Source organism: Mycobacterium sp. 134 (assembly GCF_048282715.1).
Classification (GTDB): domain Bacteria; phylum Actinomycetota; class Actinomycetes; order Mycobacteriales; family Mycobacteriaceae; genus Mycobacterium; species Mycobacterium septicum.
The window spans coordinates 6,471,933-6,527,855 of sequence record NZ_JBLVUN010000008.1 but is presented as its reverse complement, the minus strand read 5'-3'; the positions used below and the strand labels follow the sequence as shown (position 1 = coordinate 6,527,855).

Below are 55,923 nucleotides of genomic sequence, written 5' to 3'. Positions count from 1 at the left end.
GAGGGAAGAAGGCGTCGTAGAACTGGTGCATCTCCGGCATGGTGCTGGCCAGGCGACGATCCCAACGTTCGGTCTCGGTTGGCAGACACCAGATTTCGGCGTACGGCTCCAGTTCGGCGAAGGCGCTGGGGAGTCGAGTGGAGGTCATCGTCACGCTCCCGCCGGTGCGCGGTCGCGCTGATAGGACTCGACCCAGCCGACCGCCATCTTGTGTAGGTGCCGCACCAGGATCTCCTGGTCGTTGAGCGGGTAGTCATCGATGACGTCGTACTCGAGCGCGGCCTGGGTGCCGCCGAGCATGCCGGCGTCCTGCAGGGCGAATTCCTTGAGCACCACGGCGGCCACCTCGTGCTCGATGCGTTCCCGCACGGTGCGGGCCGGGTGGAAATAGGTGAACGCCTCGTACCGGTGGGTGTTGTGCGAGGTCGGCCAGTAGCGGTAGAGCAGGTACCAGCCGCCGTAGATCAGGATCTCCAGGTTGGGGAAGATCTGGAAGTTGCTGATACCCCAGGGTTCGATGTTGCCCGGGTTGAGTCCGTGCATCGGCAGCTCACCGATGTCGGGGGTCCGCCACGGTCCCACCAGGCCGCTCTGGGTGGCCCGTTCGATCGGGTACATGTACTCCGGCGCCAGCAGCCAGCGGCGGGTGCCTGCCGTCGAGACCAGCCGGTGGGGTCCGTCGAGCTGAAAATGTCCACAGGTGAAGCCGGCGTTGGGATCGCGTACCTCCGGCGGGATCTGCTGAGTGTGCAGTGACGGCACGTGGTAGTACTCCTGGAAGGCGTCGGCGAAGATCTTCCAGTTGCTGTTGTTGTGTGCCACCCAGTCGTATCGCTCGGTGAGTTTGCCGAACGGGTAGTCGTCGAGGGCGGTGACCATGGGACCGAGGAACTCGCGCAGACTCTGGCGCGGTTCGCGGTCGAAGTTCACGAACACGAAGCCGGCCCAGACATCGCAGTGCACTTCGGCCAGCCCGTAGTCGGCGGTGTCCAGACCCGTGTAGTGGTCCGCGTCGGGCAGCGATATCAGTTTTCCGTCGAGGCCGTAGCGCCATCCGCAGTGCCTGCATTCGAATTCGTTTCCGGTGCTGCGTAGTTCGGTGGCGCGGAAGTCTGCCGGTACCAACGTGTGTCCGCGCTTGCGGCACAGGTTGTGAAAGGCGCGGATACCGCCGTCGTGGTCTCTTACGAGCAGTAGCGACGCATCGGCGGCCTCGACCTGGCGGGTGATGTAGCTGCCGACGTCGGGAGTCTCCTCGACCCGGCTGATGTTGAGCCAGGCTCGCTTGAAGATGGCCTCCCGCTCCAGGGCATAGAACTCTTCAGATATGGAGTCCCGGAACGGGATCGGCCCGGTACCCAGATCGGGATAGTGCTCGGTCCAGGATCCCTCAGCCGGCTTGGGCCACTTGGTCGCCATGTGAACCTCCGTGTGACTAGTGCGTGTCGGGACTGACTTGGTCGGCTCGAGGCCGTTACATCACCGCGCCGCCGTTGACTCCGAGGGTCTGCCCGGTGATGAACCCGGCCTCCTCGGAGCACAGGAATCCCACGGCGGCAGCGATATCCGCACCGGTGCCGAGTCGGCCGAGGGGGATGTTGGCGGCGATCGTCTCATTGGCCGGCAGGTGGCCCGCGGCTTGCGACTGGTGCTGCATGGGGGTCTCGATACCCGACGGCGGGATGTTGTTGACCGTGATGCCGTGTGCGGCATACTCGCGCGCAAGCGATTTCGTCAGGGTCAGCAGGGCACCTTTGGAGGCGGCGTAGTGAGCCGCGAACGGTGTGCCGCGCTGTGCGCTCGACGAGGAGATCATCACGATGCGACCCCACCCGGCGTCGACCATGTCGGGCAGGGCCACCTGGCAGCAGCGGAACGTCCCGCTCAGGTTCACGTCGATCATCTGCGCCCAGGACTGTTCGGTGATCTCGGCGAAGGGGGCGTACCCGAACATCCCCGCGCTGGTCACCAGGATGCCGACCGGTCCGAGCTCGCTGCGGACCTTGCTGAAGGCCTCTTCGACCGCGGCGCGATCGGTGATGTCGGCGCCGACCGCGAAAGCGGTGACGCCGGACGACCGCAACTCGTCGGTGACCCGTTGGGCGGCATCGGTATTCACGTCGAGCACCGCGACCTGGTGGCCGCGCCGCCCCAACTCGTGGCACGTCGCCTCACCCATGCCCGACGCCCCGCCGGTCACCACGGCGACTCTGCTCATACCTGCTTTACTCATAGACCACTCTCACTCGGCGGCTGGTGGGCAGTGCCTGGCACGTCACCACCCAGCCCTCGGCGACCTCGTCGTCGTCGAGGGCGTCGTTGTTGACCATGCGTGCGCTGCCCTCGACCACCTGAGCCATACATGTTCCGCACGAACCGGTTTCACAGGACGACGGAGCCTTCAGGCCGGCCAGTCGCGCGGTCTGCAGCAGGGTGTTGCCGGCGCGGTACGGCGCGATAGTGGTGGTTCGGCCCAGTTCGATCGTGACCTCCTCGGTGACCACCGGCTCGGCCGGGTCGGGAGGCGGGATCGCGGCGACGCTGAACCGCTCCAGATGCACCTGCTGTCTGGGAACCCCGGCATCGAGCAGGACCTGTTCGACGGTGTCCATGAACGGAGCGGGTCCGCAGACGTAGTAATCGGTGTCGGCGTGGCCACCGGCGCTGTGGATGAAGTCGGCGATGCGTTCCGGTGAGACGACGCCGTCGAGGTCGTCGAGATGATGATGCACCTCAAGACGTCCGCTGTGGGTGTCGGTCAGCTCGGCCAGCGCGTCCCGGAAGATCACCGAGGCGAGATCGCGGTTGGCGTAGAACAGCCGGGCCCTGCGGCTGGTGGCGGCCAGCGCCGAATGCACCAGTGAGAACACCGGGGTGATGCCGCTGCCGCCGGCGAAGGTGACGATGTCGTGGTCGTCGGCGGTGAGAACGAAGCGTCCCTCGGGAGGCGCGGTGTGCAGGACGTCGCCGGCGGTCACGGTGTCGTTGATCCAATTGGAGACCAGGCCGTCTCGATCGCGTTTGACGGTGATCCGCAGATCGGGCTCGACCGCCGGGGATGAGGACATCGAATAGCAACGACGATGTTCGGCGCCGTCGATCGTCACTCTCAGGGTGACGAACTGGCCTGCCAGGTAGAGGAACCTGGCTCGGCTCGCCGCGGGGACATCGAGGACGAGTGACACCGCTTCGGAGGTCTCCCGGACCACCCGCTTGACCTGCAAGGGGGTGAAACCGTCGGCGTCGGTCGCGTCGGCGGATTCGTGGCGGGTTGTCGTGGACGTCTCCATCGCGGCCAACAATATCAAGTACTTGTTATTGATCTCAAGTGCTGGATATCGGCGGCGGTGTGGGGGCGATTCCGGCAGAGGCGCGCGTGCGCCAACGCCGCCATTTCGCCTGCTCGACGCGCTCGATTACCTGTCGTCAAGCCGGAGCCTCTAGGCTGCGGGCTGACCCTGACGGTGGCCTGGATTGCGCCGCTATCACGCCGCATCCACCGAGGACACCTTGATGGCGATCGCCGATGTTCCCGCCTACCTGCATCTCAGTCGTGAGGACGTCGAGGAGATCGCCTATGAACTCGACGTGATCCGCCGCGACGTCGAGGAGTCGCTCGGGGCGAAGGACGCGGCCTACATCCGGCGGGTGATCCACTTCCAGCGGGCACTCGATGTCGCGGCGCGACTGATGATCGCCGGCAGCCGGTCGAAGACCGGGTGGGTGGTAGGCACGTGCGCGCTGGCATATGCGAAGTCCATCGAGAACATGGAACTCGGCCACAACATCTCCCATGGCCAGTGGGATTGGATGAACGATCCCGAAATCCACTCCAGTACCTGGGAGTGGGACATGGTCGGGAATTCCGCGCAGTGGCGGTACTCGCACAACTATCGGCATCACGTGTACAGCAATGTGCTCGGCATGGACGAGGACATCGGCTACCGTCTGCATCGGGTCACCACCGACCAGCCGTGGCGCTGGGTTCATCTGGCGACCCCGTTGCGAAACCTGGTGCTGGCAGCCATGTTCGAGTGGGGTATCGCCCTCCACGGCCTGCACTCTGAACGTCTCCGGCACGAGACGCCAGACGGTCTGGCCGTGGAGAAGCGGAACTTTCGCGACAAGATCGTTCGGCAGCTCGCCAAGGATTATGTGTTCCTGCCCGCCCTCAGCCTGCGCCGGTGGCGTCGGACCCTGGCGGCCAACATCACCGCGAATGTGCTCCGCAACCTGTGGGTGTACGTGAACATCATCTGCGGGCACATCCCCGACGGCACCGAGACGTTCGACCCGGCGGTGGTCAAAGACGAGACCAAAGGCGAGTGGTATCTCCGGCAAATGCTCGGGACCGCCAACTTCAACGCGAGTCGGCCGCTGGCGATCTCCGGCGGTCACCTGTGCTACCAGATCGAGCATCACCTGTTCCCGGATCTGCCGAGCAACCGCCTCCCGCAGGTCAGCGTTCGGGTACGGGAACTGTGCGAGAAGTACGGCCTGCCTTACAACACGGCATCGCTTCCGCGCCAGTACTTCCGGACGCAGCGGATCATCCACGGGTTGGCGTTTCCCGACTGGCTGCTGAGCATCGGCCGGCGACGCCACAAATAGGCCTGGCTCCTCGCCCCACCGGGAGAGGGAGATTTCACGGGTCGATGTGATCGGAGTGCGGCGTGTGGCCGGTGCCCTGTTCGATCACCCGGCGCAGGAGGGCCTTCAGCTGCGCCTGCTCCTCGTCACTGAGCACGCCGAACACCCGGTCATGGGCGGCCACGGCGTCGGCGACCACGGCCGAGGCCACCGCCCGACCTTCATCGGTCAGGAAGACCTGCAGGATGCGCCCATGCTGGGGATCCTGTTTGCGCTCGACCAGGCCCCGCTTCTCCAGCGCGGTGAGTGCGAGCTGCACGCCCTGCGGGGTGATCAACAGACGACGGGCCAACTCGGCACCGGACAGGCCCGGTTGATTGGTCAACTGGCGCAGCACGCCGATCTGGGCGGTGGTGACACCGTGTTCTTTCACCGACTCGTTGACCTCGGTGAGCGAGAAGTAAAAGGCCTGTTTGAGCCACCACAAGGTGTTCTCGGTCAGATCCATTCTCGTCTCCTGCCACATGCGTCGAACTCGACGCTAGCGCACGTCGCCTGGTTCGCGGCGAGCCGCTCAGACGTGCTTGTAGATCGCGCCGTCCTTCATCACGAACCGGACATCGAGCGTCGTGGCGATGTCCGTGCTGGGATCGCCCGCAACCGCGATCACGTCGGCCAGATAGCCCGGGGCCAGCTGCCCCAGTTCGTCGGCGGCATCGACCAACTCCGCGGCCACGACCGTCGCGGCCCGCAAGGCCTGCATCGGGGTCATGCCGCGTTCGACGAGGGCGCACAACTCCTTGGCGTTCTCGCCGTGCGGGATGGCCGGGGCGTCGGTGCCACACGCGATGCGAACTCCGGCGGCAATGGCTTTGGGCAGCATCGATTTTGCCCGCGGAAACACATCGAGCGCCTTCTTGCGCAGCTCGGGTGCGATCCGGTCGATGGCCATCGCATCGGTCAGGTACGTGGTGGAAACCAGGAAGGTGCCGTGGTCGACCATCATCTGAATCGTCTCGTCGGTGGCCAGGAATCCGTGCTCGATGCAGTCGATGCCGGCCCGGATGCAGGCCTGGATGGCGGTGTCCCCGACCGCATGGGCGGCGACCTTGACGCCGGCGCGGTGGGCCTCGTCGGCGATCGCGGCGAATTCGGCGTCGGAGTACTGCTGGGCGCCCGGTGCGGTGCTGTGCGACATCACGCCGCCCGACGCCGACACCTTGATCAGCTTGGCGCCGTGACGGATCTGGTAGCGGACGCACGCGATGACATCGGGTACTCCGTTGGCTATGCCCTCGGCGACCGACAGGGGCATGATGCCCGGTGCCAGTCGCTGGAACACCGTGGGGTCGAGGTGGCCGCCGTAAGGGGTGACGGCATGGCCGGCCGGATAGATGCGCGGCCCTTGGTGCCAACCCTGGTCGATTGCCCGCTGCAGTGCGACGTCGAGCAGGTAACCGCCGGTCTTGACCATCAGGCCCAGGTTGCGCACGGTGGTGAAGCCGGCATCGAGCGTGGTGCGGGCGTTGACCGCGCCGCGCAGCGTCCGGTACGCCGGGTCGTCCTGCACACCGTGCATCGGAGTCGGCAGCCCGCCGGGGTTGCCCGGCCCGCCGATCAGCAGGTTGAGTTCCATATCCATCAGCCCGGGCAGCAGGGTGACGTCGCCCAGGTCGATGATGATGGCCGAATCCGGCAGTGGCCCTTGCGGATTGATCGCCTTGATGCGGTTGCCCTCGATCACCACAACCGCCGGGGAGTGGACCTGTCCGGCTGCCGCGTCGACCCAGCGCGCAGCGCGAAGGACTGTCGGCGCGGTGTCGGTTTGGCTCACGGAACCGGCTCGACGACGCAGTCCAACGATGTCGCGCCGGAGTCGGGTACCCGTGGCTGCTTCCAGCACTCGACCGGGAAGGACACCGTCACCATCGAGTACAGCAGGTGCATCAGGTTGAGCACGTCCTCTGGCAGGTCGTCGAGACTGAACTTGTCGCAGAAGCTGATCGCTTCCTCGGCCCGCGGAGTGATCGCATCATAGAACGCCTGCATCTCTGTCATGGTGCTGTCCAACCGCTTGCCATAGCGCTGTGGCTCACTGGACAGGCACCAGTCCGAAAACCGTTCGAGGTCGGCGAATTCGGCAGGCAGTTTGGTGCTCATCGGTTCACACTCCCGCGGTCTTGCGCTGGTAGTCGTCGATCCATGCCGCGGTCTCCTTGTGCAGGTGACGTAGCAGGATCTCCTGATCGCAGAGCAGGAATTCCTCGACCACCCGGGTCTCGATCGAGCTCTGGGTCGCCTCCAGGGTGTTGGCGTCCTGCAGGCCGTACTCCTTGAAGGAGACGGCAGCCAGCTCCTGGCCCAACCGCTCGCGCGGCGTACGTGGCTGCGGGAAATACAGCGTGCACTCGAATGTGTGTGTGTTGAACGAGGTCGGCCAGTAGTGGTAGGTCAGATACCAGCCCTGGCCCCAGAACAACACGACGAAGTTGGGGAACAACTGGAACGAGTCCAGCCCCCACGGATCGCATTTGGCCGGATTGAGCCCGACGGGCATCTCGCCGAGGTCGGGTTTCTCCCACGGTCCGAAAAGTCCACTCTGGCAGATGTCTTCGATGGGCTTGCGCATCTCGTCGGCCATCTCCCAGGCCCTTACCCCGGACGTGCTCACCAGCCGGTGTGGCCCCTCGATCCGGTAGTGCGGCGCCTCGAAACCGGACTCCGCGGCGGCCTTCGAGTACGCGGTGGGAGATTGGTTCGCATGCAGGATGGGTGCGTGATAGAACTCCTGGAAGGCGTCCATGTACAGCTTCCAATTCGCTTTAACCTCAGAGCGATAGGTGAACCGCGACGTCATCTTGTCGAACGGATAGCCCTCCAGATCGGTGATCATCGGGCCCAGGAATTCGCGCAGCGACTGCTCAGGAGCCTTGGCGAAGTTGACGAAGATGAATCCCTCCCACACCTCGCAGTGCACCGGGACCAGGCCGTAGCGACTCTTGTCGAGATCGAAGAACTCGCCTTCCTGCTGGACGAAAGTCAGTTCCCCGTCGAGGTCGTAGCGCCAGGCGTGGTACTTGCAAGTGAATTGCCGGCACACCCCGCTGGTCTCCTCCAACGGCATGTCGTCCCAGACGAGTTTGTTGCCGCGGTGGCGGCAGACGTTGTGGAAAGCCTTGATCTCGCCGGATTTGCCGCGCACCACGATGATAGAGGTGTTGGCGGCCTTCATCTCTCTGGTGAAGTAGCTGCCCTTGCGTGAAAGTTGTTCGACCCGTCCGACATTCAGCCAGGCGCGTTTGAAGATCGCCTGACGCTCCAGTTCGTAGATCTCCGGGCTGATCGAGTCTTCATACGACACCGGGCCGGTGCCCAGATCGGGGTAGTGCTGAGTCCAGCTGCCTTCAGCCGGTTTGGGAAACCGAGCCATGCCCGCTCCTCTGTGATGTGTTTCGACCGACGATGCCGACCCGTGGCTGTTGGTGCCGGCAGCTCACGATCGACGGTAGACGGCGGTTCCATCAATGACAAGTAGTTGATATTGTGGCGTCACTGAGGCGGAAGGATCCGAATGGATCAGCATCTTGGGGAGTACCTCGGAGTCGAGGCCGACTGGTCGCAGAGCGGCGACCCTGCCGACACGATCGAGGTCATCTCGCCGCACACCGGGCAAGCCATCGCCCGTGTGCCTGCGGCCCGACCGGCTGACGTCGAGGCAGCCGTCGCGGCCGCTCGCGGCGCCATCGATCATGGCCCGTGGCCGTGGTTGGATCCGGCGGAACGGATCGCTGCGGTGCGCCGCCTGGCCGAGCTTTACGGGCAGCGCCGCGGTGAGATGGCGCAACTGATCTCGGCCGAGATCGGTGCGCCGATCAGCTTCGCGCAGCGGGCCCAGGTCGGGCTGCCGGCGATGATGATGCCGGCGTTCTGCGACCTGGCCGAGACCTACCCGTGGCACGAGAACCGCGCCGGCTTCTTCGGATCGGACGTCCACGTCAAGAAGAATCCGGTCGGCGTCGTCGCGGCCGTCGTGCCGTGGAACATGCCCCAGTTCCTGACCATCACCAAGCTGGTGCCCGCGCTGCTGGCCGGCTGCGCGGTGATACTCAAGCCCGCACCCGAATCACCATTGGATGCATTGCTTTTGGCGGAGATCCTCAAGGAGGTGGGTCTGCCCGACGGTGTCGTCACCGTCGTGCCGGGGGACGCCGGCGTAGGTGCCCACCTGGTCGGTCACCCCGGCGTGGACAAGGTCTCGTTCACCGGCTCCAGCGCCGCCGGCCGGGCCGTCGCCGCCGCGGCTGCGGCGAATCTGACCAAGGTGAGCCTTGAGCTCGGCGGCAAGTCGGCGGCCATCGTCCTCGACGATGCCGACCCGGAGACCGTCGCGGCCGGTATCCGTGCCGCCAGCCTGTCCAACAGCGGACAGATCTGCAACGCACTGACCCGGATCTTGGTCCCGGCCTCTCGGGAGCGGGACTTCGTCGACGCCCTGGCCGCCCGGATGACCGCGCTGACCGTCGGGGATCCTGCGGATCCCGCCACCGACCTGGGGCCACTCGTGTCCCGGCGGCAGCAGCAACGGGTCCGCGACTACATCGACCTGGGCCGGAACGAGGGAGCCCGGCTGGTGTGCGGCGGAACTGGGCTGCCGGACGGCGTCGACACCGGCTGGTATGTCCAGCCCACCCTGTTCACCAGAGCGAACAACTCGATGCGCATTGCGCGCGAGGAGATCTTCGGGCCGGTGCTCACCGTGATCGCGTACCAGGATGAGCGTGAAGCCGTAGCGATCGCCAATGACTCCGATTACGGCCTGGCCGGCTCGGTGTGGACGGCGGACGCGGACCGGGGCATCGGGATCGCCGACCGTGTACAAACCGGCACTTTCGGGGTAAACCAGGGGTACACGATGGATCCGTTCGCACCGTTCGGCGGCGTCAAGGACAGTGGCTACGGCCGGGAGCTCGGTCGTGAAGGGCTTGACGGCTACCTCGAGACGAAGTCCATCGCCGTCGCAATCGCACGTTGAGGGGCCGACCATGACGACAACCGCCTCGCCGAGGGTTCCCGCCACCGAACGTATCGCGGTGCGGTGCGTCGATTCCGATGTGCATCCCACGCCGCGTCGGGGCGAACTGGGCCAGTACATACCGGAGCCGTGGCGCAGCAGCTATTTCAACACCCACGACGTCGGTGAGCTGATCTACTACGACGCGCCCGACTATGCGCACGCCTACGCGATGCGCACCGACACCTTCCCGGCTGACGGTGAGTTCGCCGGCAGCGATCCCGACCTCGCCTTCCGGCAGCTGATCATGGAGGCAGGCGCCGATATCGCGATCTTGGAGCCCGCGGCCTACGGGGCGCATATCCCCGAAGCCAACCACGCGATGAACTGCGCGCTCAACGACTGGCAGGCCAACCACTGGCTGGACTCCCACAACAACTGGCACGAGCGCTGGCGCGGGTCCATCTGCCTGGCCGTCGAAGCGCCAGAGCTCGGGGCACGGGAAATCGAGCGGTGGGCCGGCCATCCCTACATGGCGCAGATCCTGATCAAGGCCGAACCGCGGCCGTCATGGGGCGACCCGAAGTACGACCCGCTGTGGGCCGCGGCCACCAAGCACGACATCACGGTGAGCTGCCATCTGTCCCGCGGTGAGTATGACGAGTTGCCGCTTCCTCCGGTCGGATTGCCCAGCTACAACCACGACTTCATGGTCACCTACTCGCTGCTGGCGGCCAACCAGGTGATGAGCCTGATCTTCGACGGGGTCTTCGACCGGTTCCCGACGCTGCGCATCGTGTTCGTCGAGCATGCGTTCACGTGGATCCTGCCGCTGATGTGGCGCATGGACGCGATCTACGAGGCACGCAAGTCCTGGATGGACATCAAGCGCAAGCCATCCGAGTACGTCAAGGACCACATCAAATTCACCACCCAGCCGTTGGACTACCCCGAGGACAAGACCGAGCTGTCGCGGGCGTTCGAGTGGATGGAGTGCGAGAAGATCCTGCTGTTCTCCAGCGATTACCCGCACTGGACCTTCGACGACCCGCGCTGGCTGGTCAAGCACCTGCCCGAACACGCGCGCGAGGCGGTCATGTTCCGCAACGGCATCGCGACCTACAAGCTCCCGGAGACCGTTCCGGTCCTCGAGGGCCAGGTCCGGGTGTTCTGAGCCCGAACCAAGTCACGGCAGCTTGATGGCCGATACGTACATCTCCACCATGGGCCGGTAGAGGTCGACGTCGTCGAGTTCACTGCCGAGGACCACGCCTTCGCTGGTGGCGATGAGGACCTGGGCGAACGTCGACGCGGGGATCTGCAGCGTCGCACCCAGACGTTCCATGCCTGTGGCGATGAACTTGCCCAGCGCTTCGACGACTTCGGCTCGCTTGGCCGCCACCCGTTCCCGTGCCTCGGGATTGCGGCGTAGGTAGAGGGTGAACTCGTGGCCCAGGGCGGCATGCTCGGCGCCACGGTCACGGCTCAGCTCACGCCACCGGTTGGCGATCTCGTCGAGTTCGGTCGCCCCGACCTGCTTCGCGGAGGACATCACCTCGGCGAAGTTGTCGAAATACCGGCGCCAGTACCTGTCGCTGACCGCCAGAAAGAGCTCTTCCTTGGTGGCGAAGTGGTTGTAGATGGCGCCCTTGGTGTAGCCGGCGGCGTGGGCGATGTCATCGAGAGATGCTGCGGTAAAGCCTTTTTCGGCGAAGACCGCTTCGGCGGCGTCCAGCAGCAGTGAGCGGGTGCGCTCCAGGCGCCGTTCCCGTGTCCACTGCTCGACCATGCGTCAGATTCTGCCACAGCACTGAAAAACTCCTTGGTATTTGAGATACCACCCGGTATATTCGCATTCGGCGAACGGGAACCCTTGCGTCAAGCGGTGTTTCGTGACCCTTCGCCGGAATACGGCCATGCGCACTATCAGGGGCGGCTCAAAGGAGGCAATGGCGTGAGCGATCTCGAGACGAAGTCCGCAGCGGCAGGGGTGGACCGGTCGGTCAAGCCGGTCCAGATCTGGGCCACGGTTGGCGGCCTCCTGCTGGCATTGCAGCTGTACGTGTGGATCAGCTGGATCACCGGCCCCTACTTCGAACGCGTGCCCGGTGGCATCCACGAGCCGCCGCTCTATATGAAGATCCCGCTCATCGCGAACGCCGTCGTGTTGTGGGTCGGCCTGCCGTTCGCCATCTGGTGGTTCTTCATCCGGCCGTGGCGGCGTGAACGCCGAATCACCCTGGACGGCATGCTGTTTGTGTCGATGGGCCTGATGTTCTTCCAGGATCCGTTGCTGAACTACTTCAACACCTGGTGCACCTACAACACCTGGTTGTTCAACCGGGGCTCCTGGTCATCGAACATCCCGGGTTGGGTCTCACCCGAGGAACCCGGTCGGCAGGTCGCCGAACCCTTGCTGACCAACGTGCCGGGTTATGCCTACGGCGTCCTGCTGATCACCATCGCCGGCTGCTGGCTCATGCGCAAGATCAAGAACCGCTGGCCGAGCATCAGCAACCTGAGGTTGATCTTGGTCACCTATGCGATGGCCTTCGTCTTCGATTTCGTCATGGAAGCCCTCGTCATGCTGCCGATCGGGTTCTACACCTACCCGGGCGCGATCCGGTCGGTGTCGTTCAACGCCGGCACCTACTACCAGTGGCCGATCTATGAGGGGCTGATGTGGGGAGGTGTCCAAGCGGCACTGTGCTGTCTGCGCTTCTTCACCGACGACCGCGGCCGCACCGTCGTCGAACGTGGAATCGACCGGGTGCGAGGTGGATTCGCCAAGCAGCAGTTCGTCCGGTTCCTGGCGATCTTCGCCGGGGTCAGCGCGTGTTTCTTCTTCTTCTACAACGTGCCCGCGCAGTGGATCGGCATGCACTCCGACCCCTGGCCCGAGGACCACATGAAGCGGTCCTACCTGACCGGCGGCATCTGCGGTGCCGGCACCGGCACCCCGTGCCCCGACCCGGTGCTTCCGATACCCACCAAACGGTCCGGCTTCATCAACACCGACGGCCAGCTGGTCCTACCCGAAGGGGCTCAGCTGCCGACGGTCGTGCCGCTCATGCCGGGACACTGACGTCGCGTCAGGAGACCATCGGCCCGCACGCGGCGTCGGCGCGCCCGGCCTTGCGTAACAACGCCTTGAGTTGCCGTTGCTCGCTGGGTGTCAGGCGGTCCAGTACCCGCTGATCGGCGACGTGGACGGCGGCCTCTGCCCGGGTGAGCAACGTCCGGCCGCTGGCGGTGAGTTCGGCGGGCAGCGCTTTTCCCGCCGCCGCTGTATCGGGGCGGCGTACCGCGCCCGCGGCTTCCAGGCGGTGCAGCAGCTGGTTGGTCGCCTGCGCGCTGACGTTGGTGAAGCGGGCCAGCTCGGCGCTGGTGAGCCCGGGATTCAGCGAGATGATCCGCAGGCAGACGAACTCCGCCAGTCCGAGTCCGAGCGGAGCGAGAACCGCGGCCGCTTCTGGCCGCAGCGTGGCAGCCACCCGGTGCAGGAGGTATCCCAGCGGCTCGCTGTCGGGGGCAGTCATAGCTGGCATCCTCACATGCGCCGCACTCGCCGACCATGCGGATCGGTCGCACCGTTTCGCCCACAGCTCAACCAGTTCTCAGCCAGATCTCATTGAATTGGCCCAAATAGGGGCGTATCAAGGAACTTGATACACCTGTCGGGCCGCGCTCCGCTGGTCCGGCTGAAACCTGGAAAAAGGATGTGTGACATGGGTTTTGGAGGATTCTTTGGCGGCGGTCCGGCCGGATTCGGCGGCGGTAACTGTGGTCCCGGGGAGCAGGGCGGCTTCGGCGGTTTCGGTCCGGGGGCGTTCGGCGGACCCGGCTTCGGTGGGGGCTTCGGTGGGGGCTTCGGACCGAAGTTCGCGCTCAAGCGCGCCGCGGTAGGTACAGCGGCACTGCTGCTGGACGGGCCGGCCACGGCTGAACAGATCGTCGAGCGCACCACCGAAGCCACCGGCGGTGCCTTCACCCCACCACTGGACATCGTCGAATTGGCCATCGCCGCACTAGCCGGCCGCGGTGTGGTGACCGTCTCCGACGGTGTCGCCACGCTGACCGAATTCGGCACCCAGTTGCTGGCCTGGCGCGGTGTCACCAGCGAGACCGCGCACGCGTTGTTCGGCAAGGTGGGCAAGTTCGCGGACGTCATCAAGATCCGCACCGGCCTGCACGAGGTCGCGGGTCTGGCCCGCACCATCGCGTTCACGGGCACGGACGAACAGAAGGCCAAGCTCGGTGAGGTGCGGACGAACCTGCTCGCGGCCATCACCGAGGCGAAGAAGGCCCTGCACGGGGTGCTGGCCGAGGCCTGAGGGCTGATTTCCGCGCCGAGACTACGGTTTGTGGCCCAAATTCCGGCCATTCACGTCAGAAATCGTAGTCTCGGCGGCTGGGAACTAGCGCAGCACCGAACCCGGATTGAGGATGCCCTGTGGATCCAGCGCATCCTTGATCCGGCGGGTCAACGCCATCACATCGTCGCCGAGTTGTAGTGGCAGCCAATCCCTTTTGAGCCGGCCGATGCCGTGCTCGCCGGTGATGGTGCCGCCCATGGCGATCGCCAGTTCCATGACCCGGGCGAACGCCTGACGGGCGCGTTCGCTCATATCCGGATCCTCGGCATCGAATACCACCACCGGGTGGGTGTTTCCGTCGCCGGCGTGGGCGACGACGCAGATCAGCACGTCGCAGTCGTCGGCGATGCGTTTGATGCCCGCCACCAGTTCCGGCAGGTCGGGTATCGGTACCGTGACGTCCTCTAGGTAGAACGTGCCCAGCTGCATGAGGGCCAGGCCCACCAGCCGGCGCGCCGCGGTGAACGCGGCGCCCTCTTCGGCGTCGTCGGTCGCGTAAACCTCGGTGGCACCGGACTTCTCGCAAGCCTCGACGATGTGGGCGATCTCCTCGGCGGCGGCGCCCGGTGCATCGGACTGAACCAGCAGCATCGCCTCTGCCGAGCGGTCCAGGCCCATGCGACGATAGTCCTCGACGGCGTTGATGGTCGCGTGGTCCATCAGCTCCAACATGGCGGGCCGGACCTTCTCGGTGATGGCCACCACCGCGTCGGCGGCGTCCTGCACCGAGCCGAACAGCGCGACCGCAGTCGATGCCGGGGGCTGCGCCGGGATCAGCCGCAGGGTGAGTTCGGTGATCACCCCGAGGATGCCCTCGGAACCGACGAACAGCTTCGTCAACGACAGGCCGGCAACGTCTTTCAACCGCGGACCGCCCAGCCGCACGGCCGTGCCGTCGGCCAGCACCACCTGCATGCCCAGCACGTAATCGCTGGTGACCCCGTACTTCACACAGCACAACCCGCCGGCGTTGGTCGCCGCGTTCCCGCCGATCGAGGAGATCTCGACCGACCCAGGGTCGGGCGGGTACCACAGCCCGTGCTCAGCGGCTGCCTTCTTCACCTCGGAGTTCATCAGGCCGGGCTGCACCACCGCGACGCGGCTGGCGGTGTCGATGCGGACATCGCGCATCCGTTCGGTGCTCAGGATGATGCCGCCGTCGACCCCGTTGGCGCCACCGGCCAGACCGGATCCCGCGCCCCGGGGAACCACGGGCACACCATGTGCGCTGGCCCACCGCAGCACGGCCTGTACATCCTCGGTGCTGCTCGCCCGCACCACGGCCCGGGCTCGGCCCGCCTCCGGGTCGAGTGCGGCGTCGCGCCGATAACCCTCGATCACGGCGGGATCGGTGATCACCGCGTGGTCCGGCAGTTCGGCGGCCAGTGCGGAGAGCTCGGCGTCCGGTGTGGACATCTTCAGGAGCTTAGTAACCGGAAGCGATCTCGTCGTCCAATTCGTCCCGCAGGCCCGAGTCCAGCTGGGCCCGGGCGCGGGCCCAGTTCAGGAACTCCGCGACGGCATCGGCCGTGTAGTGCCCGCGCGGTGAGCCGAAGATGTCGAACGCATGCTGGGCGTGCGGAATCTCGGCATAGACCACGGGCGACTTCGAGACCTTGCGCAGTGCGGCGACGAAATCGCGGCCTTCGCCCACCGGGATCAGGGAGTCATTGGCGCCGTGCAGCACGAAAAACGGTGGGGCATCGGGGTGTACCAGCGTGATCGGCGAGGCGTCCTTGTACACCTGATCATTGGCGGCCAGCGGCAGCTTGACGATCAGCCGCTCCAGCACCTCGACGAACTCGGCCCGCCCGGTGCCGGCGGTGCTGAACCAGTCGTAGCGACCGTACACGGGCACCGCGGCGGCGACGGAGGTGTCGGCGTCCTCGAAACCGGGCTGCCACTTGGGGTCATTGGGGGTCAGCGCGGCCAGTGCGGTCAGATGCCCACCTGCCGAACCGCCGGTGATGCACACCGCGTCGGGGTCACCGCCGTACTCGGCGATGTTGGCCTTCACCCAGGCCAACGCCTGCTTCACGTCGATGATGTGGTTGGGCCAGGGGTGGCGCGGGCTGATCCGGTAGCCGATCGACACGCAGATCCAGCCCTGCTCGGCCAGGTGACTCATCAGCGGATACGACTGGGGCCTGCGCATGCCGATCATCCACGCCCCACCCGGTACCTGCAGCAGCACCGGTGCCTTGCCGTCGCGGGGCAGGTCGGGGCGCATCCAGATGTCGGCGAGATTGGCCCGATGCGGGCCGTAGTGCACGGTCTTGCTCACGTAGCGGCGCCGGCTCATGGACGTGGAGTACACCTCGCCGCGACGCAGGGGCCGCAGCGCCGACGGGTACTCGTCGGCCAGGGCCTCGCGGACCGGCTCTTCGAAGTAGGGCCGGGACTGCACACCGCGACGGTGCACCAGCACCAGCAGTGCCCAAGAAATAGCTTTGAGCAGCAGGGAGATTCGGCCGCCCGCCGAACGGTAGTCACCCCGGATGCCGCGGCGCACCGCGTCGAGGGCCGACCCGGTGATCACCAGCGGTGCGTTCTCCGAGGTGGGCCAGCCGAACGCGAAGGCCAGGATGGTGCTGTAACCCCTGCGTCCGATCGGTTTCACTGCGTTGGCAGCATTGAGCAGCTCAGCGGCCGCTGCGAGCAGCCGTCGGCGTTCAGCCATTCACCTTCTCCTGGAGTTGGCGTCGGTCGATCTTGCCGGTGCTGTTGCGAGGCAATTCGTCCAGCACGGCGATCTCCCGCGGCACTTTGTAATTGGCGAGGTTCTCTCGAACGTACGCCTTGAGCTCATCGGGGGTGACCGCGCCGGAGAGCACCACGAAGGCGACGAGCCGCTGCCCGTACTGCGCATCGTCGACACCGATCACCGCGGGCTCCGCGACATCGGGATGGCCGGCCAGCACCTTCTCCACTTCGATCGGATAGACGTTCTCGCCGCCGGAGACGATCATCTCGTCGTCGCGGCCCACCACGAACAACCGGCCCGCTTCATCGAGGTAGCCGACATCGCCCGAGGACATGAAGCCCTCGTGGAAATCCTTCGTCGTGCCGGAGGTGTATCCGTCGAACTGCGTCGAGTTGCGCACGTAGATGGTGCCCACCTCCCCGGTGGGAACCTGCCGGAACTCGCGGTCGAGGATGCGAATCTCGGTGCCCTCCGCGGGTTTACCCGCGGTATCGGGTGCGGCGCGCAGATCGGCCGGTGTCGCGGTGGCGATCATGCCGGCCTCGGTGGCGTTGTAGTTGTTGTAGATGATGTCGCCGAACCTGTCCATGAACGCGATGACGACGTCGGGACGCATGCGCGATCCGGATGCCGCGGCAAACCGCAGCGTGCGTCCGTCGTAGCGGTTCAGTACGTTCTCGGGCAGCTCCATGATCCGGTCGAACATCACGGGCACCACGCACAGACCCTTGGCCCGGTGCCGGTCCACGAGTTCCAGCGTCGCCTCGGGGTCGAATTTGCGGCGGGTGACGATGGTGCAGGCCATCGACGCCGCGAAGGCCAGCTGGGAGAAACCCCAGGCGTGGAACATCGGCGCCACGATCACGACGCGCTCTTCAGTGTGCCACGGGGTGCGGTCCAGGATCGACTTCAGCACCTCGGGGCCACCGCCGGAATGCTTGGCGCCCTTGGGGGTTCCGGTGGTACCCGAGGTCAGCAAGATCACCTTGCTCTTCACGTCGGTGCGTCGCGGCTCCTTGCCGCGATGCTCCTCGACCAGCTTCGCCACGGTGACGTCGTGGGCGTGAGTGTCGGTCCACGCCACGATCCGTGCGGTGTCCGGACGCCCGGCAAGTGCTTGATCGACTGTGCCGGTGAATTCCTCGTCGTAGATGACGGCGTCGACCGACTCGCGGTCGACCACCTCGGCCATCGCCGGCGCGGCGAAGGAGGTGTTGAGCAGCAGCACGTCGGCGCCGATGCGGTTGGCGGCGATCAGCGACAGCACGAAGCCGCGGTGATTGCGGGCCATGATGCCGAGCACCTTCGGTTCACCACCCGGCAGTGCCTGCAGGCCGGCGGCCAGGGCGTCGGCCTGCTGGTCGACCTGTTGCCAGGTCAGCGTGCCGAGTTCGTCGACCAGGCCGGGCCGGTTACCGCAGCGCTGCGCGGCGGCCGCGAAACCCGAAGTGACGCTCATGTTCTCGCGCGCCATGGCGGCGGCGATGCGCACGTACTTGTCCGGGCGCATCGCCGTGATGATTCCGGCCCGGCGCATGGTGGTGACCAGGCCGACGGTGTCGGTTACCCGGTCCATCGGCCCCGTCAGCAGATCGAGCGGATTCACCGGTGATCAGCCGATCACCGGGAAGCGGCGCTCTTCGGCCAGCTCGTCCAGCGCGCGCTGCATGACCCGGCGGACGTGCGTGTCGACCTCGTCGATATCGGGGTTCTCACCGAACTCGGCCTCGATGTCGATCGGCTCCAGCGTCCTCATCACGATCTTGCTCGGCAACGGCACGTTGAGCGGCAGCACGGCAGACAGGCCGAACGGAAAACCGAACGACACCGGCACGATCTTGGTGCGGGCCAGCCGCGCGATCGGGCCCAGCGCCTTGGCCACCCCGGTGCCGCGGGACAGGAACAGCTGGGTCTCCTGGCCGCCGATGCCGACCATCGGCACGATCGGCACGCCTGCGTTGATCGCGGCCTTGATGTAACCGGTGCGCCCGGCGAAGTCGATCTTGTTGGCCGAAAGGGTCGGCCGGTACACGTCGTAGTCACCGCCGGGGAACACCACGACCACGCCGCCGGAGCGCAGCGCCTCGTCGGCGTTCTCGTGGTTGGCCCGGATGAATCCGGTCTTCTTGAAGAAGGCCGCGGTCGGCCCGGTCATCAGCATGTCGTGGCTGAGGGTGTACACGGGGCGCTCGAAGCCGAACTTCTCGTAGAAGCCCGTCGCGAACACCGGCACGTCCAGGGCGAACAGTCCACCGGAGTGGTTCGACACCACGAGCGCGCCACCGTTGGGGAAGCTGTCCAGCCCGCGCACCTCGGCGCGGTGGTAGCCCTTGATGAGCGGCCGTAGGAAGCCCATGACCTTCTCGGTCAGGCCCGGATCCCACTTCGTGATTTCGGACGGGTCGATGTCGGTCGCAGCCACAGGGTCCCCCTGATGTGGATTGGAACGTGTTCTAGTTTTGCTAGTGTACCCAGGTGGAGGGTGAAAAACCCATTTGCTTCACGGGTCCATCTGCCTACCGCCGAGTAGCTGTGGACAATCCTCTCAAAACCACAGGTGGCGCCGTGTGGCTATGAGACCGACGGATTCGTCACAGTCGAGTTGACCTGAACCACGGTTGAGGCAGCATCATTGGCAGGCATGGGCTCCTCGCCATCTGACTCGCCATCTGACTCGGCATTCGACCTGCCCGGCTACCTCGGCCGGATCGGCCATGACGGTTCGACGCGACCGGACTCCGACACCTTGCGGGGCGTCGTCGCCGCACACGGACGCACGATCCCGTTCGAGAACCTTGACCCGCTGCTGGGCATCCCGGTCGCCGATCTGAGCGCCGCGGCGCTGTCGGACAAGCTGGTCACCCGCCGCCGCGGTGGCTACTGCTACGAGCACAACGGGCTGCTCGGCTACGCCCTCGACGAGCTGGGCTACGGCGTCGAACGTCTCGCCGGGCGGGTGGTCTGGATGAAGGAACCCGACGCCCCGTTGCCCGCGCTCACCCACAACGTGCTGGCCGTGACGGTGCCGGGGGAGGCCGGGCGGTACCTGGTCGACGTCGGCTTCGGCGGGCAGACGCTGTCGTCGCCGATCCGGCTGCAGACCGGTGCGGTGCAGCAGACCCGGCACGAGCCCTACCGGCTGCTGCAATTGCCCACCCGCCACGAGCCTGAGTACGAACTGGCCGCGCAGGTCCGCGGTCAGTGGCAGCCGCTGTACCGGTTCACCGCCGTGCCGCAACCGCGGATCGACCTGGAGGTCGGAAGCTGGTATGTATCAACACATCCCGGTGGGGTCTTCGTCGTCGGGCTGTCCGCGGCACTCGTCACCGACGACGCCAGGATCAACTTGCGCGGCCGGAATCTGGCGATCCACAGCCACGGTGAGACCGAGCGCATCCGATTCGACACCGCCGCAGAGGTTCTCGATGCGCTCACCGGGCGGTTCGGTGTCAACCTGTCTGATCTCGACGGCGTCGACGTCGAGGCGCGGGTGGCGCAGGTGCTGGACAGCTGAGCCGGCCTGGGCAACCACAGCAGGAAATGTCATGGTTCGCACAGGGACGGCCGACCATACTCGGTGACCGTGGAGGACCAACCGAACGGCCGTGACCGGCTACGCGAACTGCTCGACGCAGTCGTCGACGACGACAACTCGGGCGTCGGCGACATGGCCCGCAGCAGCTACGCCTCGGAGTTTCACTTCTCCCGAGAGGTGCGCCGGCTCACCGGAGAACCGCCCGCGGCGCTGCGCCGGCGGGTCATGCTCGAGCGTGCGGCCTGGCGGTTGCAGCAGGGGGCCGGGGTGGCCGAGGTGGCAGAGACCGAAGGGTGGTCGTCGGCCGAGGTGTTCTCCCGGGCGTTCCGCCGCGCCTTCGGGGTGCCGCCGTCTCGCGCCGACGATGTCGGATTCCGGTTGACCGCTCCCAACGGAGTGCACTTCCATCCGCCGCAGTCGTTGTGGTGCGATGCCGACCCGGGCGAGGCCGCCGGCCCGGATATCGCCCAGTTCATGCTCGTGCACGATGTCGCCGACACCGACTACCTGATCGGTACCGCCGCTGAGCTTTCCGAACAGCAGTGGGTCCAGGACATCTCACCGGGTCAGGTGGTACTGGACTGGGACGGGCCGGAACCCGGCGTCGCAGCGGTACTCGGCGCGATCGTGTGGACCAAGGAGGTCTGGCTGGCGACCATCGAGGGCCGGGATTTCCCGTCGCGTGCCACGACCGGCCAGGCGACGGCCGAGCAGCTCGCGGCGCACCACCGCGTCATCGGAAAGCGCTGGACCACACTGATATCCGAATACTCGGCCGCGGGACGGCTGGGTGACACCGTAATAGATGCGTTGTGCGATCCGCCGGAATCCTTCCAGCTGTACGGGATCATCGCGCACGTGCTGACCTATTCGGCGCATCGGCGGGCACTCGTGCGGGGAATGTTGACCCGACATGGTGTCCAGGTCGACCGGGGTGACCCACTGGAATGGATGAGGAAGGACTGACTGGTGAAGACCGTGTACTACACCGCGTCGAGCTTGGACGGGTTCATCGTCGACACCGAGGACAGCCTGGACTGGCTGATCTCACGGGCCATCGACCAGCAGGGCCCCTTCGGGTACGACGAATTCATCAAAACCATTGGCGCGCTGGCGATGGGGTCGGCCACCTACGAGTGGATCGTGAAGAACCATCCCGACGAATGGGGGTACGAGCAGCCGACATGGGTGCTGACCCATCGGCCGCAGATCATCTCCACCGACTACCCGGTGCAGGTGTTCTCCGGAGATGTCGCCGAGCTGTACCCGAAGCTGGTCGAGGCCGCAGCGGACAAGGATGTCTGGGTGGTCGGCGGAGGGGACGTCGCCGCCCAGTTCGTGACGGCCGGGCTGATCGACGAGATGATCGTCAGCTACGCGCCCTGCACTCTGGGGGCGGGGTCGCCGGTCCTGCCGGTTCGGTCCGAGTGGGCGCTCGCCGAATCCGGGACCAACGGTGACTTCGTCTGTGCCCGATGGGTCAGGGTGACTGCCGGCTGAACTGCGGCACGCCGTTGCGCCGGACGAATTCCCTTGACTTGATCAGGAATTCGAGTTGCCGGGCGACATCGTGTAAAGGGCCGACCGATCGGGACGACCGGCAAAGCACCACGGCGCCCTCGAGGGTGGCGATGCACATCACCGCCAGGGAGGACGCGTCGGATTCGTCGAAACCGTCGGCGGCGAAGGCCCCGGCCAGGGCGGTGCGCCAGCGGTCGAAGATGGCGGCGGCCGCCGCGGTGAGGTCGGGTTCCTCGTCCGGGGCGGCGATCGCCACCGCGACGACCGGGCAACCTGCGGTGAAATCGCTTCCGATGAGCACGCGTTCCCAGAATTCGACGAATCGGTGCACGAGATCCCATGCGCTGTCGGAAGTTTCGGCACCGATGACGTCGCCGATCCGGTCCGCGGCGAACTGGAGCGCCTCGATCAGGATCTGGCGACGCCCGCCGGGGAAATGGTGGTACACCGAACCGCGCGGTGCGCCGCTGCGGGTGAGGACTTCATCGATCGTGACGCCGGCGGCGCCCCGCTCGCGCAGCACCTCGACCGCGCTGCTGAGCATGCGGGCGCGGGTGGAGCCGCGCTTGTTGCGAGGCTTCGCGGCGGTGTCAGGCGGCCCGGTCATGCAGGAACTGCGAGGAACAGCGAAGCAGCATCCGAGGGGTGATGGTGCGCACCGGGGTGTGTGGTGTGCGGACCCGACGGGTGAACCGGTGACCGGCGAGGTTGAGTTCAACGACCCACATCGCGCACCGCCCTTCTATGTTATCCACCATAGAAATGGCGGAATCCTCGCATGGTCTCGAGTATCCAACGAGCATGCTTGTACGCAAAAGACTAGCAGGTGAACTGCTTCTGAACAGGTCCTCACCAGGGTGACGGAGCGAGCCAGAATTATGATGACTTGCATAATTCTGTGAGGGGGCGTTGACTGCCCCTATGACGACAGACCCGGCCCTGGGCACCCTCACCCTGCAGCGGGATGGCCACGTCCTGCTGATCGGACTGAACCGCCCGGAGAAACGCAACGCGTTCAACGTCGCGATGCTCACCGATCTCTCGCTCGCCTACGGACTGCTGGAATCCGACGACGACCTGCGCGTCGGTGTGCTGTTCGCACACGGTGAGCACTTCACCGCAGGCCTCGATCTCGTCGACGTTGCGCCGTATGTCGCCAGCGGTGAACTGCCCATGCCCGAGGGCGGACGCGACCCGTGGCGCCTCGACGGCGAGTGGACGAAACCGGTCGTCGCCGCGGCCCAGGGCAGATGCCTGACCCTCGGCATCGAACTACTCCTGGCCGCCGACATCCGCGTCGCAGCCAAGGACACCCGGTTCGCGCAGATCGAGGTGCTCCGGGGCATCTATCCGTTCGGCGGCGCCACTCTGCGCATGCCACGTCAGGCCGGCTGGGGCAATGCCATGCGGTGGCTGCTCACCGGTGACGAGTTCGACGCGACAGAGGCGCATCGCATCGGGCTGATCCAGGAGGTCGCGCCCGATGCCGATACGGCCGTCGCTCGAGCAAAGGAAATCGCGCACACCATTGCCGATCGCGCCGCGCCGCTCGGGGTCCGGGCCACCCTCGCCTCGGCGCACACCGCGCACCGCGAAGGGGACGTCGCGGCGATCGCCCGGTTGCGGCCGGTGGTTGCCGAACTGTTCGGCACCGCTGACGCCGCCGAAGGTGTGCAGTCCTTCGTCGAGCGACGCGCCGCGAACTTCCAGGGCCGCTGAGGATCAGCCGGCGGACTCCAGCGCGACCAGCGCCGCGGCCACCGCGAAGAACTTGTTGGACCCGAGCTGGCGCACGGTCTTGATGTTGAACGCCGCGGCGAGATGCTCGGCGTCGGCGTCGGTGACCCCGGCCAGTGCGGCGGGCGAGGCGTCCAGGATCTCCTTGAGCGATTTGTCCTCATAGGCCTTGTCGAGCGACTTCGCCAGATCCACGGAAACTGCCATGGTGCCTCCTCATAGTCGGAGCGGCCACGCTAACCGCCGAACCTGAATCCCGGCTGTCCACTTCCTGGCCGAGAAGACACAAATGTCCCGGAAAACCGAGGTCTTCCGGGACATTTGCGGCTGTTCGCGGGGATAACTCCCGACGAGTTTTACTCCGGGGTGTAGCCGAACGGCAGCAGCACACTCTTGGCCTGGGTGTAGGCGTCGATGCCTTCCGGGCCGTTCTCGCGTCCGATACCCGAGTTCTTGAAGCCGCCGAACGGGGCGCCGGGATCGAAGGCGTACATGTTCACCGCGTAGGTGCCGGTGCGGATCTTCGAGGCGATCTCGACGGCCTTGGGGAAGTCCGTCGTGTACACGCTGCCGGCCAGGCCGTACGGCGAATCGTTGGCGATGCGGACCGCGTCTTCCTCGGTGTCGAACGGAATAACCACGAGCACCGGCCCGAAGATCTCCTCCTGGGCGATGGTCATCGAGTTGTCGACATCGGCGAACACGGTGGGCTGCACGAACCAGCCCGAATCCAGGCCCTCGGGGCGGCCGCCGCCGGTGACGATGCGCGCACCCTCCTCGACGCCCTTCTTGATGTAGCCCTCGACCCGTTCGCGCTGCTTCTCGGAGATCAGCGGGCCGATCATCGAGGCCGGGTCGTCAGGCAGGCCGACCGGCATCGCCGCGACGGCGGCGGAGAGCTTCTCGACGACCTCGTCGTAACGCGACCGCGGCGCCAGGATGCGGGTCTGGCCCACACAGGCCTGGCCGCAGTTCATCAGGCCGGAGAACACCAGCATCGGCAGGGTCGAGTCCACGTCGGCGTCCTCGAGGATGATCGCCGCGGACTTGCCGCCGAGTTCCAGCGTGCAGGGCTTGAGCTTCTCGGCGGCGATCTTGCCGATCTCCTTGCCGACACCGCTGGAGCCGGTGAAGGTGAACTTGTCCAGCTCGGGGTTGGCGGTCAGGGCGCGACCGGTCTCCGGGCCGCCTGGCACCACCGAGAGCACGCCCTCGGGCAGGCCCGCCTCGGTGAGCACCTCGGCGAACAGGTTGGTGGTCAGCGGGGTCTCACCGGCCGGCTTGAGCACGACGGTGCAGCCGGCGAGCAGGGCCGGACCCAGCTTGTTGCAGGCCAGGAAGAATGGCACGTTCCAGGCGATGACGGCGCCGACGACGCCGATCGGCTCCTTGATGACCAGGGTCTGGCCGTAGATGCCGTCGCGGATGTCTTTCCAGTCGTACTTGTCGGCCGCGCCGGCGTAGTACTGCAGGCTCGACACGCCCGCGCCGAACTGCATCATGTCGACGATGGTCGGCGGCTGGCCGGTCTCCAGCTTCAGCAGGTGCTTGAAGTCGTCGGCCCGCTCGTTGATCAGCTCGACAGCCTTGGCCAGCACGCCCTGGCGCTCCTCGGGCGACATGTGGGGCCACGGGCCTTCGTCGAACGCCTTGCGGGCCGCGGCGCAGGCCGCGTTGACGTCGGCTTCGGCCGCCAACGGAACCTGACCGACCTTTTCGCCGGTCGCGGGGGAGACGACCTCGATGACCTCGGAGGTCGAGGGCTCGACCCACTGGCCACCGATGAACAGCTTGTCGTATTCAGTCTTGGCGACAGTTGCGCTCTGTGTCATGGACGTCACATTACCTAGATTTCCCGCAAAAACGAGAACCTGTTCCAGTAGATGGTCAGGACGGCCGCAGGACCAGCACCAGATTGCTCACCAGGAACTCCCGCAACCCTGGCACCGCCGTCATCCACCAGGCCCATCGTGGGTGGTAGCGAGGAAAAGCGGCGACCAGCGCGCCGGTCGAGCGCGCCCACTGCAGGCCGTCGGCGGCCGACACCGCGAACAACGACGAGCCGTAGTCGTTCTTGGGTCGATGACCGTGTTTGCGGGTGTACCGCTCGGCTGCCCGGGCCCCGCCCAGATAGTGCGTCAGCCCCATCTCGTGGCCGCCGAACGGGCCGAGCCAGACGGTGTAGGACAACACCACCAGTCCGCCGGGCTTGGTCACCCGCAACATCTCGTTGCCCAACCGCCACGGGTGCGGCACATGCTCGGCGACATTGGAGGACAGGCAGATGTCGACACTGTCGTCGGCGAACGGCAGCGCCATCCCCGAGGCCCGCACGAACGTGCCCTCAGTCGCGTCGGCGGCGGGGCCGGCGTGCATCTCACGCGGGTCCGGCTCCACCCCGATGTAGTGCATGCCCGCCTGATCGAACGCCGACGCGAAGTAGCCGGGCCCGCCGCCCACGTCGAGCACGGTGCGTCCGGCCGGAGATTCGCCGGTGGCGGCCGTCCACAGATCGGTGGTCAAGGCGACGGTATCGGCGGCCAGCGCCCCGTAGAACCGGGCCGGTTCGCTCTGCTCGAACCGGAACTGCGCCAGTAGGCGCACCGACCGGCTCAGGGTCGCCCGGCGGGCGAAGCGCGCGGAGATGTCGCTGGGCTGCACCCGCCCAACCTACTGACCGGTACCCTCAACACGATGTCTGCCCGTCCTGATGCACGCCTGCGGAGCGTCCTGCTCTTGTGCTGGCGCGATACCGGGCATCCCCAAGGCGGCGGCAGCGAGGCCTATCTGCAGCGGATCGGCGCGTGTCTGGCCGAAGACGGCGTCAACGTCACGTTGCGGACCGCGCGTTACCCGGGGGCGGCCCGTCGCGAGGTGGTCGACGGCGTGCAGATCAACCGGGCCGGTGGTCCCTACAGCGTGTACATCTGGGCCGGGCTGGCCATGGTGGCCTCCCGCGTCGGCCTCGGGCCGTTGCGCAGGGTCCGGCCCGACGTGGTCGTCGACACCCAGAACGGCTTGCCGTTCCTGGCCCGGCTGGCCTTCGGCCGCCGGGTCGCGGTGCTCGTGCATCACTGCCACCGGGAACTGTGGCCGGTGGCCGGCCCGATGAAGGGCCGGATCGGCTGGTTCGTCGAGTCGAAACTCTCCCCGCGGCTGCACCGCCGCAACCAGTACGTCACCGTGTCACTGCCCTCGGCCCGCGATCTGAACGAGCTCGGGGTGGACTCCGGCCGGATTGCTGTGGTGCGCAACGGACTTGACGAGGCGCCCGGCCCGACGCTGGAGCTGCCCCGGTCGACCAGCCCCCGGCTCGTCGTGCTGTCGCGGCTGGTGCCGCACAAGCAGATCGAAGACGCTCTGGAGGCGGTCGCGGCACTGCGTGCCGAGGTACCCGGACTGCACCTGGACATCCTTGGCGGCGGCTGGTGGCAGCGGCGGCTGGTCGAGCACGCCGAACTTCTGGGCATCTCCGATTCGGTGACGTTCCACGGTCATGTCGACGAAGAGACCAAACACCGTGTGCTGCAGCAGAGCTGGGTGCACGTGCTGCCGTCGCGCAAAGAAGGCTGGGGACTTGCCGTCACCGAGGCCGCCCAGCACGGGGTGCCCACCATCGGGTATCGCGCGTCCGGCGGACTGACCGACTCGATCGTCGACGGGGTCACCGGGCTGTTGGTCGAGGATCGTGACGCCCTGGTGACGGGGATCCGCCAGCTGTTGAGCGACCCGGTGATGCGCGTGCAGTTGGGCAGCAAGGCTCAGACGCGTAGCGACGAATTCTCCTGGCGGCTCAGCGCGGACGCGATGCACGCCGTATTGGGATCCGTGCACGAGGGCAATTTCGTCAGCGGCTTGGTGTAAGTCGGTCCCGCCACTTCTTCCGAAGCCCGCGTTGGTTGACTTTGAAACCACGCACACCGCTACCCGCAAAAATGCGGCGTCAGCTCAAAGTCAACGCGGAGTTCTCCACGCGCGGACGGCGCCAGAAACTGACCGCCATCCCGGCAGCCCCGCCGGCCAGCGCCAGCAGCCACACCAGATGGGCAGCGATCAACAGGTTTCGGCGCGGTGAGGCCGGGTGGTCGCCGCCGATCCGGTACACGGCGATATCGCCATCCCGATATGCCACCGGAAGATCCAGTTTCGCCGGCACACCGTTGGTTTCGACTACCAACCAGCCGACACCGGCGTCGGCCACCGTCTGCCGGTCTGCGCCTGAGCGCAGCAGGTCTTGCACCGCCTGGGCCCGCGTTCCCTCTCCTGGCACGACTTCGGCACCGATCACCAGATCGCCGGTGGACAGCACCTCGGCGCGCAGCCACCGGGGCAGCGGATCGAGCACCGGTGCGGCACCGGCCCAGTAGAACGACCGCATGCTGTCCGGTGGCAGCACCGCCACCGGTCGGGGATCGGCGTTGATCGCTGCCGCCGCGCCGGCCCACCCGGGCGGATACTGCACGGCCCGCATGTGATTGCCCACACCCCACATCAGATCGGGCAAGACCGCGACGAGTGCCGCGCAGCCCACCGCGGCCGCCGCGGCCGGCGGTACCCGCAGCCGGCTCAAGGTGACCGGCGCTGCTGCGGCGGCCAGCACGTAGCCCGGCATGGCCAGCGCCACCCATTTCTGTCCGTCCCGCACCACGCCGAGGCCGGGCAACGCCCTGATCGTCGCGTCCACCAACGCGAGCCCTGGCCCGGTGGCCATGGCTGCCGGGATCAACACCGCCGCCGCTGCGAGAATCAGCAGCGGTGCCGCCGTACGGTTGCGCGCCACCACCGGCAGGCCGAGTGCGACGATGCCGAGCAGTACAGCGGTGGCGACCAGTGCGAAAAGCGTTGTGCGCGAACCGGGCACCGCGTCACCGTTCCAGATACCGCCGAGGCCGGCCAGGCTGCCGAGGGTGGCCAGCCCGGGCTCGGCGCGGGCTGCGAAGGCGTGGACTCCCGCCGCCGACCCCGGGGATGACACTGTTCCGCCGACAGCCGCGGCCACCAGCCACGGCGCCGCGGCCAGCACGGCGGCCCCCAACCCGAGCCCGGCGACCTGCAGGCGTCGCCGGCCATCGCCAGGGGCCGCAACGCACACGAGCGCGACGGTCGCGGCCAGCATCAGGCCCGTCGGCGTCAACCCGGCGAGCGCGGTCCAGAACAGCAGACCCCACACCGGGCCCGCCTCCGGCTCGGCCCGCAGGCGCAGCACGCACACCGCCACCCAGGGCAGGCAGCCGTAGCCGACCAGCAGGCTCCAGTGCCCCTGCAACAACCGCTCGGCCACGTACGGATTCCAGATGGCCAGGGTCGCCGCGATGAACTGGCCGGGCAACCCGGGTCCCAGCACGGTCGAGGCAAGCCGCGCGGCTCCCCAACCGGCCAGCCACAGACCCGCGACCAACATGATCTTGACGACCACCCCGCCGTCGAGCACGGCGGAGGTCAGGGCGACGAAAAAGTCCTGCGGCAGCGCCCTCGGCGCGGCCTCGGTCAAGCCCAGCGCCGCGTCGGTCAGATACGAGCGCGGGGTGGAGACCGCGTCGCGCAAAAGCAGATAACCGGGCCCCAACAGGGGCCCGGTTATCGACAACGACAGTGCCAGCGCATAGGCCGGCAGCAGAGCAGAGCGCAGGCTCAGACCGGCCGGTCCGGTGGTAGGTCGGACGGTCGTTGAGCGGGTAGTTTCTCCGTCTTCGCCTCAGCCCCGGGAACCTGGAAGCCCTGGGTGTCGAAGAAGCCGTGATCGGCGGTGTCGAGTCCCGGATCGATCAGAGTGGACTCGGCACGCACCGCGAATGACCCCACCACGGCGCCACCGATGAGTGCCAGCAGACCCAGTGCGGTGAACGTGATCGGCAGGACGCGGGTCCACAGTGACACCCGGTCGCGCTCATCCTGAGCGGCCGCGACCTGGGACTCCACGGTGTCCTCGTTGTAGGTGACCTTGTAGTCGACGTAGGTCACCTCGGGCTTGAGCGCGTCCCGCGCGTAGTACTGGTAGCCGTGGTCCTGCGCCTTGACGATGGTGCCGGACACCGGGTCGACCCAGAAGGTGCGCTGCGCGGCGTAGAAGCGGTCCATCGTGATCCGCTCGTCGGGTTCGCCGGGCACGCCCCACATCTCGGGGCTCGCGGTGACCGAACTGTCGGCGTCGTCCTCGTAGAGCGAGGAGTACTTGACCGGCTCGGCGAGCTTGCCGTCGGAGTCGTAGCCCACGTTCTGGATGAACCGGTAGGTGGTCAACCCGTTGACGTCTTCTTCACCGTCGTAGTTCGCGTCGAACGGCTTCTGTGCGATCGGGTCGAAGAACGGGTACGTCTTCTTCTCGGTGTCGAACGGGAACCGGTAGGTCAGGCCCTCGTGCGGCAACGCCACGTTCGTCGGTGGCTTCTCGTCCTCGATGGCCCGCGGCTTCTGCAGCGCGCCGCCCGGGTTGTTGTCGCTGGACACGGCCAGCGCGGTGCTGCGGTTCATCGTGACGGTGTCCACCAGCGCCAACAGCAGGCCGGAGTCCTTCTGCTGGTCCGTGCGCCGCAGTGTGCTGCCCACTTGCAGCGTCACCACCTCGGCGTTCGACGGTGATTCCACACTGACCTGTTGCTGGAGGGCGACCGGCACGTTGCGGTCCACCGAGAACTTCGGTGCCACCAGCGATTCCGGATCGAAAGCGGTCGCGGTTCCATCGCTGACCAGGCTGGCATCCAGATTGAGCGGGATCTTGGCGATCTTGCCCTTGGTGTAGGTGGTCAGCAACAGTGCGGCAATGAGCAGGGCTGCACCCAGCCCCATCAGTCCACATGCCGCGATACGCAGCGCCACTGCGCGGTTCAAACCGGGCCTCCTTCGGTGTGGGCCAACTCGTCGTGAGGCAAACCCGTTCGACCCTAACAGCACTATTTAAGGCCATCACTTACTCCGGTGGCACGCCGCGGGTGCATTAACCCGCAGTTTGGCGGGGTTGCCACGGCGCGGCACACTGGTCGCCGTGGCCACCCGAGCATCGGACCCGGAAGCCGGTCCAGATGTAGAGGTCGGAGGAACCCGCAGTTTCCTGCCGGCTGTCGAAGGCATGCGCGCGTGCGCGGCCATGGGTGTGGTTCTCACCCACGTCGCCTTCCAGACCGGACACACCACCGGGGTGAGCGGCCGGTTCTTCGGCCGGTTCGACCTCGCGGTCGCCGTGTTCTTCGCGCTCTCGGGGTTCCTGCTGTGGCGCGGCCATGCCGCGGCGGCGCGCGGGTTGCGCCCTCGCCCGCGCACCGGCCATTACCTGCGATCCCGCATCGTGCGCATCATGCCCGGCTATGTGGTCGCCGTGGTGGTGATCATCCTGCTGCTTCCGGAGGCCAAGGCCGATCTGACGGTGTGGCTGGCGAACCTGACCCTGACCCAGATCTATGTGCCGTTGACCCTGACCGCGGGACTGACCCAGATGTGGAGCCTGTCGGTCGAGGTCAGTTTCTATCTGGCGTTGCCGATACTGGCGCTGCTGGCACGGCGGTTGCCGGTGCGGGCCCGCATCGGCGTGATCATCGCGGTGGCGGCGCTGAGCCTGTTGTGGGTGCGCATCCCGTTCTCCGGCACCACCGGGCTCAACCCGTGGAACTGGCCGCCGGCGTTCTTCTCCTGGTTCGCCGCGGGGATGGTGCTCGCTGAACTCACGGTGAGTCCATTCGGCTGGGTGCACCGGCTGGCCCGGCGCCGGATTCTGATGGGCGTCATCGCCGCGGTGGCATTCGGGATCGCGGCCTCGCCGCTGGCCGGCCTGGAAGGGCTGCGCCCGGGCTCGGTCGGCCAGGTGACGCTGAAGACCGCGATGGGCGCGATCGTCGCGGGCGCGCTGCTGGCGCCGCTGGTCCTCGATCACCCCGGCACCAGGCACCCGATTCTGGGCAACCGGGTGATGGTGACGCTGGGCCGTTGGTCCTACGGGCTGTTCGTCTGGCATCTGGCGGCGTTGGCCATGGTGTTCCCGATGATCGGGGAGTTCCTGTTCAACGGGCAGATGCTGGTGGTGTTGGTGCTGACCCTGGTGTTCGGCTTCGCCCTCGCCGCGGTGAGTTACGCGCTGGTGGAATCACCGTGCCGGGAAGCGTTGCGGCGCTGGGAGTACCGGAACGAGAGCCCCGTGCCGCCGCTGGACAGCTCGATCACCGCCGAGCCGGAGCCTGCCCCAGCCGCGCGATGACCTCGTCACGCACCGCGGTGCGACGGGCCTTGCCTGCGTCGTCACGCAGCGGGGTGTCGACAAACTCCACCTCGGCGGGCACCTTGTAGCCGGACAGGCGTTCACGGAGAAAGGCCTGCACCGCAGCGACATCCAGGTCCGCCCCGTCCGTGGGCTGCACCAGAGCGTGCGGTACCTGACCCAGATCCGCGTGGGGTACGCCGACGACCAGACAGGACAGCACGTCGGGATGGTCGGCCAGCGCGGCTTCGATCTCGGCCGGGTACACGTTCTTCCCGCCCACGGTGAACATGTCCACGCGCCGGTCGTTGAGATAGAAGAAGCGATCGGGTCCGTCGTCGACGTAGTACCCCAGATCGCCCAGGGAGTCCCAGCCGTCGCGGCTCTTGGCCGTGCTGCCGACGTAGCGGTAGGTGGGCGCGCTGCCGGGGCCCGGCCGCATGTAGATCTCGCCGGTGACACCGGGCGGGCATTCGCGTCCGTCGTCGTCGAGCACTTTCATCTCACCGGCCACCACCACACCGACCGATCCGGGGTGGGCCAGCCACTGCTCCCCGGAGATGAACGTCAGCGCCTGCAGTTCGGTGCCGCCGTACAGTTCCCAGACCGTCTCGGGGCCGAGCAGATCGATCCACGCCTGCTTGATCGCGGGCGGGCAGGGGGCGCCCAGGTGCCAGAACCGCCGAATGCTCGACAGGTCATAGGCGTTCGGGTCGGCCCGGTAGACCGGCAGCAGCCGCTGCATGATGGTGGGCACCGTGGTCAGGAACGTCACGCGGTGCTCGGTGACCAGCGCCAAGAACTCGGCCGGGTCGAAGCGGGGCATCAGTACGAGGTGGTGACCCTGCAGCAGGGCGATCGCGAATGTGGTGAAACCGGTGTTGTGGCTCAACGGCACCGACATCAGCGTGACGTCATCGGATTGGGCGCCCAGCGGAACTCCGATCAGGGCAGGCACCCGGCTGTCGCCGCCCGCCTCGATCAGCTTCGGGCGTCCGGTGCTGCCACCGGAGGCCATGGACTTCCACGTCGGCGCGACCGCCTCGGGCAGCGGTGCGTCGGACAACTCGGTCCCGGGTGTGAAACCGGCGGGCAACCATGGTGTTTCACCGGCATCGCGGCCGACCACCAGCGCCCGGGGCCGCAACGCCAGGATCCCGGCGAACTCGGAGTCCGGCAGCCGGGGCGACAGCGGCTGCGGCACCGCGCCGAGTTTCCAGGCCGCCAAGGTGGCCTGCACCCATTCGATCGAGTTGGGCAGGCTGATGGTGACGTAATCACCTTGTCGCACACCGCGTTCAGCGTAGGCACGGGCGAGTCGGTTGGTTGACCGGTCCAGGTCGGCCCGGGTGAGCGTGATGCCCTGGCAGGTCACCGCCGGGCGGTCGGGGCCGGCATCGGCCAGCTGGGCGGTCTGGGTGGGGATCGGTGGAATGACGCCGGTCATCTCAGTAACCACCTTTGCGGTCGAAGATCCGCCGCGGATTGTCCACCAGCATCGTGGTGATCTGGTCCTCGGTGACCCCGCGTTCCCGTAGCGCAGGCAGCACGTCGTTGTGGATGTGCAGGTAGTGACTGTTCGGCAGGGCCCGGGCGGTCAGGTCGTCGGGCAGCGCGTCGAAGTAGCACCAGGTGTCGTGCGAGAGCACCATGTTCTCGGCGTGGCCGCGCTCGCACATGGTCGCGACGGTCGCGACCCGCTCGTCGAACGGGAGGTAGACGTCGACGCCGAAGCGGTCCATGCCGATGTAGGAGCCGCCGGCGATCAGCTCCTCGAGGTAGCCGATGTCGGTGGTGTCGCCGCAGTGGCCGATGATCACCCGGGACAGGTCGACGCCCTCCTCGGCGAAGATGCGCTGCTGTTCGAGGCCGCGCCGGCTGGCCGCGTGGGTATGGGTGGAGATCGGCACCCCGGTCTGCCGGTGGGCCTGGGCCACGGCCCGCAGGACCCGCTCGACGCCGGATGTGACGCCGGGTTCGTCGGTGGCGCACTTGAGGATCGCCGCTTTGATCCCGGTGTCGGCAATGCCGTGTTCGATGTCGCGGACGAACATCTCGGTCATCGGGTCGACCTGGCCCGGAGCGGGCCCGTTGAAGTGCAGGGCCAGCGGCAGGTCGTTGTAGGTGTAGAAACCGGTGGCGACCACGATGTTGAGGTCGGTGGCCTCGGCGATCCGGGCGATACGCGGAATGTAGCGGCCCAGACCGATCACCGTGAGGTCGACGATGGTGTCGACGCCGTGGGACTTGAGTTCGGTGAGCCGCGCGATCGCATCGGTTTCCCGGCTGGCCTCGTCACCCCAGGACTCCGGATAGTTCTGGGTCAGCTCGGTCGTCATGATGAAGACGTGCTCGTGCATGAGCGTGACGCCGAGGTCTGCGGTGTCGATGGCTCCGTGGGCGGTGTTGACTGTCGGCACTTGGGAGATGCTAGGTCCGTCAGTCCGCTGTGTGCGGGGATTCGGTCCAGTCGCGGGCGGTGGTGCCCACGCCGTCGAGTCCCCAGCTGATGATCCGGCGCGGCGCGATCCGGATGATGTCGCCGCTGAGCCCGCCGTCGGTGGTGCCCGCACCGGACAATGCTGTTGCGGTACCGCGAATTTCGATGCCGCGGGCGTCCGGTGGCCGTACCGAGAGCACCGTGTCGACGATGAACGCCACCTGGGGGTTGCGAAGTACGTTGCGCCACTTCTGCGTCGACGCCAGGGCGTGTCCGACGATGTCGATGCCGGACCCGCCTGGACTGAGGTGAACGCCGACGGGGCGGATCTGTGGGTCGCCGTCGCGGCCGACGGTGCTCAGCCGTCCGATCGGCTGCTCACGCAGGTAGGCCAGTTCGGCCGCGGTGAACGTCATGGTGTTTGCTCTCAGTCGTCGTGTTGCAGAAGGTCGGTCTGCAAGTGGGTGTGTAGCCGGGTGAATACCCGCTCGATGCAGTCGAGTTCGTCGGGCTCGATCTGGTCGAAGAACAGTTCGCGCACCGACTCGCTGTGCAGTGGCACGGCGATCCGCAGCGCCTCGGCGCCGGTGGCGGTCAGCACCGCGCGGTAGCCCCTGCGGTCCTCGGGGACCGGTTCGCGCAGTACCAGACCCCGTTTGGTCATCGAGTTGATCTGATAGGTGATCCGGCTGCGGGAGAACACCAACTTCTCGGCGAGTTCACTCATCCGCAGGCGCTGATCCGTGGCGTTCGCCAACATCATCAGCAGGTGGTAGTCGATCAGGGTGAGATTCGTGGCCTCCCGGAGACGCTCGTCGAGAAGCGTTTCCAGACGCAGGCTGGACTCGATGTAGGGCCGCCAGGCCCGCTCCTCGGCTGTGGACAGCTTGCGCGCCATGCTCCTCCAATCGGCCAACTGGTTCAGGTTTGAACAGTGTGAAGCATCGCCTTGTCAATAGGAGAATATCGACCTACAGTCAATATAGTACAAATTTTAACTAACTGGAGGGACGAACGACATGACTCACCGAATCGATTGGGACGACGCCTACCGGCAGCCGCAGACTCCTGCGTGGAGCATCGGTGCACCGCAGCCGGAGTACGCCGCGATCATCGACGCCGACGGCGCCGTGGCGGGTGAAGTGCTCGATGCCGGCTGCGGTCACGCCGAGCTCGCGCTGGCACTGGCGGCGCGCGGCCACACCGTCGTCGGCATCGATCTGAGCCCGACGGCGGTAGCCGCTGCCGTCGCGGCTGCCGAGGAGCGCGGGCTCGCCGGTGCAACGTTCGCGGCCGCCGACATCTCGTCGCTCACCGGGTACGACGGGCGGTTCGGCACGATCTTCGACAGCGGGCTGCTGCACGCCCTGCCGGAGGAACTGCGCGAAGGCTACCTGCGCTCGATGCACCGAGCGGCCGCTCCCGGTGCGCGGTTCTACATTCTGGCGTTCGGTACCGGAGCGTTCGGTGAGCACGATGGGCCGGGCCCCACCCAGTTCACCGAAGACCAATTGCGCGAAGAGGTTTCGAAGTACTGGCAGGTCGACGAAATCCGTCCGGCCCAGCTGCACGCGGTCCTGCCCGAAGGCCGCACACAGATGCCGGGCTTCCTGGTGACCGCGACAAAGATCTAGTTGGCGGCCTCGACCAGGGCCAGCAGCTCGGGGGTGACGGGGTCGAGGATGTCGTCGAAGTCGTGGTGTTTCTGCACGTACTTGGCGACGTACGGGCAGACCGCCACGATGCGCTTGCCGGCCGCGCGGGCATCGGTCAGCGCAGCCGATACCAATTCGGCGGCCAGGCCTTGTCCGCCGAACTTGTCGTCGATCTCGGTGTGGTAGAAGACGCGCTGGTCGCCGGAGTCGACGTAGGCCGCGAGGCCGGCATGCTCGCCGTCGACGGTGATCTCGTACTGGCGCGCTTCGGGAATGTTGCGGACTTCAGCCATGTCCTCACTATGCCGCAGCGGCGCTGGCACGATCAGGCAGATGGCCGTCACCGCAACGTCGACGTGGGCGCCGTTGGCGTCGCCGATCTACCGCGCGCTGTGGATCGCGCAGTTCGTCTCCAACCTTGGAACGTGGATGCAGACGGTTGGTGCCCAGTGGATGCTGGTCGGCGATCCGCGCGCCCCGGTACTGGTGCCCTTGGTGCAGACGGCCACGACATTGCCGGTGATGCTGCTGGCCCTGCCGTCCGGTGTGCTCGCCGACCTGGTCGACCGGCGCAGGCTGCTGCTGGCGACCCAGGGCGCCATGGCGGCGGGAGTGGCGGCGCTCGCGACCCTGACCGGTGCCGGGCTGGCCACCCCGACGGTGCTGCTGACCCTGCTGTTCCTGATCGGCTGCGGGCAGGCGCTGACAGCCCCGGCCTGGCAGGCGATCCAGCCGGACCTCGTTCCCCGCGAACAGATTCCAGCCGCAGCCGCGCTGGGCAGCATGAGCATGAACGGTGCCAGGGCGATCGGCCCGGCGATCGCCGGGGCGCTGGTGTCGCTGTCCGGTCCGACCCTGGTGTTCGCGCTCAACGCGGTGTCGTTCGCCGGCATCGTCGTCGTGCTGCTGCTGTGGCGCCGCCCCGCGGTGGAACAGTTGTTGCCCGCCGAGCGGCCCTTGGCGGCACTCGGCGCGGGCGGCCGGTTCATCCGGAGGTCGCCGATCGTCAGGCGAATCCTGCTGCGGGCGGTGTTGTTCATCGCGCCGGGCAGCGCGCTGTGGGGCCTGCTCGCGGTGGTCGCCGACAGGCAGCTGGGGTTGTCGTCGTCCGGCTACGGGCTGCTGCTGGGTGCGCTCGGGGTCGGGGCCGTGCTCGGCGCCCTCGTCCTGGGCCGGTTGCAGTCGGTCTTCGGCCTGAACACGTTGTTGATCGTCGCGGCTCTCGGATTCGCCGGTGCCACTGCGGTTCTGGCTCTGGTGCACAGTTTCGGCATCGTCCTGGTGGCGCTCGTCGTCGGCGGCTCGTCATGGCTGCTGGCACTTTCCACGCTCAACGCCTCGATGCAGTTGAGCCTGCCCGCCTGGGTGCGGGCGCGCGGGCTGTCGGTGTACCAGTTGACGTTCATGGGTGGTCAGGCCATCGGCTCCCTGGTGTGGGGGCTGGCCGCCGGTGCCACCGGCACCATCACGGCGCTGCTGATCAGTGCCGGGCTGCTGGTGTTCTGTGCCTTGTCGGCGTGGTGGTGGCCGTTGCACGCGCGCACCGGCGATCTGGACATGACCCCGTCGGCGCACTGGCCCGAACCCGCCCTGGTGTTCGAACCGGAGCCGCCCGACGGTCCGGTCCTGGTGCTGACCTCCTACCGCGTCGAACCTGACCATGAGACCGAGTTCTTCGCCGCGATGGGCGTGTTGGGCCGGTCGCGGCAGCGCACCGGGGCCACGCAATGGCGGTTGTTTCGTGCTGTGGAGCGCGAAGGCGTGTTTGTCGAGGCCTTCGTGGTGCGGTCCTGGGATGAGCACGTGCGCCAGCACCGCACCCGCCTGACTGGTAACGACCTGGTCATCGAGCAGGCGGTTGAGCGTTGGGTCGAGGGCGAGCCGGTCTCGCACCATCTGATCGCGGTGAAGACTCCTTGACTGTGAGGCCGATCACAGTAATATGACCAGTGGTCATACAGGCTGGAGAGTCAGATGCCGACGGTCACCTGGGCACGTTTGGATCCCGCTCGACGAGCCGCCGTGGTGGAAGCCGCGGAGGCGGAGTTCGGAGCGCACGGGTACTCGCGTGGAAGCCTCAACGTCATAGCCCGGCGCGCGGGCGTGGCGAAAGGCAGTCTGTTCCAGTACTTCGCGGACAAGCGCGATCTGTACGCCTTCATCGCGGACATCGGCAGCCAGCGGGTGCGGGTGTACATGGAGGATCGGATCCGCACGCTCGATCCGAACCGGCCGTTCTTCGATTTCCTCACCGACCTGCTCGACGACTGGGTGGCCTACTTCGCCGACCATCCCCAGGACCGTTCGTTGCACGCCGCGGCGAGCTTCGAGGTGGACGCCGACGCCCGGGTCAGCGTGCGGACCGTCATCCACCGCCACTACCTGGAGGTGCTGCGACCCCTCGTGCAGGAGGCGCAGACCCGGGGCGATCTGCGGGCCGACGCCGACGCCGGCGCGTTGCTGTCGCTGCTGTTGATGATCTTTCCGCATCTGGCCCTCGCGCCGTATGTGCGTGGGATGGACCCGATCCTGGGCCTGGACGAGCCCAGCCCCGAGCAGCCGACACTCGCCGTGCGCAGGCTCGTCGCAGTGTTGGCGGCCGCATTCTCACCAGCCACCGAAGCAGCCCACCAGACCTGAGGAGGTCAATTCCCATGTCACACACAAAGTTCGGTTCGCTCGCCAAGGGCGGTCTCAATTGGGACAGTGTGCCGTTGCGGTTGTTCGCCGGGGGGAATGCGAAGTTCTGGAATCCGGCCGATATCGACTTCTCCCGCGACCGGGCGGACTGGGAGGCGTTGACGGACCGGGAGCGTGAATATGCCACCCGGCTGTGCGCGGAGTTCATCGCGGGTGAAGAGGCAGTCACCAAGGACATCCAGCCGTTCATGAGTGCGATGCGGTCCGAAGGGCGCCTGGGCGACGAGATGTATCTGACGCAGTTCGCCTTCGAGGAAGCCAAACACACGCAGGTGTTCCGCATGTGGCTCGACGCCGTCGGGATCACCGACGATCTGCACAACTACTTCGACGAGCTCCCGGCCTACCGGCAGGTGTTCTACGAGGAGCTGCCGGAGTCGCTCGATGCCTTGTACACAGACCCGTCTCCCGCCGCGCAGGTCCGGGCGTCCGTGACCTACAACCACATCGTCGAAGGAATGCTGGCGCTCACGGGATACTATGCGTGGCACAAGATTTGCGTCGACCGAGGAATCCTGCCCGGGATGCAGGAGCTGGTCCAGCGGATCGGGGACGACGAGCGTCGCCACATGGCGTGGGGCACCTTCACCTGTCGGCGTCACGTTGCCGCAGACGATGCCAACTGGGCGGTCTTCGAGGACCGGATGAACGAACTCATCCCGCTGGCACTGCGACTCACCGAGGAGGGATTCGCCCTCTACGCACCGGACATCCCGTTCGGCCTGCAGCAGGACGAGTTCATGCAGTACTCCGCAGACAAGGGCATGCGCCGATTCGGCACCATCAGCAGTGCCAGGGGCCGCCCACTCGAGGAGATCGACCTCGACTATTCACCGCTGACGTTGGAGGACACGTTCGCCGACGAGGACGCACGAGCGCTGGCGGCCACCGCGTAGGCCCCGAGCGTGCGGTGTCGGCGAACCCCTCCGTCGCCGACACCGCAGCCGTGCGCACTGGATAGTGCGCGGCCGCGCGAACACAGCCAAGCCTGTTGGCCAGGCTGTCAACTGACTGCGTAGTTAGTTACTGCACCCAGTCGTACCCAATCCAGGTCGGCTACCTGCCATCCCCCGCACAGCAAAGCGATTTCCGGGACTGCGCAACGCGTGCCGGTACCGTAAGTACTGCATACCCACGTTGTCAACAGCTCCGCCGAATGATTCGGTACAACCCCAGTTCAGCCGTGGTCGGCCGGTGCGGGTGCCGGCTCGGGGACGGGGTCCGAAGTCCGCTCAGGAGTTCGCTGGGGAGTGACCGTGGAGGCCGCGACGAAGGTGATCGACAGCAGCGCGAGCAGCTGCACCCACGGCGAGTGCCCGACGTAGCCGTCGACCGACCGCCAGGGGTACTGACTCAGCGCCGCGCCGGCCAGGATGAGCCCGCCCGCGGCCACCGCCACGGTCAGGTTGTCGCGCCAGCGGTCGCGATCGCGCAGCACATAGCGCACTCCGAGCGCGCCACCGGCCACCAATAGTCCCGGCAGGCCGGAGATGGCGGTCCCGACCGCGAGTACCGCCGCCCCGGCGAGCATCGGGGCCGGCTGCCACGGCCGCACCGGTTCGAGATCCGGATTGCGGCGCCGGGCCGGCCACAGGGCGAGCAGGGCCAGTACCGGCAGCAGCGCGAGCCCGGCGATCAGCCCGATGCGGTAGGGCCGGTTCGAGGGGAAGGACAGCGTCACCGGACCGCCTGGGCCGGCCGGGACCACCCAGCCCTGCTGCCAGCCGTTGATCTTCACCGGAGTCAGCGCCGTACCTTCGGCATCGCGCGCGATCCAGCCCGGGTTCACGCTCTCGGGCACCACCAGGACCCGGGTGTCGGTGCCGCCCGGCACCTGCGCCTCGCGCCGATCCGGTGACCACACCGGGGTTTCGACAGGAGTGGTTGTGGCCGTGCGTAGTTCGGCGCCAGACGGAGTGTTGAGAACGACGCCGTCGACGACGAACGCCGACCCGGGGCTGACCAGGAGTTCCTGCTGCCCGGCGGGCAGGGCGATCGGTCCCGTCCGGCAGGGGTGGGCCGCAATCGGATCGCCGTCGAGCAGTGCCCCCACCGTGGTGCGCACCGAGGTCTGGACGAACTGCCCGGCCACGCCGATGATCGGACCCTGTCCGCACGGAAGGGACACTGTCCGTTTGCGATTGGCGGCGGAGTCGGCCGCGGCGATGGGCTTGCCGTGCACGTCCAGGACGGTGAGCTCGGCCAGCCCGGGCGGCTTGAGCTGATCGAAGCCCAGTGAGGTGCGGTCGATGATGTCGTTCCACCCCAACAGTGACACGGTGATCGTGTCCGTCACCCGTGGTTTGAGCTTCGCGGTCTGGGGTTCGCCGTTGCCGGACAGCCTGGTTGTCTGTGGACCGTCGCCCAGGTCGATCGCCACCAGTGTCGGGTGTGCGGGCGGTTGGCTGGCGCCGGGATCGATGCGCAGCGACCCGACTTCGGTCGGTGCGGGCAATTTCAGCGTCAGCGTGGGCGGCGCCTTGAACTGAACAACGCGCTGCGGTGCGGTCCAGGATGTCCGGGGGTCGCCGTCGGTGGCGGCGTAGGCCGAACCGAGGACGTCGATCGGGTCGGCGTCACCGGAGGCGCGGGTGGTCCCGGGCTGGGCGACCAGATCGGCCAGCTTGGGTCCCTGGCGCGACCGGATCCACACCGTCGGCTCGACGTCGGTGGGGGTGGGCACCGCCAGCGTGCGGCTCAGGTTGACGGGCTCCTCGGAGGCCAGCGCCAGCGCCGCCGCGCACCGGACCCCGGCCGGACTGTCCGCGCATCCTGCCCGGCCCAGGAGTTCGGTTCCGAGGTCCCATTGTGCGACAGCAGAATCCGCTGGTGGGGCGGGGACCTCGACCGTGTGCCGCAGGTTGATGGGGTGAGCGAAGCCCGACGCGTCGTACTGGGTCACCGACAGATCGGTGATGCCGAACTGCACACCGGCAGAACCGTCGTCGGTGGCGACCGCGGTGACCCGCACCCAAGGCGTCTCACCGACCGGCAGCGGCACGGTCAGCTGTTGGCCCGCGGTGTCGAAACGCAGACTGCTGGTGCCGGTGGCGGTGGCCACCTCGATACGGCGCACCTGAGCGCCGACGGCTGTCGCGCTGGGGGTGATGGTCAGCGTGGCATTGGTGACCGGGTGATCGAAATCGACCTGAAGCCACTGGCCGACGGCGGCCTGCAGGGCGTTGGACACCCACGACGTCGAACCGTCGCTGTCGACGGCGGCGGCAGGCCCGGTGGCCGGTGCCACGTTGGGCAGTGCGGTGGAGTCCGCCGCCGAACTCGACACCGATACCCGTCCGCCGTTCCACTTGCCGTACACCGGTGCGGCGCCGTCGGCCGGATAGTCCGGGACCCGATTGTGGGTGTGGCGGGCATCGTCGGGCGCGCGGATCGCGGAGGCATGGTCGTCGACGCGGCCGTAGTCGATCTCTCGGGCGGTCGGGGTGTCGGTGACGATCACCCCGGGGGCTCCCTCCGGTTGTACGGGCAGCCCGGCTCGTTCGGCGTCGGCGGTCAGCAGCATCGGCCCCAGTGGCGGCCGGCCGGCCAGGCGGCGGCGCTCGTCGAGGCGCAGGAGCGCCTCGGGTGCGCCGGCCACCCTGGTCATCGCATCGGCGTCGACGAGATAGGGCGCGGCCGGATTGGTTCCGCCGGTGTCGACGCGGTAGATCTCGACGGCGGGATACCGCGGCCGCAGTCCGCTGTCGGCGACGAAGCCTTCCAGCGTTCCCGGTCCTGTCGAGTCGCCGAACTCGGCGACCTTGGTGAGCCCGGGTGAGCCCTCGATCGAGCGGTGCACCAATACCGGTCGGGCCGAACGGGATACGTCGGGATCCAGGTCGTTGCGCACCACCACGTAGGAAATGCCTTGCCGGGCAAGGCTGTCGGCCAGTCCCGCGGAGGGTCTGCCTGCGGCGAACAGCCGCTGCACCGAATCGAGGGCGCGGATCGTCTCTGGCGGCGTCAGCGGGATCGAATCGCGCACACCCCACGGACTGGATCCGAGCACCTGCAACGGCTCGTCGTGGCTGTTGCCCCAGGTCTGGGTGGCGAACGGGGCGCCGGGGGCGACCAGGACCCGGCCCCGCTCGGTGTTGTGCGCATCCAGCCAGTCCGCGGTGTCGTGCCAGTACTGCGGGATCGCGGTGAACGTTCCGGCAGGCGCGATGCGGCCCGTCCACGCGATCGAGGTCCCGGCGGCCAGGGCCGCGAGCACCACGATCGCCACCGCCATCCGCTTGTCGCGTTCGGGCCGGGAGAAGGCTCGCACCCACACGATCCGAGGTGCGCTGCCGGGCAGCGGAATCCGCCCCAGCAGATGAGCCAGGCCCAGCGCCAGCGGCAGTCGCAGCACCGGATCGAGCTTGGCCAGGTTGCGCAGCGGTGTGCCGGTCCCGTCCAAGAAGTCCTGAACAGCCACCCCGACCGGGGAGCCCAGCCCCCCGGAGTAGCCGAGGCCCAGCAGCACCACGCCGATCAGCAACATGGTGATCAGCCGGCCCCGCGCGGGCATCGAGCGCAACGCGAGCCCGGCCAGTCCGGCGGCTGCCACCAGTGTGGTGGCCAGCACCGCGACCGTGCTCGTCACGAGCGAGGCAGCCGCAGTGGCGGTGGACGCCACGAACGGGGTCCAGGTGTGGGTGCCGCGCAGCATCTCGGTCAGCGACATCCACTGCGTGGTGACGCCCGAGGATTCGATGAAGTCCAGGAACGGTGGGCTGATCCGGCCCAGCAGCAGCAGCGCCACCGCCCACCAGGTGACGGCCAGCGCCCCGCACAGCGCCCACCAGGCGGTGAATCGCCACCACAACCGGTTCGGCCGGTGGCAGGCCCACCAGATGATCGCGGCCAGACACCCGGTCAGAGTGGCGACCGCGTTCACCGCACCCATGAGCGCCACCGCGCCCGCGGACCGGGCAGCCATGAGCCGCAGGTTCCGGTCCCCCCGGAACGCCAGGATGACCGGAAGCAGCACCCACGGCGCCAGCATCACGGGCAGCGTCTCCGACGAGATCGCGCCCAGCGTGGTCAGCACCCGCGGTGACAGCGTGAAGGCGAGCGCACCGAGCACGCGTGAACTGGAACTGCCGATGCCCAGTGCCTCGGCAACCCGGATGACGCCCCAGAAGCCGACGGTCAACAGCAGCGCCCACCACAGTCGCTGGGTCACCCAGCCCGGAATTCCGAGCAGATCACCGGCCAGGAAGAAGGTGCCGTGCGGAAACAGATAGCCGTAGGCCTGGTTCTGCGCCTGCCCGAACGGCAGATCGCTGTTCCACAGATTGAACGCGCGCGCCAGGAACCGCAGCGGATTCGCGGTGAGGTCGAGCTTGGTATCGGGTGATATCTCTCCGGGCGACTGGGCGAAAGTCAGGAGCAGTGTCGCCGCGGCGACCACCCACAACCAGCGCCGCGACAGTGGCGAGTCAGCTGCCCGCCGCGTCAGCGGCACATCCAAGCTAGGACCGGTCGCCGTACTCGACCCTGTTGAGCACCGATGACGCAGGGTCGCCCGCTTGCAGCGGAGGCTTCGTATCCTGCTGCACCATTAGCGTCACACCGAAGACGGCAGCCGCCCCCAACAGCAGGCCGACGACAATGCTGGCCGCGGAGGGTACGACGAACCGATTCACCCGGCCAACCTAGCATGGCGACACCCCGGATCCCTGGGAGGCGGACCTGGGTCGACACGCGGAGAATCGATTACCGCTTGCTCAGCGGCTAAGGTCGGGGCCCATGGCTTCACCGCGTCTCGTCGCAACTTTCGCAGCGTTGTCCGGTCTGTTGCTGGCCTGCTCTCCGAGCACCCAGGCACCAGAGTCCCAATCCTCGGACACGAAGCCGATGTCCACCCACGCGCCGATGCCGGCAGCGCCGGTGTGTGATCTGGCCAGCCTGTCACCCCGCGACAAGCTGGCGCAGCTGCTGACCGTCGGCATCAAAGATGCGGCCGACGCCCGTTCCGTGGTGTCCGAGCAGCACGTCGGCGGCATCATGATCGGCAGCTGGACCGACCTGTCGATGCTCACCGACGGCTCCCTGCCCGATATCTCGGCCGCAGGCCCGTTGCCGCTCGCGGTCACCGTCGACGAGGAAGGCGGCCGGGTGTCGCGACTGGCCTCGTTGATCGGCGAGCAGCCGTCGGCACGGGTGCTGGCCCAGACCAAGTCTGTCGACGAGGTGTACGGCATCGCGCTCGAGCGCGGGAAGAAGATGCGCGATCTCGGGATCACCGTCGACTTCGCGCCCGTCGTCGACGTCACCTCGGATGCCGACGACACCGTCATCGGTGACCGGTCCTTCGGTGACGACCCGGCCAAGGTCACCGAATACGCCGGTGCCTACGCCCGCGGGCTGCGGGATGCCGGCGTGCTGCCGGTGCTCAAGCACTTCCCGGGCCACGGCCACGGCTCGGGCGACTCGCACACCGCGGGCGCCGTCACCACGCCGCCGCTGGCCGAGCTGCAGAACAACGACCTCGTGCCCTACCGGACCCTGACCACGCAGCCTCCGGTCGCCGTGATGGTCGGACACCTGGAGGTGCCCGGCCTGACCGGATCGGATCCGGCAAGCCTCAGCCCCGCGGCTTATGACCTGTTGCGCTCGGGCAACTATGGCGGACCCGCCTTCAACGGCGTCATCTACACCGACGACCTTTCGAGCATGGCGGCGATCAACCAGCGCTATGGCGTGGCGGCGGCGGTACTCAAGGCACTGCAGGCCGGGGCCGACAACGCGCTGTGGATCACCACCGACGAGGTGCCCGCGGTCCTGGACGGCCTTGAGAAGGCACTGGCCGACGGTCAGCTGAACCAGGCCGCCGTGGATGCTGCCGTGCAGCGCAATGCCGACGCCAAGGGCGGCGTGCACTGCTAGTGCCGGTCACCGCCCGACGGTGACGACCTCGAGAAGCGGTGCGGCGTCATGGTTCACAGCGAGTAGACCCGGTTGGCGTTGTGTACGCCGATCATGTCGACGATGCGGATGGCGTCGGCCTCGCTGCAGTCCCCGGTCCGCACCCACTCGCCCAGCGTGAGTCCCATGGCGCGGCGCCACAACACCGAACCGAGCAGGTGCAATTCGGGTGGGCCGAAGGCATCCGAGGAGTACAGCTGTTTGGCGAACGGCGCGGTTTCGAGTGCCTCGGCGACCACGGCGTTCGAGCGTGCTCCGACGTAGTTGATGGCAAGGCCGACATCGAAATTCACATGGTCGAAGGCCTGGGCCAGGTAACCGGCCTGGCGGTGGAACGGGTAGCAGTGCAGCAGCAGCACCGGGACCGGCGCCATGGCGCGCAGCAACGGCAGCAACAGCATCGGGTCGGTGCGGTGCAGATCGAGGTCGCGGTCGCCGAACCCGACGTGGACCTGGACGGGCAGCCCGTGGTCGGCGGCCTCGTGTACCCCGAACGCGATCAGCACCGGACTGTCCACCCGTTGCGAATCCCGCGCGGCCAGTTCCCGGGCATGCTCGATCACCAGCTGATCGGTGGGGCGCGACCAGTCGATGTCGAACGACGTGCGATAGGCCGCGATCGTCTTGGTGCCCACGATCTCCGGCGAGGCAACCGCTTCGGCGAGCTCTGACCGGAACACCTCGGGAAACGCCTCCGGGCTGGTGCCGGACTCCAGGAGGTTCTGGGCCAGCTGCTCCAGCCGCAGGATTTCAGAGGACGGACGGCCGCTGAGTTCGGTGAGTCGCTGCGGGGTGGTGATGAGATCGCCCTGGAATCCGGTGTCGACGATCCACCGTTCGACCCCGGCCTGCGGCAGCATGAGTGCCGCCAACTCGTCAGGGGTGAACTCGCTGCGCCGCTTCCAGTAGTCGTCGGCGCCGGCGTGGGCGGGCAACTGGAGAACCGGTGCGCACCAACGCCGGATCGACAGGCCGAGCGGTGAGTCGAACTGCGACATGAAATCGGGGATCGGGCCGGTGGACCCTTCGTTGATCGACGCCTCGAAGCCGGCCCGGTCGACGGGCTCGTGGAACGTTCCGTGCACGTGGTGGTCGATCAACCGGATGTGGCGCAGGTGCTCGGCGAGTGCGTCGGGCACCGCATCGCGGACCCCGTCGAACACGTCGATCGTCGGGCCGGCGATGTCACCATCCGGCATGGCGCGCTACCTCCTCGGCATCGACCCTTCCGACGAGTACACCACCGCACCGAGGTCCCAGGCGGGTAACTCACCTGAGCTGCTGCCCTGACCGTCAACCGGACGCTTATTCTGTTCGGATGGCAGGTGGAACCAAGCGGCTGCCGCGGGCCGTACGCGAACAGCAGATGCTCGATGCTGCGGTGCAGATTTTCTCGGTCAACGGTTACCACGAGACGTCGATGGACGCGATCGCCGCGGAGGCCGAGATCTCCAAGCCGATGCTCTACCTCTATTACGGCTCCAAGGAGGAGTTGTTCGGGGCCTGCCTGAACCGGGAGCTGACCCGGTTCGTGGATGTGGTTCGTGGGGAGATCGACTTCACCCAGAGCCCCAAGGACCTGCTGCGTAGCGCCGTACTCGCGTTCCTCACCTACATCGATTCCAACCGGGCCTCGTGGATGGTGCTCTACACCCAGGCCACCAGCTCGCAGGCATTTGCCCACACCGTCCGCGAGGGCCGCGACCGCATCATCGACCTGGTGGCCAGACTGCTCAGCACGGGAACCCGTAACCCTCAGCCCGACAGCGACTTCGAGATGATGGCGGTGGCCCTGGTGGGTGCAGGCGAGGCGATCGCCAGCCGGGTCAGCACGGGGGACGCCGACGTCAACGAGGCCGCCGAGTTGATGATCAACCTGTTCTGGCGAGGCCTGAAGGGCACGCCGTCGGACGCCGGAAGTCACCCGGTCGCCGGTTAGCCCCGGAAAATTGGTGTCCGAGCGAACCACTTCCCGGCGTTAGGCTCCCTCTGTGGGTTCCGTGCTGAAAGTTGCTCCGGCCGAATTACAGTCGGCCGCCGCCGCCGAGACCGCGGTGGGCGGGGTCATCACCGGACTGGCGGTCGGGCAGCTGTTGACCGGAGCCGCTGCGGCCATGCCGGGCCTGCAGAGCGGTGCGGCCTGCGGCCAGGCCGCCACGGTCGTGGACAGCTCGGTCCAGGCAATCGGCACCGAGGTCGGCGCACATGCCGACAATCTGAGCACCGCCGCCCGTTCGTACCAGACCGCCGACGACGAGTCCGCACGCCGGCTGAAGTCGGCCCAGCCAGCGGGTTGACATGCCGGTGGCGATCTCTCAGGTGGAGTCGTCCAATCCTGAGGCACTCGTGCAAGGCGGCGCCGACGTCAGCAGCCGCGCCTCCACGCTGTCGACCCAGATGGATCAGCAGCGAGCCATCATCGACAAGCTGCGTGCGGGTTGGACAGGCACGTCGGCCGATGCCGCGATCGCAAGCGCCACAGCGACATTGGAAAGAATGCAGCGGCTCCATCAGAGCCTGACCGCGTTGAGTTCCGCCCTGCGGGACGGTGGCGGCGAACTGGTGCAACAACGCAGCCGCATCCTCGGAACCGTCGAAAGGCTCGAAGGGCAAGGATGGCAGGTCGCTGACGACGGCACGGTGTCGATCCGCCCGGGCAGCGCACTCGACTTCTTCGCCCGGTTGAGTCCGGTGAATCGGCTGATGCTGCAGGCGATGGCGGCGAACGCCTCGTTGGACCTGAAGTCGATGCTGGCGCAGTTCGAGACCACCGACAACAAGGTCGGCCAGCAGGTACGCGATGCGGTGGCGGCGCTCAGCACCCCGGATCCCAAGCAGTCGCCCGATCCGAACAGCCCCAAGGCATTGGTCGACCGGCTGGCCGGCATGACGCCCGACGAGCGGGCCGCGTTCCTCGCGGGTCTGAGCCCGGAGACCCTGCACGAGATGGTGCTCGCCGACCCGCAGGCGATGGGCAACACCGACGGCGTGCCGTTCGACACCAGGATCGAAGCCAACAACATCAACATCCGCAATGCGCTCGACGCGGAGTTGAAGAAGCAACCACCCGATGACGCCCGGGTCAAGCAGTTGCAGGCGATGCTCACCCCGATCGAATTTCCGCCCGGCAGCGGCACGATGGTGCCGCGCAAATTCGTCGGGTTCTCAACCGAGGGCAACGGCCGGATGATCGAGATGATCGGCGACATCAAGCCCGGCATCAAGGGCGTCGGCGTGGTGGTCCCCGGTACCAGCACCAACCTGAACGGCAGCGCCTCGAACCACAACGCGGCGGTGGAACTGGCCCGCCAAACCGGATCCCCGATCTTCCTCTATATGGGCGACGACTTCCCCCAGGATCTCGGCAAGGCGTCGGACCCGTCCTACGCCGCGTCGATGGCGCCCAAACTGGTGTCCTTCGGTCACGAGATCGACCGTGCGGTGGGTGCGGGAGCACCGGGCACACCGGTCACCTACATCGGGCATTCCTACGGTGGTGCCATCGTCGGGACCGCCGAACAGATGGGGCTGCGGGCCGACCGCATCCTGCACGCGTCCTCGGCGGGCACCGGCATCCTCACCGGGGAGTACACCAATCCGAACCCGAACGTGCAGCGTTATTCGATGACCGCGCCCGGTGACCCGATCGCGCTGGTCCAGTCCCTGCCGCGCGACCTCGTCGACAACGGGTCGATCGGCCTGCCGGATTGGATTCCACACACCGTCGACGGGCAGCTCGGCAACCCGCTGGGCGGTCTGCCCTCGGCAACCGACCCCGACAAGATTCCCGGCGTCACCCGTCTGGACACCGGGTATTACGGGCGGGAGGGCCCGCACCACGGCGAGGTGATCGTGGGACAGAACGCGCACGGCGAGTACTGGAACGACCCCGATTCAGATGCGTTCCACAACATGGTCGCGGTCATCAACGGTGGCGAGGCCACCGGCTATGTGGAGCGTGGGATCGAGACCAACTACGTGGATATCGACGTCGGTGACGACGGGAACTTCCAGGCCGAAGCCAGTGACCAGGCACGGGCCGGCGCGGCACCCAAGATCCCCCAACTGCCCTGGGATGATGCCGGATCCTACGAACGGCGGCAACATCCGTGGGAAAATCCGCGGGTGACGGATCATCCCGAAGCCGGCCCCAAAGTGCAGGTCAAATGAGGCTGTTCACAACGCTTTTTGTGGCACTGGGCCTGATGTTCACCAGTGCGTGCGGACTCCTCCACAAAGACCGGCCACCCACCGACGATGAGGCGACGATGCAACCCACCACCTTGACCGTCACCGAGGCCGCCCGGGTGGTGGCCGGTTATGTGTCGATGATCGTGGGCAAGCCCATCGATCCCGATCCCGCGCACGCGGCCCTGCACGGCTGCCGGACGAATGCCGGGATGATGCCGGACGGCCCGCCGTGGCGGGTGTATCGCAACGCGTGGATCGTCGATCCGGCGCCCGATCTCGTCGAGTCGGCGCTCAAACGCATCGAAACCCTGGTCGACGAAGGTTTTGCACCCATCCCGTGGACCCGGCCGGAACCAGAACCGCCGAACAACAAGGCCTATGAGGACGGCCGCGGGTACATCGTCTCGGTCAAGGCCGAAACCACGGCGGGCGGGGTCTACGGACTCAATGTGGCCGCCACCTCGCCGTGTGCCAACGACGACTAGACCGCCACACCCTCCACGAGGCTGAACGGTGACGCCGTCTCCACCACGCGGTTGAGCCGGAATCCGGCCTGCTCGTAGAGCTTTCGGTAATCGGCCGCGGTGCGTTCGCGGGCGGCGATGCCGATCAGCATCTCCATGTCGGTCCACTTGCCCAGGAATTCCCGGTCGTGATCGGGGATCACCCCTTCGATCAGCAGCAGGGTGGTGCCCGGCGCGGCCGCCGCCCGCACATTGCGCAGGATCGTCAACGCTTCGTCGTCGGGCCAGTCGTGAATGATGTTCTTCAGCAGGTAGGCGTCGGCGCCCCCGGGGACACTGTCGAAGAACGACCCGGGAACCACCTGAACCCGATCGGCCACTCCGTACTTGCCCAACATCGCCGGTGCCCCGTCGACCACCTGGGGCAGGTCGTAGAGCACCCCACGGGCGGCCGGGGTGGCGGTCAGTACCGCGGCCAGCAGCCGGCCGTGCCCGCCGCCGACATCGGCGATGGTGCCGAACCGGGTGAAGTCATAGGCGGCCACGACAGGGGCGATGGCCAGCTCGGAGATGCTGGTCATGGCGTCGTTGAAGATCGCGCCCAGTTCAGGCTCGGAGCCCATGTAGTCGAACGCCCCTTTGCCGCGCAGCTTGGGGATGACCGCCTCACCGGTGCGGACCGCGTCGGCGAGATGGCTCCAGTGCTCACGATGCTGCGGCGAGCCGACGAATTTCGCCATCCCCGCGATGGAGACCGGGGCGTCCTTGCGCAACGTGTCGCCCAGCGCGTTGAGCGCGTAGCGGCCGTCTCGGGTGCGGCGGAAGACGCCCTCGCTGACCAGCGCCCGCATCAGCCGGTCCGTGGTGTCGGGGTTGGCCTCGACCCGGCGCGCCAGCTCCTCGGCGCGCAGTGGGCCGTCGGCCAGCGCGTCGGCAACCCCGAGCTGTGCGGCGGCGGCGATGCCCTGGGCGACCCACGCGCCCAGGATCATCTCCAGCATCGCCGCGGGCGGCGGGACCGCCCGCTGATGCAGGCGGCGCACGTGGTGGCGGAAGCGTTCGGCCGCGCGGACCAATCCGGCGGGCGGCACCTTGGCGGGAGTCACCGGATGACTCTAGGGCAGGTGGGCTGCGGTGTCGGTCACAATGGCCGGTCTGACAGCCAACAGCAAACCGAACTGGAGTCGGACCCTGTCCCGTCAGCCGCCTAAAGTGGTGCCGATGTCCAACGCGAAACGAGGGGCCGGTCATGGCTGATGCTGCCGCTGTCCCCGGCCATGGGTCGCTGGACCAGCTCTACCAGCTCAACCGCGAGGTCGCCGACTCGCGCTCGGCGCGGCTGCTGGTGACGAACAACCTGGCCACCTACGTCACGCTGATGGAACGGCACCTGGACCGCGGGGCCAAGCTCACCGAGATGGAGCTGGTGATCCGGCTCGAACGTGACCTGGCCGACCTCGGCTCCGAAACCGAACAGTCGGGCCTGGCCCTGATCAAGTACTGGGCCAGCCAGGGCTGGCTGCACCGGATCACCGAACAGTCCGGCGACACCGAACGCAACGTCTGCTACCTCACCTACGAGGCGCGGGCCGTGCTGGACTTCGCGCGCCGCATGCGCCGTGAGGACACCATCGCCACCGGCGGCTCGATCACGGGCATCGCCGCGGGGCTGCGACGGGTGGCCGGGCAGGTCAGCAACGATCCCGAGCGCATCCGCGCCGACATCGAAGCCGAGATCGCCAAGCTGCGTGACGAATTGGATGCCCTGGACCAAGGGCAGCGTCCCGAACCCGACCTGGTCGACGTCGAGGACGAGGCCCGTGCCATCGCGTTGCAGATGGAGCAGATCGTCTCGGACATCGGGCAGTACGGCAGCATGCTCAACCGCATCACCACCCGCCTGCTGGATGCCTCCGCCGACACCGATCTCGGCTACCGCGAACGCCAGCGCCAGTTGTTCGACGACTACGAGTCGCTGTTCGCCTCCCGCGAGAGCGCGTCCTACACCGCCTTCACCCGGATGATCCAGGATCCCGAGCAGCGGGCGGCGTTGGTGAGCGACATCGAGATGGTGACCCGTCAGCTGCCGCACCTGGATCCGGACCTGCGTGCGGTGATGACAGGGTTCTTCAGCCTGGTCTCGGCACAGACGGCCGAGGTGGGCCGGACCCGGCAGCGCTGCGCCCGCCGGATCAAGCGCTTCGTCGCCTCCGGCACGCTCGAGCAGAGTCGCGGCGTCACCCGTCAGCTCAACGACGCACTGGCCAGTGCGCACGAACTGCTCAGCGTCTCGCTCGCCGACAGCCGCATCGGGATCGAGGTGCCGTTGGTCCGGACGGACTTCAATTCGATTGGCGCCGTGGCGTTCAAGATCCGTGACGCCATCCCGCCGTCGCAGGCCGAATCGTCGGAGGGCGAGGTGAACCTGTCGGCGTTCTCGGCCCTGGCCTCGCAGGTGGACGCCGCGGAACTGGCCGAGCTGATCAACGGCGCGGTAGCGGCCGGGCCGTTGTCGCTGCCCGACGCGATCGGCATGCTGGACTCGGCCTACCTCGGACACGTGATCGTGCTGTGGTCCTGGGCGCTCAAGCAGCATCAGCCAGGAGTCGAACCCGCGCAATCGGTCCACGTCCGGTTCCGGTCCCTTGAGGGCGCCGACCGCGAAATCGAGATCCCCCGACTGGTTTTCACCGAGCCGATCCCTACTGCCAGCGAGAGCATCCTATGACCGACACCCCGGACACGTCGCGCGAACCAGATGCAGTGCCGGTCGCAGATGCGGCGATCGATTTCGACGCCCTGCCGAGCATCGACTCCGTCGAACGGTCCACCGACCAGCGCCGCGCGCCCCGCTTCGACGGCGATGTCAGCGAACTGCCCGACCGGGCCTGCTGGGCGCTGCAACACCTGCTCTCGCGTCGTTACGTCAGCAAGGACAACCACTCCGAGCTGTGGTCGTGGGTGACCCGGTACCGCACCGAACTCACCGTGCGGCTGTCGGAACTCGATATGCGGCTGTGCATCTCGGACGATCACGACATCGCCTACGTCGAGCAGGCCGACTACGAATCGCAGTGGCGGCGCCGGTTGCTGCGACGCGAGACCCTCAACACCTACGACTCGATCCTGGCCCTGCACCTGGCCAAGCTCATGCGCGCGGCGGCGCGCGACGAGAACGTGTTGATCAGCCGTGACGAGATCCACGAGCTGTTCGCCGGGGTCAACAACGACACCGACCGCGACACCGCCTCGTTCGACAAGCGGATCGACAATGCGATCGAGCGGCTCACCGACATCGAGATGCTCGCCCGCAACCGGGAGGACGAGGACAGCTTCACCATCAGCCCGGTGGTCAACGCGATCATGACCGCCTCGATGATCACCGAACTGCAGCAGCAGTTCGAGCAGCTCAAGCGGGCTGCCAACGGCACGGTCGACGATTCCGACGACACCGATGCAGCCGAACGGCTCGAGGACGAAGTGGACGCTCATGGCTGAACCGACCAATCAGTTCTCTCTGTCGCGCCTGCAGGTCATCAACTGGGGTGTGTTCGACGGGTACCACTCGATCCCGTTCAGCCAGCACGGCACTCTGATCACCGGATCCTCGGGTAGCGGTAAATCCTCACTGCTGGATGCGATTTCGCTGGCCTTCCTGCCTTCACACCGCCGCAACTTCAACGCCTCCGGCGACACCACCGCCGCGGGTGCGGGCACCGGCAAGCGCACGGTCGACAAGTATGTCCGCGGTGCCTGGGGTGAACGACGCGAGGGCACCAGCCGCCAGATCATGTATCTGCGCGGGACCGGGCCGGCCTGGTCGGCTGTCGCGGTCACCTACAGCGACCGCACGGGACGCTCGGTCACCGGGCTGGTGCTCAAATGGCTGGCCGCGGAGAAGACCTCGGACCCGGGCAGCCGGTACTACCTGATCGACGACGACCGCGACATCTTCGGCCTGTGCAACCGGTGGGCCGCCAACGGCTACGACGCGGCGGTGTTCCGCGACGACGGCTGGACCGGTGGTCGCAGTGAGAGTCAATACCTGGCCCAGCTGTACTCCAGCATCGGCATCCGTGCCTCCGAGGCGGCCCAACAGCTGCTCGGCAAGGCCAAATCGCTGAAAAGCGTTGGCGGACTTGAGCAGTTCGTGCGCGAGTTCATGCTCGACGAGCCCGCCAGCCTCAGCGGCGTGGAGGAGGCCCTCGAGCAGATCAACCCGCTGGTCGAGGCGCGCGGCCTGCTCGACGTGGCCCGGCGCAAGCGCAATACCCTCGGCAACATCGCCGCGGTCCAGGCGCGGTACGCCGAGGAGGCGGCCAAATTCGGGGTGATCGACACCATCGACAACGCGATGATCCGCGATTACGTCGACCATGTGCGGCTGGCCCAGGCCGGTCCGGAGATCGCCAATCTCGACGATCAGATCACGCAGCTCGGCGCCCAGCGCGATGAGTTCGGCTCCCAGCAGCGCCAGTTCAAGAACGAACACAACTCGCTCATGGCGCAGATCAACACCGTCACCGTGGATCTGGTGCCGCTGCAGCAACGCCTGACCGAGGCCGAGCGCATCAGCGAGGAAGTGTCCCGCCGGCGCAGCGGCTACGAAGACAAGGTCACTTCGCTCGGGTTGACGCCGCCGGACAACGGCGAGGAATTCTGGTCGTTGCGTGAGACTCTGATGGAGGAAGCCGACCGGCTGCACCGGGAACTGTTCACCGGCAACCAGCCCTACGTCGAGGCCTCGGCGAAGGAAGTCCGGGCCCGTGAGGCGCGGGAGAGCGTGGAAGCCGAGCTGGAACGGGTGCAGCGGCTGGGCTCGCCGCTGCCGAGGACCGAATACGAGATGCGGGCGCGCATCGCCCGCGCTCTCGAGATCTCCGAGCGCGATCTGGTGTACGTGGCCGAGCTGATGGAGCTCAAGCCCGACGAGTCGCGGTGGCGGCTCGCCGTCGAAAAGGTGTTGCGCGGTGCCGGATTGCGCTTGCTGGTCCCCGATGCCTACATGGAGCGGGCACTGAGGTTCGTCAACGAGAACGACATGCGCGGCCGGATCCAGTTGCAGCACGTCCAGCACGGTTCGCAGCTGCGGACCCCGCCCCCCGGCACCTTGGCCACCAAACTCCAGCTCGCCGACCCGACCCACGACAGTGCCGTGGAGGCGCTCAATGTGATCGCCGGCATCGGCGACTACGTGTGCGTCGACGGGCCGGGGGAGTTCACCGAGCAGTCCCGTGCCGTCACCGACCAGGGCCTGCGCAAGGACAGCGGCCGGCTCTCGATCAAGGACGACCGGTCGAGGCTGCGGCCCTCGGACTACATCTTCCTCGGCGGCACCGCGGCCAAAGTCGAAGCGCTGCAGGATGATCTGACCGCCGCACAGGATGTGTACCAGGTGGCGCGCACCGCGCGTGAGCGGCTCGACGAGCACCGCGGCCAGCTGCAATCCCGCGAGCGGGCCTGCCGGGCGCTGTGCGATCAGTTCATGCAGTGGAGCGATATCGACACCGATTCGGTCGACGAGATGCTAGAGCGGCTGCAGGACGAGCACGATCTGCTGGTCTCCGACAACCCCGACGCCGAACGGCTGCAACAGCGGGCCGACGAATGCTGGGAGCGCGTCGAGAAGGTCATCCAGCAGATCGGCTCGCTCAACGAACGTGAGACCACACTGGACCGCAGGCGGACCGCGCTGCTGGAGTTGAGTGAGGTGCTGACCGAGCGGCTCGGGTCCAGCGAGTTCCCGTCGCACGCCCGCGACACGATCGACGGCTATGCCGCCGACATCGCCCTGACCCTGGAGTTGCTCGAATCCGAGCCGTACCGAAGCGAACTGACCCGCGTCATCAGCCGCGAGCGGGACCGGTTGCGGGCGGACCGCAACCGTTCGCACGACGAG

Annotated in this window: 52 protein-coding genes and 1 pseudogene (2 of these 53 running past the window's edge); 23 read left to right on the top strand and 30 right to left on the bottom strand. The window is 67.1% G+C overall.

Annotated features, from left to right (window positions below):
• The 4 genes in view from ACNQVK_RS35960 to ACNQVK_RS35945 are tightly spaced (at most 55 nt apart) and all read right to left on the bottom strand, a layout consistent with a single transcriptional unit that may run on beyond the window.
• Window positions 1-148: the 5' end (the start) of a hypothetical protein gene (locus ACNQVK_RS35960; RefSeq protein ID WP_418033595.1), read on the bottom strand. 188 nt of this gene lie to the left of the window's left edge; the window shows 148 of its 336 coding nt (coding positions 1-148); the start codon lies at window positions 146-148; the stop codon falls past the left edge of the window.
• Window positions 149-150: 2 nt separating this feature from the next.
• Window positions 151-1,419: an aromatic ring-hydroxylating oxygenase subunit alpha gene (locus tag ACNQVK_RS35955; RefSeq protein WP_418033594.1), complete on the bottom strand. Its 1,269-nt coding sequence runs from the start codon at window positions 1,417-1,419 to the stop codon at window positions 151-153.
• Between the two features lie 55 nt (window positions 1,420-1,474).
• Entirely contained in the window at window positions 1,475-2,218 is a 744-nt protein-coding gene (locus ACNQVK_RS35950) for an SDR family NAD(P)-dependent oxidoreductase (protein ID WP_418033593.1), read from the bottom strand.
• Window positions 2,219-2,225: 7 nt separating this feature from the next.
• Entirely contained in the window at window positions 2,226-3,290 is a 1,065-nt protein-coding gene (locus tag ACNQVK_RS35945; RefSeq protein ID WP_418033592.1) for a 2Fe-2S iron-sulfur cluster-binding protein, read from the bottom strand.
• Between the two features lie 223 nt (window positions 3,291-3,513).
• Between ACNQVK_RS35945 and ACNQVK_RS35940 the strand changes: the two genes are divergently transcribed.
• Window positions 3,514-4,611, top strand: coding sequence for a fatty acid desaturase family protein (locus ACNQVK_RS35940; protein WP_418034554.1), 1,098 nt, complete (start codon window positions 3,514-3,516; stop codon window positions 4,609-4,611).
• 34 nt (window positions 4,612-4,645) lie between these two features.
• On the opposite strand, the gene ACNQVK_RS35935 is transcribed toward ACNQVK_RS35940, so the two are convergent.
• The 4 genes from ACNQVK_RS35935 to ACNQVK_RS35920 form a co-directional block, all read right to left on the bottom strand.
• Window positions 4,646-5,098, bottom strand: coding sequence for a MarR family winged helix-turn-helix transcriptional regulator (locus ACNQVK_RS35935; RefSeq protein WP_418033591.1), 453 nt, complete (start codon window positions 5,096-5,098; stop codon window positions 4,646-4,648).
• A gap of 66 nt (window positions 5,099-5,164) precedes the next feature.
• Entirely contained in the window at window positions 5,165-6,424 is a 1,260-nt protein-coding gene (locus tag ACNQVK_RS35930) for an amidohydrolase family protein (RefSeq protein WP_418033590.1), read from the bottom strand.
• Window positions 6,421-6,750, bottom strand: coding sequence for a hypothetical protein (locus ACNQVK_RS35925; protein WP_418033589.1), 330 nt, complete (start codon window positions 6,748-6,750; stop codon window positions 6,421-6,423). Before ACNQVK_RS35925 ends, ACNQVK_RS35930 begins: the two co-directional genes overlap by 4 nt.
• Window positions 6,751-6,754: 4 nt before the next feature.
• Entirely contained in the window at window positions 6,755-8,020 is a 1,266-nt protein-coding gene (locus ACNQVK_RS35920) for an aromatic ring-hydroxylating oxygenase subunit alpha (protein WP_418033588.1), read from the bottom strand.
• A 141-nt stretch (window positions 8,021-8,161) separates the two neighbouring features.
• Between ACNQVK_RS35920 and ACNQVK_RS35915 the strand changes: the two genes are divergently transcribed.
• Both ACNQVK_RS35915 and ACNQVK_RS35910 read left to right on the top strand, forming a co-directional pair.
• Window positions 8,162-9,622: an aldehyde dehydrogenase gene (locus ACNQVK_RS35915; protein WP_418033587.1), complete on the top strand. Its 1,461-nt coding sequence runs from the start codon at window positions 8,162-8,164 to the stop codon at window positions 9,620-9,622.
• 10 nt (window positions 9,623-9,632) lie between these two features.
• A complete protein-coding gene (locus ACNQVK_RS35910) occupies window positions 9,633-10,775 on the top strand; it encodes an amidohydrolase family protein (RefSeq protein ID WP_418033586.1) in 1,143 nt (380 codons plus the stop codon).
• A gap of 12 nt (window positions 10,776-10,787) precedes the next feature.
• Here the strand turns inward: ACNQVK_RS35910 and ACNQVK_RS35905 are convergent, their stop codons facing one another.
• Window positions 10,788-11,390, bottom strand: a complete 603-nt coding sequence (locus ACNQVK_RS35905; RefSeq protein WP_418033585.1) for a TetR/AcrR family transcriptional regulator — start codon at window positions 11,388-11,390, stop codon at window positions 10,788-10,790.
• 165 nt (window positions 11,391-11,555) lie between these two features.
• On the opposite strand from ACNQVK_RS35905, the gene ACNQVK_RS35900 reads away from it, so the two are divergent.
• A complete protein-coding gene (locus tag ACNQVK_RS35900) occupies window positions 11,556-12,686 on the top strand; it encodes a spirocyclase AveC family protein (RefSeq protein ID WP_418033584.1) in 1,131 nt (376 codons plus the stop codon).
• Between the two features lie 7 nt (window positions 12,687-12,693).
• Here the strand turns inward: ACNQVK_RS35900 and ACNQVK_RS35895 are convergent, their stop codons facing one another.
• Window positions 12,694-13,140: a MarR family winged helix-turn-helix transcriptional regulator gene (locus ACNQVK_RS35895; RefSeq protein ID WP_418033583.1), complete on the bottom strand. Its 447-nt coding sequence runs from the start codon at window positions 13,138-13,140 to the stop codon at window positions 12,694-12,696.
• Between the two features lie 189 nt (window positions 13,141-13,329).
• Here ACNQVK_RS35895 and ACNQVK_RS35890 point away from each other — a divergent pair, with 189 nt between their 5' ends.
• The gene (locus ACNQVK_RS35890; protein WP_418033582.1) at window positions 13,330-13,935 is read left to right on the top strand and encodes a hypothetical protein; all 606 of its coding nucleotides are present in this window, start codon (window positions 13,330-13,332) and stop codon (window positions 13,933-13,935) included.
• Window positions 13,936-14,019: 84 nt separating this feature from the next.
• Here ACNQVK_RS35890 and ACNQVK_RS35885 read toward each other — a convergent pair whose 3' ends face one another.
• The 4 genes from ACNQVK_RS35885 to ACNQVK_RS35870 are packed head-to-tail and all read right to left on the bottom strand — an operon-like array spanning window position 14,020 to window position 19,103.
• Window positions 14,020-15,393 (bottom strand): FAD-binding oxidoreductase, encoded by a 1,374-nt coding sequence (locus tag ACNQVK_RS35885; protein ID WP_418033581.1) that lies wholly within the window; start codon window positions 15,391-15,393, stop codon window positions 14,020-14,022.
• Between the two features lie 10 nt (window positions 15,394-15,403).
• On the bottom strand, window positions 15,404-16,657 hold the full coding sequence (locus ACNQVK_RS35880) for an alpha/beta hydrolase (protein ID WP_418033580.1): 1,254 nt from the start codon (window positions 16,655-16,657) through the stop codon (window positions 15,404-15,406).
• Window positions 16,650-18,257 carry an acyl-CoA ligase FadD12 gene (gene fadD12 / locus ACNQVK_RS35875; RefSeq protein ID WP_418034552.1) on the bottom strand — a complete coding sequence of 536 codons (1,608 nt, stop codon included), beginning with the start codon at window positions 18,255-18,257 and terminating at the stop codon, window positions 16,650-16,652. The genes ACNQVK_RS35880 and fadD12 overlap by 8 nt, the downstream gene beginning before the upstream one ends.
• 36 nt (window positions 18,258-18,293) lie before the next feature.
• Window positions 18,294-19,103, bottom strand: coding sequence for a 1-acyl-sn-glycerol-3-phosphate acyltransferase (locus tag ACNQVK_RS35870; RefSeq protein WP_418033579.1), 810 nt, complete (start codon window positions 19,101-19,103; stop codon window positions 18,294-18,296).
• 219 nt (window positions 19,104-19,322) lie between these two features.
• On the opposite strand from ACNQVK_RS35870, the gene ACNQVK_RS35865 reads away from it, so the two are divergent.
• The 3 genes from ACNQVK_RS35865 (at window position 19,323) to ACNQVK_RS35855 (ending at window position 21,716) form a co-directional block, all read left to right on the top strand.
• Window positions 19,323-20,195: an arylamine N-acetyltransferase family protein gene (locus ACNQVK_RS35865; protein ID WP_418033578.1), complete on the top strand. Its 873-nt coding sequence runs from the start codon at window positions 19,323-19,325 to the stop codon at window positions 20,193-20,195.
• A 63-nt stretch (window positions 20,196-20,258) separates the two neighbouring features.
• On the top strand, window positions 20,259-21,182 hold the full coding sequence (locus ACNQVK_RS35860) for a helix-turn-helix domain-containing protein (RefSeq protein ID WP_418033577.1): 924 nt from the start codon (window positions 20,259-20,261) through the stop codon (window positions 21,180-21,182).
• 3 nt (window positions 21,183-21,185) lie between these two features.
• A complete protein-coding gene (locus tag ACNQVK_RS35855; protein WP_418033576.1) occupies window positions 21,186-21,716 on the top strand; it encodes a dihydrofolate reductase family protein in 531 nt (176 codons plus the stop codon).
• Here ACNQVK_RS35855 and ACNQVK_RS35850 read toward each other — a convergent pair.
• Window positions 21,697-22,344, bottom strand: a complete 648-nt coding sequence (locus ACNQVK_RS35850) for a TetR/AcrR family transcriptional regulator (RefSeq protein WP_418033575.1) — start codon at window positions 22,342-22,344, stop codon at window positions 21,697-21,699. The genes ACNQVK_RS35855 and ACNQVK_RS35850 overlap by 20 nt on opposite strands.
• Window positions 22,328-22,465: a hypothetical protein gene (locus tag ACNQVK_RS35845; RefSeq protein WP_418033574.1), complete on the bottom strand. Its 138-nt coding sequence runs from the start codon at window positions 22,463-22,465 to the stop codon at window positions 22,328-22,330. The genes ACNQVK_RS35850 and ACNQVK_RS35845 overlap by 17 nt, the downstream gene beginning before the upstream one ends.
• 193 nt (window positions 22,466-22,658) lie before the next feature.
• On the opposite strand from ACNQVK_RS35845, the gene ACNQVK_RS35840 reads away from it, so the two are divergent.
• Window positions 22,659-23,456, top strand: a complete 798-nt coding sequence (locus ACNQVK_RS35840; protein ID WP_418033573.1) for a crotonase/enoyl-CoA hydratase family protein — start codon at window positions 22,659-22,661, stop codon at window positions 23,454-23,456.
• Between the two features lie 3 nt (window positions 23,457-23,459).
• On the opposite strand, the gene ACNQVK_RS35835 is transcribed toward ACNQVK_RS35840, so the two are convergent.
• The 3 genes from ACNQVK_RS35835 to ACNQVK_RS35825 form a co-directional block, all read right to left on the bottom strand.
• Window positions 23,460-23,681, bottom strand: coding sequence for a hypothetical protein (locus tag ACNQVK_RS35835; RefSeq protein WP_036446466.1), 222 nt, complete (start codon window positions 23,679-23,681; stop codon window positions 23,460-23,462).
• 149 nt (window positions 23,682-23,830) lie between these two features.
• Window positions 23,831-25,306 carry an aldehyde dehydrogenase gene (locus tag ACNQVK_RS35830; protein WP_409552608.1) on the bottom strand — a complete coding sequence of 492 codons (1,476 nt, stop codon included), beginning with the start codon at window positions 25,304-25,306 and terminating at the stop codon, window positions 23,831-23,833.
• Between the two features lie 55 nt (window positions 25,307-25,361).
• Window positions 25,362-26,120 (bottom strand): class I SAM-dependent methyltransferase, encoded by a 759-nt coding sequence (locus tag ACNQVK_RS35825; protein ID WP_418034550.1) that lies wholly within the window; start codon window positions 26,118-26,120, stop codon window positions 25,362-25,364.
• 48 nt (window positions 26,121-26,168) lie between these two features.
• Here ACNQVK_RS35825 and ACNQVK_RS35820 point away from each other — a divergent pair, with 48 nt between their 5' ends.
• Window positions 26,169-27,338 (top strand): glycosyltransferase family 4 protein, encoded by a 1,170-nt coding sequence (locus tag ACNQVK_RS35820; protein ID WP_418033572.1) that lies wholly within the window; start codon window positions 26,169-26,171, stop codon window positions 27,336-27,338.
• A 79-nt stretch (window positions 27,339-27,417) separates the two neighbouring features.
• Here the strand turns inward: ACNQVK_RS35820 and ACNQVK_RS35815 are convergent, their stop codons facing one another.
• Both ACNQVK_RS35815 and ACNQVK_RS35810 read right to left on the bottom strand, forming a co-directional pair.
• Window positions 27,418-29,091 carry a hypothetical protein gene (locus ACNQVK_RS35815; protein ID WP_418034548.1) on the bottom strand — a complete coding sequence of 558 codons (1,674 nt, stop codon included), beginning with the start codon at window positions 29,089-29,091 and terminating at the stop codon, window positions 27,418-27,420.
• 14 nt (window positions 29,092-29,105) lie between these two features.
• The gene (locus ACNQVK_RS35810) at window positions 29,106-30,302 is read right to left on the bottom strand and encodes a DUF3068 domain-containing protein (protein WP_276129444.1); all 1,197 of its coding nucleotides are present in this window, start codon (window positions 30,300-30,302) and stop codon (window positions 29,106-29,108) included.
• Window positions 30,303-30,540: 238 nt separating this feature from the next.
• Between ACNQVK_RS35810 and ACNQVK_RS35805 the strand changes: the two genes are divergently transcribed.
• A complete protein-coding gene (locus ACNQVK_RS35805; RefSeq protein ID WP_418034546.1) occupies window positions 30,541-31,659 on the top strand; it encodes an acyltransferase family protein in 1,119 nt (372 codons plus the stop codon).
• Here ACNQVK_RS35805 and ACNQVK_RS35800 read toward each other — a convergent pair.
• The 4 genes from ACNQVK_RS35800 to ACNQVK_RS35785 are packed head-to-tail and all read right to left on the bottom strand — an operon-like array spanning window position 31,622 to window position 34,997.
• Complete coding sequence (locus tag ACNQVK_RS35800; protein ID WP_418033571.1) at window positions 31,622-33,106, bottom strand: AMP-binding protein; 1,485 nt, start codon at window positions 33,104-33,106, stop codon at window positions 31,622-31,624. The genes ACNQVK_RS35805 and ACNQVK_RS35800 overlap by 38 nt on opposite strands.
• Window position 33,107: 1 nt before the next feature.
• Window positions 33,108-34,079: a phosphotriesterase family protein gene (locus ACNQVK_RS35795; RefSeq protein ID WP_418033570.1), complete on the bottom strand. Its 972-nt coding sequence runs from the start codon at window positions 34,077-34,079 to the stop codon at window positions 33,108-33,110.
• A gap of 19 nt (window positions 34,080-34,098) precedes the next feature.
• Window positions 34,099-34,515: a PPOX class F420-dependent oxidoreductase gene (locus tag ACNQVK_RS35790; protein WP_211156958.1), complete on the bottom strand. Its 417-nt coding sequence runs from the start codon at window positions 34,513-34,515 to the stop codon at window positions 34,099-34,101.
• A gap of 11 nt (window positions 34,516-34,526) precedes the next feature.
• Window positions 34,527-34,997, bottom strand: coding sequence for a MarR family winged helix-turn-helix transcriptional regulator (locus tag ACNQVK_RS35785; protein ID WP_418033569.1), 471 nt, complete (start codon window positions 34,995-34,997; stop codon window positions 34,527-34,529).
• Window positions 34,998-35,118: 121 nt separating this feature from the next.
• Here ACNQVK_RS35785 and ACNQVK_RS35780 point away from each other — a divergent pair, with 121 nt between their 5' ends.
• Window positions 35,119-35,733, top strand: coding sequence for a class I SAM-dependent methyltransferase (locus ACNQVK_RS35780; RefSeq protein WP_418033568.1), 615 nt, complete (start codon window positions 35,119-35,121; stop codon window positions 35,731-35,733).
• Here ACNQVK_RS35780 and ACNQVK_RS35775 read toward each other — a convergent pair.
• Complete coding sequence (locus tag ACNQVK_RS35775; RefSeq protein ID WP_418033567.1) at window positions 35,730-36,047, bottom strand: GNAT family N-acetyltransferase; 318 nt, start codon at window positions 36,045-36,047, stop codon at window positions 35,730-35,732. The two genes, ACNQVK_RS35780 and ACNQVK_RS35775, sit on opposite strands and share 4 nt — an antisense overlap.
• A gap of 40 nt (window positions 36,048-36,087) precedes the next feature.
• On the opposite strand from ACNQVK_RS35775, the gene ACNQVK_RS35770 reads away from it, so the two are divergent.
• The 3 genes and pseudogenes from ACNQVK_RS35770 (at window position 36,088) to ACNQVK_RS35760 (ending at window position 39,350) form a co-directional block, all read left to right on the top strand.
• Window positions 36,088-37,674, top strand: a complete 1,587-nt coding sequence (locus ACNQVK_RS35770) for an MFS transporter (protein ID WP_418033566.1) — start codon at window positions 36,088-36,090, stop codon at window positions 37,672-37,674.
• Window positions 37,675-37,728: 54 nt separating this feature from the next.
• A pseudogene (locus ACNQVK_RS35765) lies at window positions 37,729-38,404 on the top strand (TetR/AcrR family transcriptional regulator); the annotation flags it as partial.
• Between the two features lie 4 nt (window positions 38,405-38,408).
• Window positions 38,409-39,350 (top strand): R2-like ligand-binding oxidase, encoded by a 942-nt coding sequence (locus ACNQVK_RS35760; protein WP_211156963.1) that lies wholly within the window; start codon window positions 38,409-38,411, stop codon window positions 39,348-39,350.
• A 281-nt stretch (window positions 39,351-39,631) separates the two neighbouring features.
• On the opposite strand, the gene ACNQVK_RS35755 is transcribed toward ACNQVK_RS35760, so the two are convergent.
• The gene (locus ACNQVK_RS35755) at window positions 39,632-43,906 is read right to left on the bottom strand and encodes an alpha-(1->3)-arabinofuranosyltransferase domain-containing protein (protein WP_418034544.1); all 4,275 of its coding nucleotides are present in this window, start codon (window positions 43,904-43,906) and stop codon (window positions 39,632-39,634) included.
• A 7-nt stretch (window positions 43,907-43,913) separates the two neighbouring features.
• The gene (locus ACNQVK_RS35750) at window positions 43,914-44,087 is read right to left on the bottom strand and encodes a DUF2613 domain-containing protein (RefSeq protein WP_003891682.1); all 174 of its coding nucleotides are present in this window, start codon (window positions 44,085-44,087) and stop codon (window positions 43,914-43,916) included.
• Between the two features lie 103 nt (window positions 44,088-44,190).
• Here ACNQVK_RS35750 and ACNQVK_RS35745 point away from each other — a divergent pair, with 103 nt between their 5' ends.
• Window positions 44,191-45,330, top strand: a complete 1,140-nt coding sequence (locus ACNQVK_RS35745) for a glycoside hydrolase family 3 N-terminal domain-containing protein (protein WP_418033565.1) — start codon at window positions 44,191-44,193, stop codon at window positions 45,328-45,330.
• Window positions 45,331-45,383: 53 nt separating this feature from the next.
• Here ACNQVK_RS35745 and ACNQVK_RS35740 read toward each other — a convergent pair whose 3' ends face one another.
• Complete coding sequence (locus tag ACNQVK_RS35740; RefSeq protein WP_418033564.1) at window positions 45,384-46,568, bottom strand: amidohydrolase family protein; 1,185 nt, start codon at window positions 46,566-46,568, stop codon at window positions 45,384-45,386.
• A gap of 119 nt (window positions 46,569-46,687) precedes the next feature.
• On the opposite strand from ACNQVK_RS35740, the gene ACNQVK_RS35735 reads away from it, so the two are divergent.
• Genes ACNQVK_RS35735 through ACNQVK_RS35720 form a run of 4 tightly spaced genes read left to right on the top strand, consistent with a single transcriptional unit; the run spans window position 46,688 to window position 50,045 of the window.
• Complete coding sequence (locus ACNQVK_RS35735) at window positions 46,688-47,308, top strand: TetR/AcrR family transcriptional regulator (protein WP_044514716.1); 621 nt, start codon at window positions 46,688-46,690, stop codon at window positions 47,306-47,308.
• Between the two features lie 52 nt (window positions 47,309-47,360).
• Window positions 47,361-47,666, top strand: a complete 306-nt coding sequence (locus ACNQVK_RS35730) for a hypothetical protein (RefSeq protein WP_418033563.1) — start codon at window positions 47,361-47,363, stop codon at window positions 47,664-47,666.
• 1 nt (window position 47,667) lies between these two features.
• The gene (locus ACNQVK_RS35725) at window positions 47,668-49,539 is read left to right on the top strand and encodes a WXG100 family type VII secretion target (protein ID WP_418033562.1); all 1,872 of its coding nucleotides are present in this window, start codon (window positions 47,668-47,670) and stop codon (window positions 49,537-49,539) included.
• Complete coding sequence (locus ACNQVK_RS35720) at window positions 49,536-50,045, top strand: hypothetical protein (RefSeq protein WP_418033561.1); 510 nt, start codon at window positions 49,536-49,538, stop codon at window positions 50,043-50,045. Before ACNQVK_RS35725 ends, ACNQVK_RS35720 begins: the two co-directional genes overlap by 4 nt.
• Here the strand turns inward: ACNQVK_RS35720 and ACNQVK_RS35715 are convergent.
• On the bottom strand, window positions 50,042-51,130 hold the full coding sequence (locus tag ACNQVK_RS35715) for a methyltransferase (protein ID WP_418033560.1): 1,089 nt from the start codon (window positions 51,128-51,130) through the stop codon (window positions 50,042-50,044). The genes ACNQVK_RS35720 and ACNQVK_RS35715 overlap by 4 nt on opposite strands.
• A 143-nt stretch (window positions 51,131-51,273) precedes the next feature.
• Here ACNQVK_RS35715 and ACNQVK_RS35710 point away from each other — a divergent pair, with 143 nt between their 5' ends.
• The 3 genes in view from ACNQVK_RS35710 to ACNQVK_RS35700 are tightly spaced (each overlapping or abutting the next) and all read left to right on the top strand, a layout consistent with a single transcriptional unit that may run on beyond the window.
• A complete protein-coding gene (locus tag ACNQVK_RS35710) occupies window positions 51,274-52,752 on the top strand; it encodes a DUF3375 domain-containing protein (protein WP_418033559.1) in 1,479 nt (492 codons plus the stop codon).
• Complete coding sequence (locus ACNQVK_RS35705) at window positions 52,749-53,522, top strand: DUF4194 domain-containing protein (RefSeq protein WP_418033558.1); 774 nt, start codon at window positions 52,749-52,751, stop codon at window positions 53,520-53,522. The genes ACNQVK_RS35710 and ACNQVK_RS35705 overlap by 4 nt, the downstream gene beginning before the upstream one ends.
• A protein-coding gene (locus tag ACNQVK_RS35700) for an ATP-binding protein (RefSeq protein ID WP_418033557.1) crosses the window boundary here: on the top strand, window positions 53,515-55,923 show its 5' portion. It continues 954 nt past the right edge of the window; the window shows 2,409 of its 3,363 coding nt (coding positions 1-2,409); the start codon lies at window positions 53,515-53,517; its stop codon lies beyond the right edge, outside the window. Before ACNQVK_RS35705 ends, ACNQVK_RS35700 begins: the two co-directional genes overlap by 8 nt.

Coding starts and splice junctions, on each gene's coding strand:
- ACNQVK_RS35955 (WP_418033594.1), bottom strand. CDS start 1,419: ATGGCGACCAAGTGGCCCAAGCCGGCTGAGGGATCCTGGACCGAGCAC.
- ACNQVK_RS35950 (WP_418033593.1), bottom strand. CDS start 2,218: ATGAGCAGAGTCGCCGTGGTGACCGGCGGGGCGTCGGGCATGGGTGAG.
- ACNQVK_RS35945 (WP_418033592.1), bottom strand. CDS start 3,290: ATGGAGACGTCCACGACAACCCGCCACGAATCCGCCGACGCGACCGAC.
- ACNQVK_RS35940 (WP_418034554.1), top strand. CDS start 3,514: ATGGCGATCGCCGATGTTCCCGCCTACCTGCATCTCAGTCGTGAGGAC.
- ACNQVK_RS35935 (WP_418033591.1), bottom strand. CDS start 5,098: ATGGATCTGACCGAGAACACCTTGTGGTGGCTCAAACAGGCCTTTTAC.
- ACNQVK_RS35925 (WP_418033589.1), bottom strand. CDS start 6,750: ATGAGCACCAAACTGCCTGCCGAATTCGCCGACCTCGAACGGTTTTCG.
- ACNQVK_RS35920 (WP_418033588.1), bottom strand. CDS start 8,020: ATGGCTCGGTTTCCCAAACCGGCTGAAGGCAGCTGGACTCAGCACTAC.
- ACNQVK_RS35915 (WP_418033587.1), top strand. CDS start 8,162: ATGGATCAGCATCTTGGGGAGTACCTCGGAGTCGAGGCCGACTGGTCG.
- ACNQVK_RS35910 (WP_418033586.1), top strand. CDS start 9,633: ATGACGACAACCGCCTCGCCGAGGGTTCCCGCCACCGAACGTATCGCG.
- ACNQVK_RS35905 (WP_418033585.1), bottom strand. CDS start 11,390: ATGGTCGAGCAGTGGACACGGGAACGGCGCCTGGAGCGCACCCGCTCA.
- ACNQVK_RS35895 (WP_418033583.1), bottom strand. CDS start 13,140: ATGACTGCCCCCGACAGCGAGCCGCTGGGATACCTCCTGCACCGGGTG.
- ACNQVK_RS35890 (WP_418033582.1), top strand. CDS start 13,330: ATGGGTTTTGGAGGATTCTTTGGCGGCGGTCCGGCCGGATTCGGCGGC.
- ACNQVK_RS35885 (WP_418033581.1), bottom strand. CDS start 15,393: ATGTCCACACCGGACGCCGAGCTCTCCGCACTGGCCGCCGAACTGCCG.
- ACNQVK_RS35880 (WP_418033580.1), bottom strand. CDS start 16,657: ATGGCTGAACGCCGACGGCTGCTCGCAGCGGCCGCTGAGCTGCTCAAT.
- fadD12 (WP_418034552.1), bottom strand. CDS start 18,257: ATGGACCGGGTAACCGACACCGTCGGCCTGGTCACCACCATGCGCCGG.
- ACNQVK_RS35865 (WP_418033578.1), top strand. CDS start 19,323: ATGGGCTCCTCGCCATCTGACTCGCCATCTGACTCGGCATTCGACCTG.
- ACNQVK_RS35850 (WP_418033575.1), bottom strand. CDS start 22,344: ATGACCGGGCCGCCTGACACCGCCGCGAAGCCTCGCAACAAGCGCGGC.
- ACNQVK_RS35845 (WP_418033574.1), bottom strand. CDS start 22,465: ATGTGGGTCGTTGAACTCAACCTCGCCGGTCACCGGTTCACCCGTCGG.
- ACNQVK_RS35840 (WP_418033573.1), top strand. CDS start 22,659: ATGACGACAGACCCGGCCCTGGGCACCCTCACCCTGCAGCGGGATGGC.
- ACNQVK_RS35835 (WP_036446466.1), bottom strand. CDS start 23,681: ATGGCAGTTTCCGTGGATCTGGCGAAGTCGCTCGACAAGGCCTATGAG.
- ACNQVK_RS35830 (WP_409552608.1), bottom strand. CDS start 25,306: ATGACACAGAGCGCAACTGTCGCCAAGACTGAATACGACAAGCTGTTC.
- ACNQVK_RS35820 (WP_418033572.1), top strand. CDS start 26,169: ATGTCTGCCCGTCCTGATGCACGCCTGCGGAGCGTCCTGCTCTTGTGC.
- ACNQVK_RS35805 (WP_418034546.1), top strand. CDS start 30,541: ATGCGCGCGTGCGCGGCCATGGGTGTGGTTCTCACCCACGTCGCCTTC.
- ACNQVK_RS35800 (WP_418033571.1), bottom strand. CDS start 33,106: ATGACCGGCGTCATTCCACCGATCCCCACCCAGACCGCCCAGCTGGCC.
- ACNQVK_RS35790 (WP_211156958.1), bottom strand. CDS start 34,515: ATGACGTTCACCGCGGCCGAACTGGCCTACCTGCGTGAGCAGCCGATC.
- ACNQVK_RS35785 (WP_418033569.1), bottom strand. CDS start 34,997: ATGGCGCGCAAGCTGTCCACAGCCGAGGAGCGGGCCTGGCGGCCCTAC.
- ACNQVK_RS35780 (WP_418033568.1), top strand. CDS start 35,119: ATGACTCACCGAATCGATTGGGACGACGCCTACCGGCAGCCGCAGACT.
- ACNQVK_RS35775 (WP_418033567.1), bottom strand. CDS start 36,047: ATGGCTGAAGTCCGCAACATTCCCGAAGCGCGCCAGTACGAGATCACC.
- ACNQVK_RS35770 (WP_418033566.1), top strand. CDS start 36,088: ATGGCCGTCACCGCAACGTCGACGTGGGCGCCGTTGGCGTCGCCGATC.
- ACNQVK_RS35760 (WP_211156963.1), top strand. CDS start 38,409: ATGTCACACACAAAGTTCGGTTCGCTCGCCAAGGGCGGTCTCAATTGG.
- ACNQVK_RS35745 (WP_418033565.1), top strand. CDS start 44,191: ATGGCTTCACCGCGTCTCGTCGCAACTTTCGCAGCGTTGTCCGGTCTG.
- ACNQVK_RS35740 (WP_418033564.1), bottom strand. CDS start 46,568: ATGCCGGATGGTGACATCGCCGGCCCGACGATCGACGTGTTCGACGGG.
- ACNQVK_RS35735 (WP_044514716.1), top strand. CDS start 46,688: ATGGCAGGTGGAACCAAGCGGCTGCCGCGGGCCGTACGCGAACAGCAG.
- ACNQVK_RS35725 (WP_418033562.1), top strand. CDS start 47,668: ATGCCGGTGGCGATCTCTCAGGTGGAGTCGTCCAATCCTGAGGCACTC.
- ACNQVK_RS35720 (WP_418033561.1), top strand. CDS start 49,536: ATGAGGCTGTTCACAACGCTTTTTGTGGCACTGGGCCTGATGTTCACC.
- ACNQVK_RS35710 (WP_418033559.1), top strand. CDS start 51,274: ATGGCTGATGCTGCCGCTGTCCCCGGCCATGGGTCGCTGGACCAGCTC.
- ACNQVK_RS35705 (WP_418033558.1), top strand. CDS start 52,749: ATGACCGACACCCCGGACACGTCGCGCGAACCAGATGCAGTGCCGGTC.